Genomic DNA, 55,138 nt, shown 5'->3' on the forward strand with positions numbered 1-55,138 from the left:
CGTTGCTGTAGTACGTGAAGGCGACCACGACCGCCTCCACGCCGTGACTGCCTCCGCCGAGCGCGACCGCGAGCAGCAGGCCCAGCGCGTTGGTCAGCACGGACATCGGCGCGACCAGTGTGTCGATGCGCAGGTTGCCGTAGTCCCACGACCTCAGCATGAGCCGCCGCGAGGCCGCGACACGGGACCGGTGCTCGGCGGCCTCGCGCTCCTCGGCGGCGAACGCCCGGACCGTGTCCATGTTCATCAGGCTGTCGGCGACATGGCCCGACACCCGGGCGATCGCCTCCTCGCGCTGATCGACGAGCGCCTGACGGCGGCGGATGAGGGGCAACACGCACAGCGCCGTCAGCGCGATCATCGCCAGGAGCCCGACGACGAGCAGCGGTTCGTAGCGCCACAGCACCACCGCCCCGAACACCAGCGGCACGAAGCTGCCCACGACCTGGAACGTCATCGTGTCGACGAACTCCTCGAAGCGGGAGGCGAAGCTCAGCACCCGCTTGGTCAGTGACCCGGCGAAGTTGTCGTGGAAGAACGCGGCGTCCTTGGCGAACAGTTCGTCCATGCCGATGACGTACAACTGCTCGATGCCGAGGGCGTCGAGACGGTTCAGGCAGTGCAGGCCGAGGCGCCACAGCATCTCCGCGAGCAGCAGGACGCCGCCGAAGCCGAGGACGTACGGCAGCGTCGAGCCGATGGAGATGCCGGCGTCGCCGGCGATCCGGCCGACGAGCTTCGCGACGATCAGAGGTGCGATGTAGTTGATGCCGATGTTGCCGAGCGCGGGCAGCAGCATCGCGGGGGCGGTCAGCCGTCGGAGCCGGGCCAACTCCCGTCCGTAATAGCGAAGGGCGAGGAGCACCGAGCCTTTGCCCGGTGAACCCTCGCGCGATTCAGGCGATCCCATCCCAACCCTGTGTGGTCGTGCGGCAGCCTGCCGCGTGCTTCTCCGGGGAGATTCCGTTGCCTCAGTGGCCGTGTGGAGCTTCGGTTTCGAGTGAGCGCGTTCGCTCGGGTCGTCCTGCGACGGGCGGGGTACGACGACGGGCCCGCGGCGACACCCACGTGCGAGTACGGCGGGCCAGGAATCGCAGTGTCCCGCGAGGGCTCCCGCGCAGTCCAAGCGTTTTTATCGGCCAACGACGCACGTCGCACGCCTGCGCGACCTGGCCGAACAGGCGTGTGACCCCTGAGCCGAGACGGCCCGATCGCCCCCGCCTCGATGCGCCCGGGTGTCTCTTTCCGACCCTGCCGACCGGGACCTTCTTTCGCCCTTCGCGGTCGAGGCCGCGGCTCTCTGCGGCAAGGAGCGCGTCCTGCCCGTCGCCGGCGAGCTCCTGGCCGGCGGGGTCGGCCTCGTCGCCTTCGGCGGGCCGTTCCTGGTCGGCCGGCTCCTGGACGGTTACGGATTCCGTGGCGTGCGGTGGCTCATGGCCATCAGCACCGCCGCGAACTTCGTGCCGGTGGGACACGAAAAAGCCGTCTTCTCATCGTTGAGAAGACGGCCTCCGACCTGCTGTGAAGCTGGTCGGGACGACAGGATTTGAACCTGCGACCCCTTGACCCCCAGTCAAGTGCGCTACCAAGCTGCGCCACGTCCCGTTGCCCGTCTGACCTGGGGTTTCCCCTGGCCGAACGCGCACGGAAACAATACCGCACTCGGGGCGATGGTCGCGCATCCGTTTGTTCGGGGCCGACCGGGGCGCGGGGCCACGGGGCCGCGCGGGGGAAGACTTCGAGGCGGCGCTTGACCTGAAGTTTGGTTGAGGTTGCACGATCGTCGGCATGACGATCACCGAGGCAGAACGCCACCACCAGTACCAGGACCTGCCCCGCCTGATGGGGCTGATGACCGGCGACGAGAAGCACGGACCCGCGGCGACGTCCACGCTGGACGCGCTGTGGGTGCTCTACGACCGGGTGCTGCGGGTCGGGCCCGAACGGATGCACGATCCGGAGCGGGACCGGTTCCTGCTCTCCAAGGGGCACGGGCCCATGGCGTACTACGCGGTGCTCGCGGCCAAGGGCTTCGTGCCCGTGGAGTGGCTTCCCGACTTCGGCGCGTACGACTCACCGCTCGGACACCACCCGGACCGGGTGCTGGTACCCGGCGCCGAGATCGGCAGCGGGTCGCTGGGGCACGGACTGCCGATCGCCGTCGGCACCGCGCTGGGCCTGCGCGCGCAGGGGCTGGGCCGGCCCCGTGTATGGGTGCTGATCGGCGACGCGGAGCTGGACGAGGGCAGCAACCACGAGGCGATCGCGTACGCGGGGCCGGCGGGTCTCGACCGGCTGCACACCGTGGTGATCGACAACTCCTCCGCCGGCCATGCCCGGCCCGGCGGTATCACCGCCCGGTTCGAGGCCGCGGGCTGGTCCGCCCTGACCGTCGACGGCCGTGACCACGAGGCGCTGTACGCCGCCTGCACCGCGCCCCACCCGGGTCGCCCGCACGTGGTGGTCGCCCGGGTCGAGCCCAAGTCCGCCTGAGACACCCGAGACGTCTGAGGCACCTGAGGCACCTGAGGCACCTGAGGCACCTGAGGCATCTGTGGCTCCGGACGCCCCCCTCTCCTCATCCCGTACGCCCCTGAAAGGACCCCCTTCCATGGACACCATGCGTGATCGTTTCGCCCCCGTCATGACGCGGCTGCTCGACGAGGACCCTCGGGTCGCGGTCGTCCTCGCCGAGATCGGCAAGGCCGATTTCACGGAAGCCCGGCGCAGGCATCCCGATCGGGTGATCAACGTCGGGATCCGTGAACAGCTCCTGGTCGGGGCGGGCGCGGGCCTGGCGCTGACCGGTCTGCGGCCCGTCGTGCACACCTTCGCCAGCTTCCTCATCGAGCGGCCGTTCGAGCAGGTCAAGCTGGACCTCGGACACCAGAACGTGGGCGCGGTGCTGGTGAGCGCGGCCGCGTCCTTCGACTGGCCCGCCGGAGGCTTCACTCACATGGCACCCGGCGACGTGGCCCTGCTCGACACGCTGGACGGCTGGACCGTGCACGTTCCCGGCCATCCGGACGAGGCCGAGCAGCTGCTGCGGCAGGCGGTCGCCGCCGGGGACGACAAGGTGTACGTGCGGTTGTCCGTGCAGTCCAACGCGCAGGGCCTGCCGGTCGACGGGGCCCGCTTCCGTACCGTCCGGGAAGGGCGCGCAGGGGTCGTCGTCGCCGTCGGACCGATGCTCGACGCCGCACTCGCCGCCACGGAGGGACTCGACGTCACCGTCCTGTACGCGGCCACCGTGAGGCCCTTCGACGGGCAGACCCTGCGCCGCGCCACGGAGGCGGCGGGCACCGACGTCGTCCTCGTCGAGCCGTATCTGGCGGGTACGTCCACGGCCGCCGCGGGCGACGCGCTCTCCGACGTACCCCACCGTGTCCTCGGCCTCGGCGTCCGCCGGCGTGAGCTGCGCCGGTACGGAACCGTCGACGAGCACCTGACCGCACACGGCCTCGACGCGGGATCCCTGCGGGAGCGGATCGGCGGCTTCCTGAGCGCCTCGGCCCGACCGCGCCCCTGAGTCCCCCCGCAGGCCCCGCGCGGCCCCGTGCGGAGCCGCGTGTCAGTGGCCCTTGGGAAGTCCCAGCTCCGGGTAGGCGTCGAGCAGCCGGGGCGGCGCCGCCTGGCGCCAGGAGTCGGCCAGGATGTCGCGGAGTTCGTCGCCGTCCTCCAGGGCGGCGAGCCGGACCCTGACCCAGGCGAAACCCGCCTCGTGGTCGGCGATCCAGAACTTGCCCGGCTCCGCCAGGACGAGTTCGTCGCGCTCCTCCTTCGGGCAGCGCACCGCGATGGACGTCTCCTCCTCGGGCAGCGTGGCGAACATCTTCCCCGCGACCCGGAAGGTGGGCATGCTCCAGGCGATCTTCTCCGTGGTGTCCGGCAGGGAGAGGGCGGTACGGCGTACGTCGTCGGCATCCGGCATGGGAGGCACGGTAGTCAAAGGCACTGACATCGACAGGGGTCGGCGGGTTCGGGCACTCCCGGCTCCCCGCCCGAGATGGTCGATGATTGAACCAGCTGCAATCGGATCGATACTGACCGTAATATTTTTCGAGCACCGGCTGCACGTTCGGGTCACCCCGGACGCTTCATGGGTGGAGGCGGATGGTGCCTCTGGTGCCGGGGTGGGGACACGGCACCTTCGATCAGCACAGGTACTGGGGAGGACCCCGTGCAGCAGAGCGCTGCCGCGTGGTTGTTCGAGATCGCGCTTGGCATGAGGGTGTTCGGCCCGGACGTCGTCCGTGGCTGCCGTCGGCTCCTGACGGCCGGCGTACGGATCGGCATCACCGGGCTGACCGGCACCCGCGCCCCGTCCCGCTCCGCCGAGTCGACCCGGGACGTCCAGTGAACGGCGACGGCGGGCCGGAGGAGACCGGCGGGGCCGTCGGCGCACCGCGGGTGGTGCCCATCGACCAGTGGGACCCCACCGTGCAGATGGCGTACTGGGGTTTCCACCATCAGCGCCGCCAGGACTACATGCGCTACGCCTATCTCCAGCTCGGCTCCGACGCCGACGCGGAGGAGGCCGTGGACCTGACCTTCGACCAGGTCATGGACCGCTGGCCGCGGATGCTGCGGATGGAGAACCTGGAGGGCTACGCCTGGACGATCCTCAAGCGCCGCATCATCGACATGCACCGCAAGCGCCGGCGCCGCCCCGAGCTGATGGAGATCGCCGCCTTCGAGGCGGCGCTCGCCGATCCGGCCGAGGATCCGTACGACACGCTCACCGACGCCATCGCCCTGTACGTCGCGGTCGGCTCCCTGAGCGAGCGGCAGCGGGACGCGATCCTCCTCTACTACGGCATAGGTTTCACGGCCGCCGAAGCCGCCGTACTCATGGGCAACGAGGAGGCCACCGTCCGCTCCCAGCTCCGTACCGGGCGGCGGCGCCTCGCCACCCTGCTCAAACTCCGCTGCCCGGAGCACTCCGACGGGAAGAACCCCTGATGAGCACCCTGCCGTCCGACCGCCGCACCATCGACGACCTGTTGGCCAAAGCGCGTACGCAGGATCGTTACGCCGACTACGACCTCGCGGCCTCCGAAGCCCGTCTGCGCAGTCGTCAGGCGGCCCGGCACCGCCCACGCAACCCCGATGCCGCGCTCGTCCGCGCCGTGTGGACCACCCCCGAGGACGACCGCACTCCGGACGCGGACCGCGCCTGGTGGGACCTGAACGCCGTGAGCCTGCTGGTGCTGTTCGGGCCGGACGCCGACCGTCATCTGAGCGAGTTCATCGACAGCCAGTACGTGGACAAGACCGGCGCTCTGATCTTCGCGTGTCTGCTGCACGTGGCGGGCGACAGCAGCGGGGCGCGCTTCTGGTGGCGTTTCGCGGCCGGGGTCGGCCACCAGGTCGCCGAGTACTGCCTGTTCCTCGAACACGCCCACAGCGGTGAGTACCACGACGCCGACCACTGGCGCATCCAACTGGTACGCGAGCACTTCGAACCCACCTACATGTGCGGCGACCGCGTCACCGCGCCGTTGGTCGATCCGGCGTTCATCGACCACGTCCACCCGCACATCGCCCGCCCCCACCACCCGGAGATCGGCATCGTCCCGCTCCCCAGGCCGCCTCTCGTGAAGGAGCTGCGCCACCTGACCTCCCTGTTGTAGCCGCGGCGGGAGCGGCGGCTCTTCACACGCCGGGGACCGTCCCTCCCACCCGCTTGTAGAAGATCGTCGTCGGGCGCAGCTCGCCCGACGGCGTCGCCGCGTAGTCGGGTATCGCCCCGAGCCGGGTCCAGCCCGCGGAGCGGTAGAGGGACTCGGCGGGGCTGTCGGTCTCGGTGTCCAGGTGCAGGAGGGTGATTCCGGCGGTGGCGGCCGCGTGCTCGGCCGTGGTCAAAAGGCCCCGGCCGAGGCCCTGTCCGCGGCCGTCGCGGTGCACCATCAGCTTCACCAGCTCGGCCCGGTGGCGGCTGTTGGGTTTGTCGGGGAAGACGAGGCCGACGGTGCCCAGGATCCGGTCCGCGGTGTGCGCCACCCACACGGCGAGGCGTCCGGCCGACACCGCGTCCACGCGCTCCTCCCACCAGGCGACGGCCGTCGCCCGCTCCAACGGGGCGAGGAAGCCGATCGAGGCCCCGCCCTCCACGGTGTCGATCAGCAGCTCGGCCAACTCGCCCACCGAGGCGCGTAGGCGCGGGGCATCCAGCCGGGAGACGGTGATCACGGCAGCACCACCAGCAGCGCGTACCGTACGGTCTCGGGGCCAGGACACCGGAAGCGGGTGGGCCCCCACACCCGCAGCCGCAGACAGTCCCCGGCGTCGAGCCGGTGTTCGACGTTCTGCACGGTCACCTCCAGCGTTCCGTCGAGGACCCAGATGTGCTGCTCGAGGCCGGGCACGGGAGGCCGGTCGTAGGCGATGTCGGCGCCGGCCCCGAGCCGCCCCTCGACCAGTTCGCCGCGCAGCCCGGCGTGCGGCGGGGACACCGATCGTCGTACGAATCCGGAGGCTTCGTCGGCCCAGACCGTCTGGTCGGCCGCCCGGAGCACCGCAACGGGCTCCGCCTCGACCTCGCTGAGCAGCTGAGACATGGTGCGTCCGTACACGGCGCACAGCCGGTTCAGGAGCGAGGCCGTGGGGCTGATCTCGGCCCGCTCGGCACGGGACAGCGTGGAGCGGCTGACCCCGCTGCGCTCCGCCAACTCACCGAGGGACCAGCCACGTTCGGAGCGCAGCTCGGCCAGTCGGGCCCCGAGCCGGACATCGACGACATCGAGCTGCCCATCGCTTCCCATATTCGGGATGCTATCCCAGATACGAGAACAGAGTGCCTCGCCGACCGCTCCCCTCCGTCCGCTTCCCTCAGTCCACCGTCGCGGCCTCCGCCAGCGCATCCAGCACCGGGCGGATCAGCGGATGCCCCTCCGCGCCCCGGCGTACGGCCGCGAAGACCCGGCGCGTGGGCGCGACGCCGTCGACCGGTCGGACCTGCACGCCCGTGAGGTCCATGCCGCGCAGGGCGGAGCGAGGCACCAGGGCTACACCCGCGTCGGCCGAGGCGAGGGCGACGACGGCCCGGAAGTCGTCGGAGGAGTGTTCGAGACGGGGTTGGAATCCGGCGTTCTCGCAGGCCAGGACGACCACGTCATGACAGGGGTTGCCGGGATACGGGCCGATCCACGGGTCCTTGGCCAGCTCGGCGAGCGGGACCTCGGCGGCGTCGGCGAGCCGGTGGCCGAGCGGGACGACCGCATCGAAGGGCTCGGCGTACAGGGCTACGGGGGTCAGGCGCGGGTCGTCCGCGTCCGGGGCGCCCCGGTACTCGACGGCGACCGCGATGTCGACCTGCCGGTCGAGCACCATGGGCAGGCTGGCGTCGCCCTCGGCGTCCTGGACGCGGACGTGGATGCCGGGTGCCGTGCGGGCGAGCCGGGCCAGCGCGGGGGCCACCACCAGGCCGATGCCGGTCGCGAAGGAGGCGACGGTGACCGTGCCGGCCGAGCCCGAGCTGTATGCGGCCAACTCCGCCTCGGCACGCTCAAGTTGGGCCAGCACCTCGTTGGTGTGGCTGAGCAGGATCTCGCCGGCCGGAGTCAGCCGTACGCCCTTGGCGCCGCGCTCGACGAGCCGGTGGCCGGTCTCCTGCTCCAACGCGGTCAGCTGCTGGGAGACGGCCGAGGGGGTGAGATAGAGCGCGGCGGCCGCCGCCGTGACCGTGCGGTGGTCGGCCACCGCACGGAGGATGTGGAGCCGCCGCGCTTCGATCATGCGACCGATTCTCTCAGGTCACAGGCGTCTTTCAGCCCTCGAGCTCCGCGCGGGCCGACACGAACGCGTCGACCGCCCGGTTCACGTCCTGCGTCGAGTGCGCGGCCGAGAGCTGGACCCGGATCCGGGCCTGGCCCTGCGGGACGACCGGGTAGGAGAAGCCGATCACGTAGACGCCGCGCTCCAGGAGGAGCTCCGCCATGCGTCCGGCGACGGACGCGTCGCCGATCATGACGGGGGCGATCGCATGGTCACCGGGGAGGATGTCGAAGCCCTCCGCGGTCATCCGGGAACGGAACAGCGCGGTGTTCTCGGCGAGACGGTTGCGCAGGTCGTCGGCCGACTCCAGCAGGTCGAGCACCTTCAGGGAGGCCGCCGCGATCACCGGTGCGAGCGTGTTCGAGAAGAGGTACGGACGGGAGCGCTGGCGCAGCAGGGCGACGATCTCGGCGCGGGCGGCGACATAGCCGCCGGAGGCGCCGCCGAGCGCCTTGCCGAGGGTGCCGGTGATGATGTCGACGCGATCCATGACGCCGTGCAGCTCGGGGGTGCCGCGGCCGCCGGGGCCGACGAAGCCGACGGCGTGCGAGTCGTCGACCATGACCATGGCGTCGTAGCGGTCGGCGAGGTCGCAGATCTCCTTCAGGGGCGCGACATAGCCGTCCATCGAGAAGACGCCGTCGGTGACGATCAGCCGGCGGCGCGCGTCGGACGCCTCCTTGAGCTGGGCCTCCAGATCGGCCATGTCACGGTTGGCGTACCGGAAGCGGCGCGCCTTGGAGAGGCGGATGCCGTCGATGATCGAGGCGTGGTTGAGGGCGTCGGAGATGACCGCGTCCTCGGCGCCGAGGAGGGTCTCGAAGACGCCGCCGTTGGCGTCGAAGCAGGAGGAGTAGAGGATCGTGTCCTCCTGGCCGAGGAACGCGGACAGGCGCGCTTCCAGCTCCTTGTGCACCTCCTGCGTACCGCAGATGAAGCGGACGGACGCCATGCCGTAGCCCCAGCGGTCGAGGGCCGCGTGGGCGGCGGCGACGACCTCGGGGTGGTCGGCGAGGCCGAGGTAGTTGTTCGCGCAGAAGTTGAGAACCTCGCCGGGGCGGCCGCCCGCGGTGACGCTCACGGTCGCGGACTGCGGGGTGCCGATGACGCGCTCGGGCTTGTGCAGACCGGCGGCGCGGATCTCGTCGAGGGTGGTGCGGAGATCGTCGCGCACGGAGTCGAACATGGAGGGGCTCCTAGGGGGTTACGCGGTTCGGAGTGGCTCTTGCGGACGCTCACGCGCTCCAGTCGAGGATGACCTTGCCGCCGCGGCCGCTCGCGGCGTCCGCGAAGGCCGCCTCGTAGTCGCGGAAGCCATAGCGGCCGGTGATGACCGGCGCGAGGTCGAGTCCGCCTTCGAGGAGGACGGACATCGCGTACCAGGTCTCGAACATCTCACGGCCGTAGATGCCCTTGATCGTGATCATGGAGGTGACGATCCGGGACCAGTCGACCGGGAACTCCTCGGCGGGCAGGCCGAGCATCGCGATCCGGCCGCCGTGCGTCATGTTGGCGATCATGTCGCGCATCGCCTCGGGGCGGCCGGACATCTCCAGGCCGATGTCGAAGCCCTCGCGCAGGCCGAGGGCGCGCTGCCCGTCGGCGATGGCCGACTCCGCGACGTTCAGCGCGAGGCTGACGCCGATCTTGCGGGCGAGGTCGAGGCGTTCCTCGCTGACGTCGGTGATGACGACGTTGCGGGCACCCGCGTGCCGGGCCACGGCCGCGGCCATCAGACCGATCGGGCCCGCGCCCGTGATGAGGACGTCCTCGCCGACCAGGGGGAAGGACAGCGCCGTGTGCACGGCGTTGCCGAACGGGTCGAAGATCGCGGCGACGTCGAGGTCGACCGGGACGCGGTGCACCCACACGTTGGCGGCGGGCAGGGCCACGTACTCGGCGAACGCGCCGTCGCGGCCGACGCCCAGGCCGACCGTGGCGCGGCACAGGTGGCGGCGCCCGGCCAGGCAGTTGCGGCACTTGCCGCACACGAGGTGCCCCTCGCCGCTCACGCGGTCGCCCGCCTTGATGTCGGCGACGTCGCGGCCGGTCTCGACGACCTCTCCGACGAACTCGTGGCCGAGGACGAGCGGCGTGCGGATGGCCTGCTGCGCCCAGCCGTCCCAGTTGCGGATGTGCAGGTCGGTGCCGCAGATCCCGGTCCTGAGGACCTTGATCAGTACGTCGCCGTGGCCGATCGCCGGTTCCGGGACGTCCGTCAGCCAGAGCCCGGGCTCCGCCTTCTCCTTGACCAGCGCCTTCAAGCTGCGGCTCCCGTGGTGAGGTCCCGGAGCAGGGCACGCCGAAGGGGCCCGTACCGGGGAGAGGGGTGATTTCCCGGAGAAATCTGCCGCACGGGGGCGCCGTTGGTCCATCGAGGATTTCTTAAGCGCGGCCGCAGCTTTCCTTCACGCCTCCGGCCGCGGGCGTCAGATCCCCCCGGCGTCCGCCCTGCGCTCGATCCGCTCGACCAGTTCCGCCGCCATCGACTTGATGGTCTCCAGGCCCGCCTTCCCCCACGGGCGCGGTTCGAGGTCGACGACGCAGATCGTCCCGAGGGCGATGCCGGTGTGGTCGATGAGCGGGGCCCCCAGGTAGGAACGGACGCCGATCTCGTCGACGACCGGGTTGCCGGCGAAACGCGGGTAGTCGCAGACGTCCTCCAGAACCAGCGCCTTGCGGCGGACGACCACATGGGGGCAGAACCCGTAGTCGCGGGTCATGTACCGCCCGACGACCTTCACGGTGCCGTCCGGGGCGGCCGGGAGCGGCCGGGACACCGAGACGTTTCCGTCCGGGGTGTGCAGGCCCGCGAAGAACTGCCGGTTCTCGTCGATGAAGTTGACCATCGAGTACGGCACCGCGGCGACCTCGGCGAGCCGGTCCGCGAAGGCGTCGAAGGCGGGTTCCGTGTGCTCCCCCAGACCCAGTCGGCGCAGCCGGCTGACCCGGGCGGGGGCGTCCTTGTCCTCCGGGGTCAGCAGCAGACGACCGGCCGGGCGCGACGGGTCGTAACTCATCTACGGGCTCCCTGGTGTGGGGCGGGCGTCATGGTGTGTGGGCTCCGTGGCGGGGGACGTGGGTCGGGTGCGGGCTCAGCGGTCGAAGGCGTACGCCGGTTGCGGGCTCAGCGGATGGGTGCGTGCGTCGGTGCGTGGGCGAGGAGGTGGCGGACCAGGGTGAGCAGGGTCTGCACGCCCGAACTGGAGATCCGGGCGTCACAGCGCACGATGGGGATCTCGGGGTCGAGGTCGATGGCCGCGCGCACCTCCTCGGGGTCGTAGCGGTAGGCACCGTCGAACTCGTTGACGGCGACGATGAAGCCGAGACCGCGCTGCTCGAAGAAGTCGACGGCCGCGAAACAGTCCTCCAGGCGACGGGTGTCGGCGAGGATCACCGCACCGAGCGCGCCCTCGGACAGCTCGTCCCACATGAACCAGAACCGCTGCTGCCCGGGTGTGCCGAACAGGTACAGGACGTGTTCCGGATCGAGGGTGATGCGGCCGAAGTCCATCGCCACGGTGGTCTCGACCTTGTTCTCGATGCCGTCGAGATCGTCGGTCGCGGCGCTGACCGTGGTGAGCAGCTCCTCCGTGCTGAGCGGCGCGATCTCGCTCACCGCGCCCACGAAGGTCGTCTTGCCGACCCCGAACCCTCCGGCCACCAGGATCTTCAGCGCGGTGGGGAAGGGATCAGAGCTGTCGTCGTAGTCCATCGAGCACTGCCTCCAGAAGAGACCGGTCAGTGGGGTTGTGGTGGAACTCGGGCGGCTTGGTGGTCAGTGCCCCGCAGTCGACGAGGTCGGAGAGCAGCACCTTGGTGACCGCCGCGGGCAGCTTCAGGTGTGCGGCGATCTCCGCGACCGAGACGGGCGCCCGGCACAGTTCGAGTGCCTGGGTGTGCTCGGGGCCCAGGTAGCCCAGAGGTGTTGCCCCGGTGGCCATCACCTGCGACAGCAGGTCGAGGGCGGTGGTAGGCCGGGTCCGGCCGTTGCTGACCGTGTAAGGGCGCACCAGCCGTCCGGCCGCGTCGTCGAGCCAGGGCCCGTCGCCGGCCGCGGCCACGCTCAAGGCCTCATCGCCGGCGGTTCCACGGCGGCCTGCCGGGGCGCGGTCATCAGATACGGACGGACGCTCTTGACCAGCATCGCCATCTCGTAGCCGAGCACCGCCGCGTCGGCCTCGCGGCCGGCGAGCACGGCGAGACAGGTGCCGGAGCCCGCGGTGGAGACGAACAGCAGGGTCGAGTCGAGTTCGACGACGACCTGGCGTACGTCACCGCCGTCGCCGAAGCGCACGCCCGCGCTGCGGCCGAGCGAGTAGAGGCCGGAGGCGAGCGCCGCCATGTGGTCGGCGCTGTCCGGGTCGAGTCCGTGGACCGACTTCACGAGTCCGTCGCAGGAGAGGAGTACCGCGCTGTTCGTGTGCGGTACGCGCTGTACGAGGCCGCTCATCAGCCAGTCGAGATCGGATACATGGGCGTGGGCGGTCGGCGCGTCGCTCGCCATGGTGGATCGACTCCTTGAAGTACGAAGGTCTGCCGGAGCGGAGGGTGTGGGGGTGCGGTAGGGCGTGCGGGTGGGGGTCGTCAGGGGGGTGGTCATCCGGCCGTTGTGCTCCCGTCGTGCCGGGCCGTGTGGTCGTGTCCGGGCGCGGGTGCGCTGTCGTGGGTCCCGTGCGCCTCGTGCGGGGCGGGCGCGTGCGCGGTGTGCGCGTCGGCTATGCGGGGCGCGCCGCCCGTGGACGTCTGATCGACGCGGATCACATCCAGCGGCGGCAACGGGTCCAGGTGCCGCAGATCCGGGTGCGGCGGGTCCCGGTGCAGCAGGTCCGGGTGCAGCAGGTCGGAGTGCGGCAGATCGGGGTGCGGCCGCTGCATGTGCGGTGCTCCGCTGTGCGGCGCCTCCGTGCGCCGTTCCTCGGCGTGCTGGGCCTCCGCGAGCCCGATCCCCCGCTGGAACGCCGCCATCAGGCCGGGGTCGTGGCCGACGACCTGCTCCGGGTCCTGGCGGGGCACGGGCCCGTCGCGCAGTTGGGGTGCGATGTGCTCCTGGGCGCGTCGTTTGGGCAGTTGGGGCTTGCCCATGGTGCCGCGCACCGCGCCGTTGCGGGGGGTGGGCGGCATGGCCGCGTTCTCCGCGACCACGGGCCGGTCTCCGGGGCGGATACCGGGCAGTGCCTCGGCCGGGTTGGGCCGCTCCGCTCGGGCGCCGCGCACGGGGAGCGGCGCCGGGCCGCTGCCGCCCGTGCCCAGCGCTGCGGGCGGCAGCTGGTCCCGCTGCGCCTGCCGCGGCACGGAGGCCACCGTCACACCGGCGGACGGCACGGGCGCGGTCGGCCCTGCCTGTGGTCCGGCGGGCGGACGCGGGCCGCCGGCCTTGGGCTGCTGGGCCTGCTGGGCCTGCTGGGCCTGCTGGGCCTGTGCTTGCGATACGTCGCCGAGGGCGCCCGGCGCCGCGCCCAACAGCGCCTGCGGTACGACGAGTACGGCCTGGACACCGCCGTAGATGTTGGTCTGGAGCCGTACGTGGATGCCGTGCCGCCGGGCGAGCTGGGACACCACGAACAGACCGATCCGGCCGTCCTGGAGGAGGCTGGCGACATTCACCTGATCGGGGTCGGTGAGCAGCGCGTTCATCTTGTTCTGTTCGCCCAGGGGCATGCCGAGGCCCCGGTCCTCGACCTCGACCGCGAGGCCGGAGGTGACGAGATTGACGCGCAGCAGGACTTGAGTGTGCGGGGCGGAGAACACCGTGGCGTTCTCGACGAGTTCGGCCAGCAGGTGGATGACGTCGGCGACGGCGTGCCCGCGCAGGGTGCCGTCGATCGGGGGCACCAGCTTGACCCGCGAGTACTGCTCGACCTCGGCGATCGCGGACCGCAGCACCTCGGTCATGGAGACGGGGTTGCTCCACTGGCGGCGTGAGACGGCGCCGCCGAGCACGGCGAGGTTCTCGGCGTGGCGGCGGATGCGGGTGGCGAGGTGGTCGACGTGGAAGAGGCCCTTGAGCAGGTCCGGATCCTCGATCTCGTTCTCCAGCTCGTCGAGGATCGAGATCTCGCGGTGCACGAGGGACTGAAGCCGCCGCGCGAGATTGACGAAGACCTCGACCTTCTGCTCGCTGCCCGCCTGGCTGGAGAGTTGAGCCGCCTGCACGACGGCGGTGACGGCGCCGTCGTGCGCACGGGAGAGGTCGGCTGCGAGCAGCTCGAACTCGTCGGCGTCCGGCTCGGGCCGTCGGCGCGGCTTGGGCGTGGGAGGGCTCTCGCCCCGGCGCAGGCCCTCGACGACGGCGCGCAGGTCGGCCTCGGTACGGGCGCTGCCGCGGCGCAGGGCGCCGATGCGTTCCCGCACGGACGCGGCGGCCCGCTCGGCGCCCACGGCGGCGATCAGGATGCCCGCGAGGGCCACGCACCCGGCGCCGGCGAGCACCGCCCACAGGACTACGCCGGGGCGTGCGCCGGTGGAGCGGACGGTGAACAGCACGGCCGCACAGCCGCTGAGCGCCACCGCGATCGGCGGCAGGACCGCCAGGCGCAGCAACTGGGGCCGTAGGCGGGTCTCGGGCTGCGGGTGGACCGTGCGGGCGACCGGCCGCCCGTGCCGCCCGCCCTCACGGCGGTCTGCGCGTGCGGCCGGTGCGCGGAGGTGAGACATCTGCGTCCTCGTACTGGTGCGTCGGGGGCCACGGGGGGCTCCCGCGGGTCTGCGCGACTCGGGCGTGCGCCATCGCGATGCCGGTCGAGAGAGCCGAAAAATTCGGCCCCGCGTCGCCCGACGGCAACTGACAGTAGTCGCCAAGCCATCATGTGCGGTGGGCAGTTGACAAACTCCCCCGGAAGGCGTCCCGCTCTGGTATGAGGCCTCGCACGGCAGACCGATATCCCCATCGGACGCACGTTCCCTTGCGTCACCGGTCCGATCAGAGCTGGTCAGAACCGGTCACCAACAAACAGCGAGGGCCGGGGAGCAGCTCGCTCCCCGGCCCTCGCCGCCGATCGGACATTCAGGAAATTCAGCTCGCGGGCACCGTCTCCGGCTCTCCGGTGCCTTCGGAAGCTTCACCCACGACATCACCCGGAGTGTTGGAAACGGAGGCATCCGCTCCGGATGTCTCGACGGCGGGCCAGCCACCCCTCGGCGGCACGGCCACACCGCGCCACCAGGGCTCGGCCGGGACCATCTCCGTGGTGGGCTCGAAGGGCTGGCCGGGGCGGGGCAGCGCGACCCGGGCGCCCACCGCGTGCGCGGCCGCCATCGTGCCCTCGCCGGGCTCCACCCACGGGTGGGTCGCCAGGTTGAACGTGGCCCAGTGGATGGGCAGCATCACACCGGTGGGCTGCCCGCCCTGGAGGTCCAGGTGGGTGCGCATGCCCTCCTCGGGCGTCATGTGGATGTCGGGCCAGAACTCGCTGTACGCCCCGATCTGGATCATCGTGAGGTCGAACGGGCCGTGCTCGGCGCCGATGTCCTTGAAGCCCTCGAAGTAGCCGGTGTCCCCGCTGTGGTAGATCCGGTGCTCGTCACCCGTCACCACCCAGGAGGCCCAGAGCGTGTGCTGGGTGTTGCGCAGGCCTCGGCCGCAGAAGTGCCGGGCGGGTGTCGCGGTCAGGGAGACGCCGCCGACCTTGGTGCTCTCGTTCCAGTCCAGCTCGCGCACGCGGTCGGGCGAGACGCCCCAGTGCTCCAGGTGAGCGCCGACGCCGAGCGGCACCGCGAAGACCGTGTCCGTGTCGGCCAGGGCCTTGATGGTGGGCAGGTCGAGGTGGTCGTAGTGGTCGTGCGAGATGACGACGACGTCGACCGGGCCGAGCGCGCCCAGCGGCAGGGGTACCGGGTGCAGCCGCTTGGGCCCGACGAAGTTGAAGGGGGAACAGCGCTCGCCCCATACGGGATCGAACAGCACCCGGTACCCGTCTATCTCGGCGAGCACGCTGGAGTGCCCCATCCAGGTGATCCGCAACCCGCTCGCCGCGGGCTTGGCGAGGTCGGCGAGCGTCGTGGGATACACCGGCACCGTGCCCGCCGGGGCGCGGTGGGCGCGCTCCTCCTTGCGGAAGAAAACCTTCGCGAACTCGAGCATGGAGCCGTCGGGGCGGGTCCGGGCACTCACCGGGTTCTGGAAGACACCGTCCGCGAAATTCGGAGATCTGCGGATGCGCTCCATGCGCTCACCGCCGGGGTCCGCGCCGAAGGCGGCGGGCTGCAACGCGCGGAGCCCGGAGCTCAACGTACGGAAACCGGTCACGGTACCTCCAAGTGGAGTCGGTCAGGCCTCCCATTATGGTCGGCCCCTCTGACAGCGCCGGGTCGACGGTGTCACAGCGCGATGTCCCCGGTACACACCGCGAGGTCCGGGCCGCCCTGCGAGCCTCCTCATGGAGCGGTAGGCGAAGCGCACCCACGGGACGGTCCTCGCCGGTCCTCGCCGGTCCTCGCCCCAGGCCCCAAGGCACTCGCGGAGAAGGTGGACCGGCGGGGCGCCTCAGACCGACTACTGATGATCCGTTCAGTAAATTGACAGACTTCGGGGTCCCTCCCGATACTGAATGGCGATTCAGTAAAGATGCCGGTGGGTCTTCGGTCGCGCCGCTCGTTCCGCACCTGGAGGCGCCATGGAGGCCGACCTGAGCACCGACTCGCGCACCGGCGTGCTCACCGGTGGCGAGGCGCTCGTCCGGGCGCTCGCCGCGCATGACGTGACACAGGCGTTCGGCATCCCCGGCACGCACAACCTGGAGATCTACCGGCACCTGGCGGCGTACGGCGTACGGCACGCGACCCCGCGCCATGAACAGGGCGCCGGGTACGCAGCCGACGGGTACGCGCGCGTGACCGGCCGCCCCGGTGTCGTGATCACGACCACCGGTCCCGCGCTCCTCAACGTCACGGCCGCCGTCGGGCAGGCCTACTCGGACAGCGTGCCCCTGCTGGTCGTCTCCCCGGGTATGCCGCTGCACCACCCTCGGCTGTCGACCGGGCTGCTGCACGAGATGCGCAGCCAGACCGAGGCACTGCGGGGCGTCGCCGCGTTCAGCCACCGGGTCTCCTCGGTGGCCGAGATCGGCGCCGCCGTGGCGCGCGCGTTCACCCTCTTCCGTACGCGGCGACCGCGCCCGGTGCACCTCGAGGTGCCGCTGGACCTCCTGACGGCGGCCGAGCCCGCCGGCCCGGTGCGGCTCGCCCCGGCCATCGCGCCGACCCTGCCGGACGCCGAGGCCGTACGACGGGCCGCGCGCGCCCTGCGGGAGGCGCGGCGGCCCGCACTGGTGCTCGGCGGTGGCGCGCGCGGCGCCGCGACCGCCTGTCTGACTCTCGCGGAGGCGTGCGGCGCGGCCGTCGTGACGACCGCCAACGGCAAGGGCGTCGTACCCGAGCGGCATCCGCTCTCGCTCGGCGTCTCGCTGCACACTGAGTCAGTGCAGAAGTGGCTGGCGGGTCGTGACGTCGTCCTCGCCGTGGGCACGGAGCTGGCCGAATCCGATTTCTGGTCGCCGCCGACCGCCCTTGGGGGCACGCTCGTCCGGGCCGACCTCGACCCGGACCAGATGCACTCCGGGCTGCCCACGGACATCGCGCTCGTCGGCGACGCGCGGGCCTCCCTGGAGGGGCTGTTGTCGGAAATGGGTCTCCACGCGCGCGTGCGACACGACATCCCCGACCCGCGAGGCGGCATCGACGTCGACGAGGTCGCCGCGGTGCGGGACGCGCGGTACGCCGGGAGTGCCGAGCGCGACACGCGCTGGATCCCGTACCTGCGGGCGATCCGCGCCGTCCTGGCCGACGACGCGGTCATCACCTCGGACAGTGCCCAGTGCTGCTACTACGGCGCGCTCCCGCACCTCCCGCTGGGCCCGGCGGGACGTTATCTTCACCCGACCGGCTTCGGCACGCTCGGCTACGCGCTGCCCGCGGCGCTCGGCGCCAAGGTGGCGTGCCCGGAGCGCCAGGTGGTGGCGCTGAGCGGGGACGGTGGCCTCCAGTTCACGGTGCAGGAACTGGCGACCGCCGCGCAGCTGCGACTCCCGCTGCCCGTCGTGGTGTTCGACAACGGCGGCTACGGAGAGATCCGCGACGAGATGGCCGCCCGTGGCGACCGCCCGACCGCGGTGGACCTCGCTCCGGTCGATCTGCCCGCCCTGGCCCGCGCCTACGGAGGACAGGGCACACGCGTGTGCCACCCCGACGAGCTGGCTCTCGCCCTCACCGAGGCGCTGCGCACGCCTGGTCCCACCCTGATCGCCGTCCCCGAGGAGACCCCATGACCACGCCCATGACCACACCCCCGACCCCACCGTCGGCCGCGCCGCTCACCCCGCCTTCGACCGCACCCCTGATCACGCTCACCTGGACCGACCACGTCACGGGCAGACCGGGCTATCTCGTGGTCGACCGGCTCGTCCGGGGCGTGTCCAGCGGCGGCCTGCGGATGCGCGCGGGCTGCACCCTGGACGAGGTCGCCGGGCTCGCCCGCGGGATGACGATGAAGGAGGCCCTGCACTACAACCCTGAGGGCCGCTACATCCCGCTGGGCGGCGCCAAGGGCGGCATCGACTGCGATCCCCAGGATCCGGCGGCGTACGGCCTGCTGGTGCGCTATCTGCGCGCCATGCGCCCCTACATCGAGAGCTTCTGGACCACGGGTGAGGACCTCGGGCTCACCCAGGACCTGGTCGACCGGGCCGCCGAGGAGGCGGGGCTCGTCTCGTCCATCCAGGCCGTGTACCCGCTGCTCGACGACGAGACGACGGCCCGTCGGCGGCTCGCGGACGCCTTCGCGGTCGACGTGGACGGGATCGGGCTCGACGAACTGGTCGGCGGCTGCGGTGTCGCCGAGTCGGTGCTCGCGGCCCTGGACCGGGCCGGGGTGGCACACGCGGGGACGCGTGTGGCCGTGCAGGGCCTGGGCACCATGGGCGGAGCCACGGCCCGCTTCCTCTCCCGCGCGGGCCTCGCCATCGTCGCCGTCGCGGACGTCAAGGGCACGATCGCGAACCCGGACGGGCTGGACATCGACGCGCTGCTCGCGGCGCGGGACGCCTACGGGACGGTCGACCGCGGCGCGCTGCGCCCGGCAGACCAGGAACTCCCGGGCGACGCCTGGCTGTCCATGGACGCGGAGGTGCTGGTTCCCGCGGCGGTCTCGTACGCCGTCGACACCGAGAACCAGCGGCAGATCGGCGCCCGCTGGATCGTCGAGGCGGCCAACATGCCCGTACTGCCCGAGGCGGAGGAGCTGCTCGCCGCGCGCGGGGTCGTCGTGCTGCCGGACGTCGTGGTCAACTCCGGGACGAACGCCTGGTGGTGGTGGACGCTCTTCGGCGACATCGGCGCGGACGCGGACGAGGCGTTCGCGTACACCCGGCGTTCCATGCGCGACCTGATCGACCGGATGCTGGCCCGCGCGGAGGCCGACGGTACGACACCACGGGCCGCCGCGCACGCCATCGTCGCCGACCGGCTGCCGGTGATCGCGGAGCGCTTCGGGTGGTACCGCTGACGGACACCCGCCGCGCGGCCCTCCCGTCATTCGCCTCGCGGCCCTCCCGCCATTCCTCCTGGGGAATTGAGACGCGGGGCCGGTGACAGCAGAGTCGGTGCAGCGAGGGCGCGCGAGCGCGAGTGACCGCCCCTCCCCACACGACGTCCGACTCGTACCGGGAGCAGCCATGCCCACCATCGACCCGCAGGACCTGATCGAGCGCTACATCGGCGTCTGGAACGAACCCGATCCGGAGATCCGCCGCAGGACTGTGGACGAACTCTGGGCTCAGGACGGTCTGCACGTCCTCCGGCCGCCCCAGCAGATGCGGGACACCGCGGTGGGCCTCGGCTTCACCACCGCCGTCCTGGAGGCCCGTGGCCACGACGAACTGCACACGCGCGTGACCCGCGCCCACGACGCATTCGTCGCCCCGGGGACCTACGTCTTCCGGATCCAGGAACCCGCCCAACAGCTGCGGGACGTCATCACGTTCCGCTGGGAGTCCTTCCACACCGGGGAGGGCCGGGCCACGGGCGGTGGCCGGGAGTTCCTGGTCCTCGACGAGGACGGCCGCATCCGGTTTGACTACCAGTTCGTCGACTGACCCCGTCGAGCATTAGGGTTACCGCGTGGCGAGGGTGCGGTTGAGCGTGGCGGAACGGCGCGAGGAGTTGCTGCGCGCCGCCATCGAGCAGATCGAGGCGCGGGGCGTGGCGGCGGTGCGCATCGCCGATGTGGCCTCGGTGCTCGGGGTGAGCAACGCGTTGGTGCTGTACCACTTCTCCACCAAGGAGAAGCTGGTCGCCGCCGCGTTCACCTACGCGGCCGAGGACGACCTCGCCCATCTGCGCAAGCTGCTCGGCCGTCGTACGTCGGCGCTGCGCAGGCTGCGCGCCGCCGTGCGCTGGTACGCGCCGACCGGTCAGGCCAAGGGCTGGCGACTGTGGATCGAGGGCTGGGCGGCCGCCTTGCGCGAGCCCGCGCTTCAGGAGGTCACGCGTGATCTCGACAAGCAGTGGAAGGCCGCGATCACCGAGGTGATCGTGGAGGGAGAGGCGGCCGGCGAGTTCGAGTGCCCGGATCCCACGGGTGCCGCCCTGCGGTTGACGGCGCTGCTCGACGGGCTCGCCGTGCAGATGACCGCCTACACGGGAGCGGTGTCGCGGGCGCGGGCCCAGGAGTGGGTGGACGAGGCGCTCGCCCGGGAACTGGGGCTCGCGCGAGAGGCGTTGACGGCGGCGGTGCGCTGAGGCGCACGCCGGGGCACGCGCCTGGACGGTTCGGTCGGCAGTCGCCGCACCACCACCCACCGGGCGGATCGGTCCGGCTGCGGCCTGCCCACCGCCGAGCCACTGGCGAGGCCTCCACGGGCACGCCCGCCCGACTCGGCGACCGTCGCCGCGCCGTGTCGACACACGACGACACCGCACGACGCCGCCGCGCCACAGGGGCCGCAGGCGCGGCGGCGAGTTCGGTCCGGGCCGCGCCCACTCCCGCCAAGCCACCGGCACGTCGGAGACCCGTCGTTCAGGCCACGGACTCGATCCGCATCTTGATGTCGTCCGGCGAGAGACTGCCCTTGGCGGCCACGTGGTCGCCGGAGGACTCCCCGCGCAGTCGGCGCCCGATCCACGGAACGAGGTACTCGCGTGCCCAGTGGATGTCGTCGCGCCGGACCTCGAGCGTGCCGCGGGGCGGCAGCGGAGGCCAGGGCTGGTCGGGGTCCGCGGGCACTTCGAGGCCGAGGACCTGGCCGGCGCGCAGCGCGACCCGGGTGTGGCCCTCGGGCGAGAGGTGCAGGCGGTCGCCGTCCCAGGCGCGGCGGTCCTGGATCGTCTTCAGGGACCACAGGTCGAGGACCGGACAGCCGTACCGGTCGGCGATGGCCCTCACGTGCCCGTTGTACGTGGCTATCTTGCCGCGCAGATGCTTCAGCACGGGGACGGTACGGGTGTCGAAGCCGGTCGTCACCATGACGGTGCCGACGGCGGAGGTGAGGTCGGCGATCGCGCGCTCGAAGCGCTCGGCGACCTCGTCGGGGTCGGTGCCCGGCCGGATGATGTCGTTGCCGCCCGCGCAGAAGGAGACCAGGTCGGGGGCGAGTTCCTTGGCGCCCCGGAGCTGGTCCTCGACGATCTGGTCGAGCAGCTTTCCGCGTACGGCGAGGTTGGTGTAGGTGAAGTCGCCTTCGGGCCGCCGGTCGGCGAGGAGCACCGCGAACCGGTCGGCCCACCCGACGAAGGCCCCGTCGGGGCCGGGGTCGCCCACGCCTTCGGTGAAGCTGTCCCCCACCGCCACGTACGACCCGATCACTGATCTGTTGTCACTCTTCGAATCGTCTGCCACATCGGCCCATGATTCACCTTTCGATGTGAGCTACGCGACCGTAAGAAGGGGTTGACGGGTGGTGAGATAAGCCACTCGTAAAGTGTGACCGAATCCGGAATAAGGCTCTGTCAGGAGTGGTTGAACAGCCGCCACACCTGGAAGCCCTCGATCCGGAAGTGGCTCCATGTGGTCCGGAACGCGAAGTGCCCACTCGTGTACGGCTCCGGGTCGACGTAGTCGAAAACGAGCCGTCCGTTGTTCCACCAGCGGACCGTGGAGCCGTCCGAGACGACCCGGACACGATGCGGCTCGTTGGCCGTGAGCAGCGGCTCCGTGTAGTCGTAGACGAGTGGGCGGACGCCCGGCTCCCCCACGTACCGACGCAGCCGCGTGGTCGTGTTGGTGTTGGCGCCGTATCCGACGTAGTACGTCTTCAGGTAGTCGTATTCGGCCAGGGCGCCGCCCCGGGGAGTGGCGAAGAGGTCGTCCGGGGAGCGGACGTCGACGGCGTTCCAGAAGTTGTTGAGGTCGGAGACCCGGTCGTTGACGCCACCCTCGGAGACGGGTGTGGCGGTGTACTCGATGACGTACGGCCCCTCGAGCCGCTGCTTGAACCAGACCGTCGCACCGCTCGGTACGTCGATGTCCAGGACGCCGTGTGAGGCGGTGACCGTGCCGCCGTCCTGCAGTTCGGTGACCCACTGGCCGAGGCCGCGGCGGAAGCCGTCGTGGGCGATGAGCCGGCCGCGACGGTGGCGCGGCGTGGCGCTCGCGGCGGTGGCAGGGACGAGCGTCGACAGCGCGGCACCGGCGGCGAGGGTCGCGAAGGCTCTGCGGGTGGTCATGAGGTTCCTTCTGTGCGAGCGGCGGTGGTGATGGCGGGCTTCGGCACCCGCCGGGTCTCGGTGCCCAGGTGGTAGTCCGTGTACGTCGACTGGAGACAGCCGCGCACGATCCGGCCGAGGTGGTGGCCGGGGTTCTGGGCGAGCGTGTGGATACGGGTCTTCGTCGGTTCGGTGGTGGTGTACAGGCGCGGCGCGGTGTGGTCGCCGGTCTCGGCGAGGATCTCCTCGCGCCAGTCACCGAGGAGGTCGCCGTAGAACGGGGTCGCGTTGCGGGCGCCGGAGACGACACCGGCCGGGTCGAGGAGGCGCGTGCTGGTCTCGGCCTTCGGATCCCGCTTGTCGACGTGCGTGTTGTCGACGTGCGTGCACGCGAGGAGTTCGGCGCCCTTGTCGCCGTCCCACCAGATGCGGAAGTTGACGCCGGGCGTGGTCGTGGAGACCTTTCCGTCCTGGACGTTGAAGACGCCCGCGCCTGGGCGGGTGACGTCGGCGGTGGAGGTCCAGTACGCGTAGCCGGGGTGGCCGGGGTCGATGTCGGCGGCGCTGCCCCGGCCGACGTCGAGGTCACCGGGCCACGCGTGTTGCACGGTGTATCCGTCGGCGGCGGCCTGCGGAATCTCGGCGTAGCCCCGCGCGAGGTCGGGCGCCGCCGAACTCGGCTTCCGCTCAGGGCCGTTGACGACGGCACGCACGGTGTAGGTGCCGGTGCCCCGGCTGTCGTCCTGGTACGTGGTCGACCGGGTGACCGGCGCCTGGTCGAGCCGCCGTCCGCCCTTGTACACGGTGAACGCGATCGCGTCCCCGGTGGGGGCACCCCCTGTTCGAGCGGAGCCGAGAACTGGGCGGAGCGCGTACTCCGTGCCGAGTAACCGCCGGCTCAGGAAGGTGCCCTTGCCCGAGGGGACGGCGACCAGACCGCGGTCCAGGTTCTCCACGATCCGGCGCGGCGGCGGATGCTGTTCGGTGGCGTGCGAGGGCGCGGCGACCAGACCGGCCGGCAGCGCGGCGGCGGTGCCGACGCCGAGTCTTCGAGGTCTCACGATGGCGTGCTCCTTGCGGTGGCGACGACGGTCGCGATGCCGCCGCCGAAGACGCAGAAAGCGCTTACGGAGATCACTGTGAAGCCCCACTCGCACCGTGTCGAGACCTCGTGCGCAGGTGCCACAAGGCCGCAATGTGCCGATCATGAAAGGACCACGCCGAGACGCGTGGCGAAACGCCGAGGGTCGGACCCCGCGATCGCGGGGTCCGACCCTCGAAGACGTGAGAGGCGCGGCGGGTGTCAGCCGACGGCGACACCGTGCGAGCGCAGATACGCGACCGGGTCCATGTCCGAGCCGTAGTTCGGGGTGGTGCGGATCTCGAAGTGCAGGTGCGGACCGGTGACGTTGCCGGTCGCGCCGGAGAGGCCGATCTGCTGGCCCTCGGTCACGGTCTGGCCCGCCGAGACGGACAGGGCGGACATGTGGGCGTACTGCGAGTACCGGCCGTCGGCGTGCTGGATGACGACCTGGTTGCCGTACGCGCCGCCCCAGCCGGCCGATACGACGGTGCCGGCGGCGACGGCCTTGATGGTGGTGCCGGTCGGGACCACGAAGTCCACGCCGGTGTGATAGCCGCTGGACCACATGCTGCCGGCGACCTTGTAGCCGGTGCCGATGGTGGCGCCCCCGACCGGCAGGGTGTAACCGGTGTCGGTGGCGGTGCCGGTGGCCCGGGGGGCGGCGGCCTGGGTCTTGGGCGCGTCCGCCGCGCCGGACGACCCGGTGGCCGACTGCGCCGACGACCGCGTGGACGTCTTGGCGGACGACTGCGTGGACGTCTTGGTCGACGGCTCGGTGTCGTCGGTCGACGCGGCCCTCTCGCCGATCGTGAGCTTCAGACCGGGGTGGATCAGCGAGGGGTCGCTGCCGATGGCCTGGCGGTTGTCGGAGTAGAGCTTCTGCCAGCCGCCCCTGACGTGCTGCCGCTCGGCGATCCTGGAGAGCCAGTCGCCGGCCTTCACCGAATAGGTTTTCGTCGAGACCGTGGACGTCGTCGCCGTCTTTTCCGAAACCGTCACGGTCTTTTCCGAAACCGCCGCGCCGTAAATGGTCGCGGTCTTTTCCGGAGTGGACGAAACCGCGGCCGTCGGCGTCGCGGCATGGGCACCGGCGGCCCCCATCAGCGGCAGCGCGAGGGCGGCGCCACCGGTTCCGGCCACGGCGATCGAGCGTGAGAAACGCTGGGACTTGGGTCGGCGGTGCTTACCCTTCGCGGGCATGAAGAATTCCTCTCCGGCGCCTGCGGGGTGAGCTGTCGGGTGCGGGCTGGAGATGCCCGGCCACGCGGCTGCGCGGCTATACCCCTAGCCGTTCCGGAGACCGGAACAGGCGTGGTACCTGTGGGTCCCCCGCTCCTGCCGGTTACCGGTGGGTGTGCGGATACCGGGCGGCGGCAGGATTGGGCGTCCGTCCGGATTGAGGGCGAACGTAAGCGAGATGGGGGCGCATCGCCAACCATGTGGCTTTTCTGCGTGCATGCCTTTCTTGATCCAGGCCGGAATTCCGGTCACCCTCCGTGGACAATGACCTCCGCCACCTCTCGACCCGCCCGGGAATTCGGGCGGATCGAGAAAGCGGGCCCGCAACGCATCGTCACGAATATGACGCTGCTCACGCAGGTCACACCACGGTCCTTTATTCCAGCTCCAATTAGAATTAAGGCATCAATAAGGACAGATCGCTCACATACGGCGTAGTCGGACAACTGCCGCATCGAAGTCCCCGCGCAGCCTCGTCCGCAACCCGTGATGCAGCAGCACCGCACCTCGGTGCACTTCGCCCGTTTCGCGGCATTCGTACGCGGCGCTCGGATCGAGCCCGCGCAACCGGAGCGGGGCGACCGGCTCGCCGTGACGCTGGGCCTGGAGCAGGGCGAGGACGACGGTCTCGTCGCCGTGGACGTACTGCACGGCGCTCAGCCCGCCCTCCGGAGGCCGCAGCCGGTAGAGGTCGCCGCGCTGCACGACCGGCCGAATCTCCTTGTAGAGCTCCACCCACTCCCGCGCCTCGACGAGGTCCGCCTCGCTCCAGTCGGCCAGGTCACCGCCGACCCCCAGCACCCCGGCCATGGCGCTCACGAACCGGAAGCGCAGCGAACTGATCCGACCGTTGAGCTGCGCGTTCGGACTGTCGGTGACCCAGGCGGCCATGATCCGGGCCGGGTGGATCTGGCTGAAGCCGTGCTGGATGGCGAGCCGGTCGAGCGGGTCGGTGTTGTCGGAGGTCCACACCTGGTCCGTACGCGCCATGACGCCGAGGTCGATCCGGCCGCCACCGCCCGAACAGGACTCGAAGGCGACCCCTGGATGCTCGGCGCGCAGCCGGTCCAGGAGCCCGTACAGGGCCTCCACGTGCTCGACCCACAGTTTCTGCGGATACGGCTCGCCGGGCCAACCGGCGTCCGTGAAGCAGCGGTTGAAGTCCCACTTCACATAGTCGATCGGGGCGCTCGAGAGCAGGCCGTCGAGCTGCTCCCACAGGTACTCCTGGACATCCGGTCGGGCGAGGTTGAGTACGAGCTGGTTGCGGAACTCCGTCCGGGTCCGCCCCGGCTGGAACTGCACCCAGTCAGGGTGCGCGCGGTACAGCTCGCTGTCCGGGTTGACCATCTCCGGCTCGACCCAGATCCCGAACTGCATGCCGAGCGCGTGCACGTCGTCGGCGAGCGGCTTCAGTCCCTGCGGGAAGCGGTCCGGGTTGGGGGCCCAGTCGCCGAGCCCGGCGCGGTCGCTCGTCCTTGCCCCGAACCAGCCGTCGTCGACGACGAACAGCTCGACGCCCATCTCCGCGGCCCGCCGGGCCAGCTCCCGCTGCCGCTCCTCGGAGATGTCGAAGTGGGTGGCCTCCCAGGAGTTGAAGAGCACCGGCCGGTCCTGGTCCGCGTCCGGGATCACGAACGCCCGCTGGTACGCGTGCCACGTCCGGCTCGCCGCGCCGAAGCCGCCGTCGCTCCACAGCCCCGCGAAGACGGGGGTGGTGTACGACTCCCCCGCCTCCAGGCGCAGCAGTCCGGAGTCGTCGTACCCGGCGCCGCCGGAGACCTGCACGCGCGCGTCGGGGAGTTGGGCCACGCAGATCCGCCACGAGCCCGACCAGCCGAGCGCGCACCCGTAGACCTCGCCGCTCTCCTCACTCGCCCCGCTGTCCAGCGCGACCCACGGCAGGTGCTGGTGCCCGGTGTGCCCGCGGCGGCTGCCGATGACCTTCTCACCGTAGGTGAGGGGGGAGCGCGCGAGCCGGGACTCGGCCGCCCACCGCCCGTGCAGCTGGGAGAGGCGCCACCCGTCGCGCTCGGGCAGCGTCCAGGTCGCGGAGTCCGCGCGCAGCAGCTCCAGGGAAGGTCCTTCGTTGGCCAGGGTCACCCAGCGCTCGACGACGTCGCCGCGCATCCGGTAGTGCAGGGTGATGCCGAGCCCGTCGTCCGCGAAGCGCAGCCGCAGTTCGTCGCCGTCGGCGTGTCGCTCCACGAAGGATGTCTCGAAACGCCACTCGGTGCCGCGCCGCTCCTGTGTCCGTACGGACAGCGCCGGGCGTACGAAGCGGGGGCCGCCCTCGACGGGATACTCCTCGCGCCCGTCGAGCCGGGACTCGAAGGGCCGGTACGGCGGGCCGGGCAGGGCGGCCAGCGACTCGGCGTCGGCGAGGGTGATCCGTGGCCCCCAGTGGACATGGAGCAGTTCGTCGAGGTCGGTCAGCCGTAGTGCGTAGCTGCTCGTGGGACCCGAGAGAAGCCACGTACGACCATCTTCGCCGATATCGATCATCAAACCCTCACAGATTCGAACATCCGCACTCAATCGCCAACATCATCAACGGCGTCTCACCCGGGAGGCAACGGCTGTGGACAACTTCATTGCCTGAGGAACCCATGTCGTATCGTCGAAAGCGCGATTCCCGTCGGCGAGCGTCGCCGAGCAGCGCCGGCGGTCCAATGGGAGGAGCCCCCGTGACGCAGCAGGTGCCGTCGACCGAGCCGGAGCTGGCCGGAGTGCGCAACTTCCGAGACGTGGGCGGCCTGCCCACCGTGGACGGCCGGCGAGTGCGCTACGGACGGCTGTTCCGCAGTGGTCATCTCGCGCACGCCACGGAGGAGGACGCCGCGTTCCTCTCCTCTCTCGGGCTGCACACGATCTTCGACTTCCGCAATGCCGCGGACCAGAAGCTGGAGGGGCCGGACGTCGATCTGCCGGGCGTACGGAACGTGAACCTTCCGCTCACCGACCCTGCCGACGGCAGCGAGTTCTGGAAGATGGTCCGTGAGGGTGACGTCGAACAGCTGCGCGGGCACCTCGGCGACGGCAAGGCGGCGAACCGGATGATCGGTTCCTACCGCACGATCGTCAAGGAACGCACGGCCGAGCACTCCCACGTGCTGCACGCCCTGGCCGAGGACAGCGTGCCCGCGCTGATGCACTGCGCGGCGGGCAAGGACCGCGCGGGTCTCTCCATAGCCGTGACGCTCCTCGCCCTCGACGTCGAGCGCGACGCGATCGTGGCCGACTACCTGGAGTCGAACGCGACGCACCGCCGCTACAAGGTGCGCCGCAGCGGCTCCCCGGAAGCGGCCCACTCCCCCGAGGTCATGGAGCTGCTCAGTCCCCTGTTCGACGCCCGCGCCGAGTATCTGACCGCGGCCTTCGAGACGATCGAGGAGACCTGGGGCGGCATCGACGCCTACCTGGAGCAGGGGCTGGGGGTCACGCCCGAGCAGCGGGAGCGGCTGCGCGAGCGCCTGCTGGACTGAACCCTGGGCTACTGGTTCTGCCCGCCCAGCTCGAACAGCAGATAGATGAAGGCCGCGAACAGGTGGCCGACGGCGATGTAGATGAAGAGACGTACCCACAGGGCGCGGGGGAACTTCTCGACCATGCGCCGCCGAGTGGCGGGGTCGGCGGATTCCGTGGACTCCGGGGGTTGGGTGGATTCCGTCATGACAGCTCTCCCATGGTCGGGTGCCCTGCCGCCGGGCCGAGACACAGCGCGGCGGTGGGGCTCTGCAGCAGGGTGTGTACGAAGAGGAGGTCGGCCCCCGACTGATCGGCGGCCGCGATGCGGTGCGGGGTCAGCGAGTCGAAGTGCGCGCTGTCCCCGGGGGCGAGCACCTGGGCGGTGTCCCCGAGGCGCAGCCGCAGCCGCCCCTGGAGGACGTAGAGCCACTCCTCACCGGGGTGGACGCGCACGATGTCGCCCTGCGAGCCGTAGGGGACGTGCACCCGCAGGGCCTGCATTCCGCGGCCCGGGGCACCGGCCTGCCAGTAGGTCCAGCCGCCCGCCTTCGTCGGCTCCATGTCGGCGGCCCGAACGATCGCGTCCCGTTCGGCGACCGTCTCGCCCAGCAGCTCCGAGACCGTCGTACCGTAGATACGAGCGAGTGCGAGCAGCATCGGCAGCGAGGGCTGGCGCTGCCCCGTCTCCAGTCGGGAGAGGTGGGCAGCCGAAAGGCCGGCGGCGCCGGCCGCGGCCTCCAGGGTGAGCGCGGCCCGGCGGCGCAGCGCACGCAGCTGCGGTGCGACGGCGGGCAGCACCTCGGCTGCTGCGGACTCGGGCGGTGTGGCGGCCGCCCCCGGCTCGACAGGGTTCATGCACTCCATTGAGCCGCACACTTGCCTCTCGGGCAAGTTTCTTGCCCCAGAGGCAAAACGATCGTCCCTGGTTGAGGCGGGCCCGTACCTCGAGCCCGCCCCGATTCGGGCGGCCCCTGCTGCGAGCCCGCCCCGTCTCCTCGCGCCGCGGGGCTAGCGGTTGGCGACCGCCTGCTTGACCAGGGTTTTTCCGAAGTCCCACATCAGGCCGCCGCCGCTGTGGGCGTCGTCCATCACGGCGGTGAAGGCCTCCACGAACCGGTCCACGTCCCGTTCGCCGATGATCAGCGGCGGGATCAGCTTGATCACCTCCAGGTGGTCGCCGGAGACCTGGGTGAGGATGCGGTGCCGCTGGAGCAGCGGGACGACGACCATCTGCGCGAACAGTCCCTTGCGGGCGGCCTGCAGCATGGTCCAACGACTGCGCAGCATGAGCGACTTGGGCCGACCGAACTCGATGCCGATCATGAGGCCCCGGCCGCGTACGTCGCTCAGCAGCTCGTACTTGTCGATGAGCGCCGCGAGCCGGGACCTGAGTTGTTCTCCGGTGGCCCGGGCGTTGGCGACGATCTGTTCGTTCTCCATCACGGAGAGCACGGCGAGGCCCGCCGCCATGGCCTGCGCGTTGGAGCCGAAGCTCGCCGAGTGCACGAGGACCCGGTCCATGGACGAGTAGACCTTCTTGAAGATCCAGTCCTTGCCGAGGGTCGCGCCGACCGGCACATAGCCGCCGGACAGCGCCTTCGCCACGCACACCAGGTCCGGTTCGACGCCCTCCTCGTGCTGGTAGGCGTAGAAGTCCCCGGTCCGCCCGAGGCCCGTCTGCACCTCGTCCGCGATGAGCAGCGCCTTGTGCCGGTGCAGCAGCTCCTGCGCGGCACGCAGATATCCGGGTGGGGCCTCGTGCACGCCCTTGCCCTGGATGGGCTCGACGATCAGCCCGGCGACATCCCCCTTCTTCAGCTCCCGGGCCAGAGCGTCCAGGTCACCGAGCGGAACGGGGGTGTCGGGCAGCAGCGGGGCGAAGCCGTCGCGGAAGCCGTCCTCGCCGTTGACGGACAGCGAGCCGGTGGTCAGCCCGTGGAAGGCGTGGGAGCAGTAGAGGATCCTCGGCCTCCCGGTGGCGTACCGGGCGAACTTGAGCGCGGTCTCCACCGCCTCCGTACCGCTGTTGCCGAAGAACACCCGGTCCAAGTGGGGACTGTGGGCGAGCAGCCTCTCGGCGAGGAGCCCGGGCAGCGGCTGGCAGTCGAAGCGGGTGAGGTCGGCGAGCGAGGCGTCCAGGACGTCGTGCAGCGCCTTGCGGACGACGGGGTGGTGGCGGCCCAGACCCATCACCCCGAACCCGGCGAGCATGTCCAGGTAGTCGTTGCCGTCCGCGTCCCAGAAGTGCGCGCCCTCGGCCCGCTCGTACACCTTGTCGAAGCCGATGGTGTGCAACATGCGCGGGAGCTGGTGGTTCAGGTACTTGGTGTGCAGCTCGTAGCGCTCGGCTCCGCGCTCGGCGAGGAGCGCGCCGAGGTCGAACTCCCCCTTCTCCGCAGGGTCGGTCATTCCTGTTTCTCCTTGGACAACTCATCCTCGAACGGCGCGTCCTTCGACAGCGCGTCCTTGACGGCCAGACCGGCGCTGATCCGCCCGGCGATCTCGACGGGCGTGAGACCTATGTCGGCCAGCACCTCCCCGCGCTTGGCGTGCGCGAGGAACTGCTCCGGGATGCCGAAGCGCCGTACGGGCACGTCGACCTCGGCGTCCCCGAGCGCCAGGGCGACCGCCGCGCCGACGCCGGCCGCCCGGCTGTTGTCCTCGACGACCGCGACGAGCCGGTGCTCGGCCGCGAGGCCGGGCAACGCTGGGTCGACGGGTTTGACCCAGCGCGGGTCGACGACCGTGCAGCCGACCCCACGGGCCTCCAGCAGCTCGGCCGCCTGGAGGCAGACCGGCGCCATCACGCCGACGGCGACCAGAAGGACCTGCGGGGTGTCGTCGGAGCGGTGCAGGACGTCGAGTCCGCCCAGGTGGTCGACCGCCGGGATCTCGGGGCCCACCGACTCCTTCGGGAAGCGGATCAGCGTCGGCGCGTCGTCGACGGCGACCGCCTCCCGCAGCTGGGCCCGCAGCTGGTCGGCGTCGCGCGGCGCGGCGATCCTCAGACCCGGCACGACCTGGAGGATCGACATGTCCCACATGCCGTTGTGCGAGGCCCCGTCGACACCGGTGACCCCCGCCCGGTCCAGCACGAAGGTCACTCCGCAGCGGTGCAGCGCGACGTCCATGAGGAGCTGGTCGAAGGCCCGGTTGAGGAAGGTCGCGTAGACGGCGACGACCGGGTGGAGACCGCCGGTGGCGAGCCCGGCCGCCGACACCGTGGCGTGCTGTTCGGCGATCCCGACGTCCCACACCCGGTCGGGGAACCGCTCGGCGAACTTCCCGAGCCCCACCGGGTGCAGCATGGCCGCCGTGATCGCCACGACGTCCTCCCGCTCCTCGCCGATCCGGAGGATCTCGTCCCCGAACACCGAGGTCCAGGACGGCCCGCCCGAAGGCGCGAGCGGCTCGCACGTCAGCGGATCCATCACACCGACCGTGTGGAAGTGGTCCTCCTCGTGCGCGAGCGCGGGCTCGTAACCGCGCCCCTTCTCGGTCAGGCAGTGCACCAGAACCGGCCCGTGGAAACGTTTCGCGCGGCGCAGCGCGGACTCCACGGCGCCGACGTCGTGCCCGTCGATCGGCCCGACGTACTTGAGCCCGAGGTCCTCGAACATGCCCTGCGGCGCGAAGGCGTCCTTGAACCCCTTCTTCGCGCCGTGCAGCGATTCGTAGATCGTGTGCCCGACGACGGGGGTGCGCAGCAGTACGTCCTTGCCCCAGGCCAGGACCTTCTCGTAACTGTCGGTCGTCCGCAGGGTCGCGAGGTGGTTGGCGAGGCCACCGATGGTCGGCGCGTACGAGCGTTCGTTGTCGTTGACGACGATGATCAGCGGGCGGTCCTTGGCGGCGGCGATGTTGTTCAGCGCCTCCCACGCCATGCCACCGGTCAGCGCGCCGTCGCCGATGACCGCGACGACATGGCCCTTCTCGCCCTGCACCTGACGGGCCTTGGCGAGCCCGTCCGCCCAGCCGAGCGCCGTGGAGGCGTGGCTGTTCTCGATGATGTCGTGCTCGGACTCCTCACGCGAGGGATAGCCGGACAGGCCACCTTTTCCGCGCAGCTTGGAGAAGTCCTGGCGTCCCGTCAGTAGCTTGTGTACGTAGCTCTGGTGGCCGGTGTCCCACAGGATGCGGTCGACGGGTGACTCGAAGACCCGGTGGAGCGCGATGGAGAGTTCCACCACCCCCAGATTGGGTCCGAGGTGACCGCCGGTCCTGGCGACCGCGTGCACCAGGAACTCCCTGATCTCATCCGCCAGTTCACCGACGTCCGCCTCGGACAGCGCCTTCAGGTCGCGTGGTCCCCGGATGCTCTCCAGAATCGTCACGCTCGGGCCCCCTCTCGGTCCGTGCTGATCAGCTCACGGTGACGGCGGGTTCGCCGGAGGCGACGCCGTCCTTCTCCATCTGCTCGGCGATCTTCATCGCTTCCTCGATGAGGGTCTCGACGATCTTCGACTCGGGCACGGTCTTGATGACCTCGCCCTTGACGAAGATCTGCCCCTTGCCGTTGCCGGAGGCGACCCCCAGGTCCGCCTCCCGCGCCTCGCCGGGGCCGTTGACGACGCAGCCCATGACCGCGACGCGCAACGGGACCTCCATCCCCTCCAGACCGGCCGTGACCTCGTCGGCCAGCTTGTAGACGTCCACCTGGGCGCGCCCGCAGGACGGACACGAGACGATCTCCAGGCGGCGCTGCTTCAGGTTCAGCGACTCCAGGATCTGGAGGCCGACCTTGACCTCCTCGGCGGGCGGGGCGCTCAGGGAGACCCGGATGGTGTCCCCGATGCCCTCGCTGAGCAGCGCCCCGAAGGCGACGGCGGACTTGATCGTGCCCTGGAACGCCGGACCGGCCTCCGTCACCCCGAGGTGCAGCGGGTAGTCGCACTGGGCGGCGAGCTGCCGGTAGGCGTTGACCATCACCACCGGGTCGTTGTGCTTCACCGAGATCTTGATGTCCCGGAACCCGTGCTCCTCGAAGAGGGACGCCTCCCACAGCGCCGACTCGACCAGCGCCTCGGGGGTCGCCCTGCCGTACTTCTGCAGCAGCCGCCGGTCGAGCGACCCGGCGTTGACCCCGATCCGGATCGGGGTCCCGGCGTCCGAGGCGGCCCGTGCGATCTCGCGGACCTTGTCGTCGAACTGCTTGATGTTGCCCGGGTTCACCCGCACCGCCGCACAGCCCGCGTCGATGGCCGCGAACACGTACTTGGGCTGGAAGTGGATGTCCGCGATCACCGGGATCTGGGACTTGCGGGCGATGGTCGCGAGGGCGTCCGCGTCGTCCTGCGTGGGGCAGGCGACGCGCACGATCTGGCAGCCGGACGCGGTGAGTTCCGCGATCTGCTGCAGGGTGGCACCGATGTCCGACGTACGCGTCGTCGTCATCGACTGCACCGAAACGGGTGCTCCGCCCCCGACCGCCACCGCTCCGACCTGGATCCGCCGCGACACACGGCGTTCGGCGATCGGTCGGACCGGCACCTCGGGGAGGCCCAAGGAAACGGCGGTCATGTCGTCACCCGCGGCTTTCCGTGAAGGTCTCGCGGGCGGCGCGCAGCGACTCCTTGAGGGAGCCCATCGTGGCGAGGACGGCGGTCGGCTCGTAGCCGCAGTGCGCCATGCAGTTCGCGCACCGCTCGTCCTTGCCGCGCCCGTAGGAGTCCCAGTCGGTGTCCTCCAGGAGCTGCTTGTACGTCTGCACGTACCCGTCGCTCATCAGGTAGCAGGGCCGCTGCCAGCCGAAGAGCGAGTAGCTGGGGATCGCCCACGCGGTGCACGGGAAGTCGACCTTGCCTTCCAGGAAGTCCAGGAAGAGCGGGCTCTGGTTGAGCCGCCAGCGGCGCCGGTTGCCGCCCGAGAAGGCCTTCTTGAACAGCTCCCGGGTCTGCTGGACGCCGAGGAAGTGCTCCTGGTCGGGCGCCTTCTCGTAGGCGTAGGCGGGCGAGAGCATCATCTCGTCCACCTTCAGGTCGTCATTGAGGAAGTTGAGGACCTCGATGACGGTCTGCGGGGTGTCGGTGTTGAAGAAGGTCGAGTTGGTGGTGACCCGGAAGCCGCGCCGCTTGGCCTCCTTGATGGCCGCGACCGCCTCGTCGAAGGTGCCCTCCTTGGCCACCGACTCGTCGTGCCGCTCGCGCAGCCCGTCGATGTGCACGGCCCAGGCGAAATACGGCGAGGGCTTGAACTTGTCCATCTTCTTGCGCATCAACAGCGCGTTCGTGCACAGGAAGACGAATTTCTTCTTGGCCACCAACTGCCGCACGATCTCGTCGATCTGCGGGTGCATCAGCGGCTCGCCGCCGGCGATGGACACCATCGGCGCGCCGGATTCGAGGACCGCCCCCACGGCTTGGGCAACGGGCATGCGCTGCTTGAGCACCCCCGCCGGATGCTGGATCTTGCCGCAGCCCTCGCATTTGAGGTTGCAGGCGAAGAGGGGTTCCAACTCGACCAGCAGCGCGAACTTGTCCCGCTTCCTGAGCTTCTGTTCAAACAGGTACGCAGCGACCTTCATGGACTGCCGAAGCGGCATGGCCATCTGGCTCACCTCCGGGGGAGCAACAAAGAACGGTGCCATTCAAAGAAAGCGGGGAGAACGGCACGAAGAACACGGAAAGCTGATATTCCACCGCGCACTGTGCCGATTCGGACGAGTTCATGTTCTGGAGCGTCCACGACCACCCGTACGGCCGCAACCGGGCGCACGCCCGCCCGCACGGCGCTGTGGAGCGTGGCCGCGGATTCCATGTCGACCGCGATCGCGCCGGTCGCGAGCAGATCCGACCGCTCGTGACCTCGGACGACGTGATCGGAGCCGGTGAGCGGCCCGGTGTGGACGGTGCGCCCGGGCACGGTGCGCAGTAGTTCCTTGACGAGCAGTTCGGTGCCCACGCACGGGGTGCTGCCGCGTGGGTCCCGGGTCTCCTCGGCGACCACCAGATCACCGGGGTGCATGCCCGGGGCGAGCCCCGCGCAGAAACCCGTGGCCAGGACGGCGGCCTCGCTCAGCGCCGGGTCGGCCAGGATCCGGGTGAGCGAGCGTTCGGCGGCCTTGGGCCCCATGCCGGTGCGCAGCACGGTGACGGGCCCGTCGGCCCCGGTGCGGTCGCCGCTGCGCAGGGCGAGGTGCTCGATGCCGAGCGCGCAGGCGATCAGCAGCGGGGCCGGATCGGGCTTTGTGCTCATCAACCCCCCTTGACCTCGGCGAACGACTCGCCGTGGACGAAGCTCGGTTCGCCGTGGACATAGCGGCCGAGCGCGGTGAGCGGGAAGACCTGCCGGTAGAGGTGGTAGTTGATCGAGAAGTCCCACGGGAACCCGGTGCCGGTGAAGTACGGCTCGTCCCAGGAGCCGTCCGCCAGCTGGGTCTCCGCGAGCCAGGCGATCCCGCGTTCCACCGCCTTGGAGTCCCGCTCCCCCGCGGCCAGCAGGGCGAGCAGCGCCCAACCGGTCTGGGAGGCGGTCGAGGCGCCGCGTCCGCTCCACTCGGCGACCTCGTGGTAGGAGCGCAGGTCCTCGCCCCAGCCGCCGTCGTCGTTCTGGACGGTTTCCAGCCAGGCTACGGCCCGGCGGATCGCCGGATGCGAGGCCGGCAGTCCGGCGGCCACGAGCGCCGGGAGCACCGACCCCGTTCCGTAGACGTAGTTGACACCCCAGCGCCCGAACCACGAGCCGTCCGGCTCCTGGTGGGCGAGCAGCCATTCGATGCCCCGGCGGGTGCGCGGGTCGTGCGAGAACCCCTCGACCGCGAGCATCTCCACCACATGGGCGGTGACGTCGGCGGACGGCGGGTCGATGACCTCCCCGAAGTCGCAGAACGGGAGCCGGTTGGGGAAGGCGCTGGTGTTGTCGACGTCGAAGGCGCCCCAGCCGCCGTCCTTGGACTGCATACCGAGGTTCCAGCGCACCCCGCGCCCGATGGCGTGCTCGACGCGCTCCGGGTCGTGGTGGCGGACGCGGCGCAGCGCGAGGGCGACCTCGGCGGTGTCGTCGATGTCGGGGTAGTTGTCGTTGTGGAACTCGAAGGCCCAACCCCCGGGCGGAAGGTGGGGCCGCTTCACCGCCCAGTCCCCGGGCCGCACGATCTCCTCGCCGAGCATCCAGTCCGCGGCCTTCACCAGCTGCGGATGGTCGGCGGGCAGGCCCGCGTCGGCGAGTGCGATGGTGGCGAGGCAGGTGTCCCAGACCGGTGACTGACAGGCCTCGATCATCCGGGCGCCGTCCTCGCGCCAGACGGCGAACCGGTCCAGCGACGCCAGCCCCTCACGCATGACGGGGTGTTGGAGGTCGTAGCCCAGCAGGTGCAGCGCGATGACCGAGTACACCGCGGGTGGCTGGATGCCGCCCCAGCAGCCGTCGTTCTCCTGCCGTTCGATGATCCAGCGCGCCGCGGTGTTCATCGCGGCCCGGCGCAGCCTGCGCGGGACGACCTTGCGGTACTGGTGCAGGGCTTTGTCGAGACGCTGGAAGGCTCCGTCCCAACTCGCCACGGGAGCGAGGGGTTTGACCGGGTTGGGATCATTGGCGTCGGTGTGCAGCTCGTCGAGCGGGAACGGCGCGGGCCGCACCGGGCGCTTCGCCGAGACGATGGTCAGCGGCACGATCGTCTGCCGCGCCCAGCAGCCGAAATCGTAGATGTTGAGCGGCATCCACTTCGGGAAGTAGATGAGTTCCGGCGGGAGTTCGGGCAGGTCGTCCCACTTCCACCAGCCGAACAGGGCGAGCCAGATCCGGGTGAAGACGCGGGCCGAGGCGATGCCGCCCCGCTCGCGGATCCAGGCGGCCGCCCTCGCCATGTGCGGCTCGTCCGGGCCGTCCCCGGCCAGCCGCAGGGCGACGTACGCCTCGATGGTGGTGGAGAGTTCGCCGGGGCCGCCGTAGAAGGTGGCCCAGGTGCCGTCCTCGCGCTGCTCGCCGCGGATGAACAGTCCGGCGGCGCGTGTGGTCGTCTCGTCGCGGATTCCCAGGAACTGACGGAGGAGCAGGTCCTCGGCGTCCATCGTGACGTTCGTCTCGAGGTCGCCCTTCCACCAGCCCTCCGCGTCCTGCCGTGAGAGCAGGAAATCGGTGGCGCGCTGTATGGCGTGCGTGGCGACGTCTCGGGTCTCGACTGTCCCGGCCGCCACGGGAGTCGTCTCTGGGTGGATTTCGCTGGCCGCGGCAGCCCGGGGCGGCAGTGCCCCGGTGCTTCCGTCGGTCGTCGCTGTCATGGCTTCCCCTTCGTGCAGTGGTACGACTCTGCTGGGTCCGCCGTCGGCCGGTGCGTGTGCTCCCGCGGCACCGGCCGGCGACTACGCGAGGTTTATTCGACCGATAGTGATCATCTCTTCCGTACGACGACGAAGTCGGCGAGTGCCACGAGCTGGGCCCGCACCTGGTCGGGCATCTCCACGGCGTCCAGGGCTTCGATGGCGATGGTGTGCTGGCGGCGTGCCTCCTGGGCGGTCCACTCGCGGCCGCCCGCCTCCTCGATGAGCGCGGCGCGCACGGCGAACTCCTCCTCGGAGAAGTTCTCGAAGTCGCTGGCCTTGGCGTCCTCGGCGAGCAGTTCGCCGAGCCGCTCGGAGGCGGGCCCGCCCGCGGCGAGCGCCGCCACGACCGGCAGGGACTTCTTGCGCTGGCGCAGATCGCTCCAGGTCTGCTTGCCGGTGGCCTCCGGGTCGCCCCAGATGCCGAGGAGGTCGTCGACGGCCTGGAAGGCCAGGCCGAGGTGGTAGCCGTACTTCTCCAGCGTGTCCGCGGTGCGGTCGTCCGCGCCGCCGAGGACCGCGCCGATGGAGCAGGCGCAGGCGAGCAGGGCGCCCGTCTTGTTGCCCTCCATCTCCAGGCACTCCTCGACGCTGACGCGGTCGCGGTGCTCGTAGGAGATGTCCTGGGCCTGGCCGTCGATGAGGGCGCGGGTGGCGCTGGTCAGCCGGCGGGTGGCGCGGCCGGCCTCGACGGTGCCGAGTTCGAGGAGGATCTCGTTGGCCAGCGCGAACAGGGCGTCGCCGACGAGGATCGCCTGGGCGGGGCCGTGCACCTTCCAGACGGTGTCGCGGTGGCGGCGCTGTTCGTCGCCGTCCATCAGGTCGTCGTGCAGCAGGGAGAAGTTGTGCACCAGCTCGACCGCAACCGCGCCGGGCACGCCGACCTCGGGGGCGGCACCGGCGGCCTGCGCGGACAGCACGGCCAGCGCGGGGCGTACGGCTTTGCCGCCGTCGCCGTCCGCGGGGTTGCCCTGGGCGTCGATCCAGCCGAAGTGGTAGGCGGCGACGGTGTCCATGGGCGACGCCAGGCGGTCGACGGCCGCCTTCAGCACCGGTGTGGCCAGGGTCCGGCCGCGCTCCAGGAGCGCGGTCACGTCCACCGCGTCGGCAGCCTTGTCGGCCGGGGGCACAGTGGGCACAGTCTCTCCTCTTGTTGCGGTACCGGGGGTGCGGGGGTCCGCCGCGCGCTCGTCGAGCATCAGGCCGCCTCCTCGAACGCGAGGAGGTGGTCGCGGGGCCGGCCCAGGGCGCCCAGGGCGGCTCGCGCCGCACCGGCGCCGCTGCGGACCGCACTCTCCATGGTCGCGGGCCACCCGGTGGCGGTCCACGCGCCGGCCAGATACAGGCCGGGGGCTCTGGTGCGAGCGCCGGGCCGCAGCCGCCCGACGCCCGGGGTGGGGGCGAACGTCGCGGTGCGCTCCCTGGTCACGAAGAAGTCCTTCACCTCCGCGCCGCGCGCGGTGGGCAGCAGCCGCTCCAGCTCCGGCAGATAGCGCTCGCGCAGAACGGCGACGGGTTCGTCGATCTCGTCCTGGGCGGCCGACTGCGACAGGGCGAGGTACTGCCCTTCCCGCAGTCCGGACGCGTCGGTCCGGTCGAAGACCCACTGCACCGGGGAGCCGAGGGCGGCGAAGAACGGTCGCGCGAGCACCTTCCGGTCGTAGACGACATGGACGTTGAGGATCGGCGCGGTGCCGATCTCCAGCAGCTGTTCAGGGGCGTCGAGCGCTCCCTCGGGCAGCAGATCGTGCGCCTCGCGCTGGGGTACGGCGAGGACGACGGTGTCGGCGTCGAGCGTCTCGCCGGGAACCTGAACGCTCCAACGCCCGTTCTCGTTAAGGGAGATGGAGGTGACGCGTGTACGGACTTCGGTACGCACGCCCGCGGAGTCGAGCGCCTTGCGGGCCAGCGTGTCGTGCAGTTCGCCCAGCGGGACGCGTGCCCAGCCGATGTCGGCCGCGCCCGGGTCGGACAGCAGACCGGTCTTGAACACCATCGCGGCGAGCCCGAGCGAGGAGTCGCCGGCCACCGCGTTGAGGGTGGCGACCCCCACCAGGTCCCACAGTGCCTCGACGGCACGCTCCGACTGACCGTGTTCGGTGAGCCATTGGCCGAAGTTCCGGTCGTCGAGGGCCGGATCGTCGAGATCGAGCGCTTTGAGCGCCAGTGCGGCACGGCCGACGTTGGCGCGCTCGGCGAGCGACAGATGCTGATACGTCGCCAGGCTGCGCGCGAGATGCAGAGGTACGGGCAGCGCGCTGCGGCCGATTCTGCCGAGCCGCCGCCCGGGTTTCGCCTCGGCGTCGAGAACGGGCACGTCGAGACGATCCTGCAGGGGCGCGAGCGAGGCCCCGCCGATGCGGTCGAGGAACCAGCGGTAGGCGGTGCAGCAGCGCAGATACACATGCTGTCCGTTGTCCACGGTGAGTTCGCCGCGCCGGAAGGAGAAGGCGAGCCCGCCGAGCCGCGGCCGGCCTTCGAGCAGGGTGACACGCACCCCGGCGTCGGCCAGTGCGAGCGCGGCGGTGATTCCGGCCAGCCCGCCGCCGATCACTACGGCGCCGGCCCCTTCCGGGCGGCCCGAAGCCCCCGTGGGCTGCGTGTCCTCGCTCATCGTGCACCCTCCCCAGCGGCCGTGCCGCGGTGATTGAACGGTGCACGGCAGGCCATCGCAGTCAGGGACGCCACCCGGTGCCGGAGGGTTGCGTGCCGCTTTTCGCCGATGGAATCACCTTGGCCCATATTGTCCATCAGGTACGCCTCCTGACGGTACGCCGGGAGACATGCCGGGCGTCCAGACCGGAGAGGCCGCGCACGGCGACGTACGCCTTCTCGCGCCCCGGCAGCGAGACACGGCCGCGCAGCACGGCCTCCGGCTCGCGCTCGATGCGGTCGAGGAGCCGCCGGTAGATGCCGGCCATGGCCGCGACACAGGCGCCGCTGCGCCGGTCGAGCATGGGCAGCAGCCGGTAGCCCTCGGCGAAAAGGGTCCGGGCCCGTCGCACTTCGAAGTGGACGAGGCCCGCGAAGTCGGAGCCCTCGGGCGGCGTCGGGCCGTTGAACCCGGCCGAGCAGCCGAACTTCGCGAGGTCGTCGGCGGGCAGATAGGTGCGCCCGCCGGCGGCGTCCTCCCGTACGTCCCGGAGGATGTTGGTGAGCTGGAGCGCGAGCCCGAGCGTGTCCGCATACTCCGGCGCGCGCTCGGCGCCGCGCGCCCCCGGTTCCGTACCGAACACGCCGAGCGAGAGCCGCCCGATCGCCCCGGCCACGCACCGGCAGTACACCTTCAGATCGTCCCAGGTCTCGTACGTCTCACCGCGTACGTCCATCAGGACGCCGTCGATGAGTTCGTCGAGGCCGCCCAGCGGCACCGGGAAGTACGCGGCGGTGTGGCTGAGGGCGACCGCGACCGGGTCGGTGTCGTCCTCGTCGACCCGGCCCTCGCGGACCCGGGCGAGCAGAGCCCGGGTGTCCTCGAGCCGCGCCGCCTTCACGTCCGTCGGCAGCGCGCCGTCGCCGATGTCGTCGACACGCCGTGAGAACGCGTAGAGCGCCGACATCGCACGACGCTTGGGCGTCGGCAGAAGTCTGATGCCATAGGCGAAATTACGAGCCTGCTGACCGGTCACTGCCTCGCAGTAGCTGTATGCGGCGAGTACCGGTGCGGACACGTGTTGTTCCGACTCCACGGTCCGGATCACCCCTCTCCTCGCAGAGTCACTCCCACCTCGCGCAGCAGCTGGAGCTTGCCGGGCTTGGGCGGGCCGGGAAGTACGTCGTATTCGGCGGCGACGATCGCGCGGATCGCCGCCCTTCCCCCTGCCACGAACCCCGCGAGCAGCAGCTTCAACCTGCCGTGGACGCTACCCACGAGGGGGGTGCCTTCATTCAGGAGGTGGAGCGCGCGTTCTGCTTCGTATGCGACCAGCGCGCGCACCGATGCGCCCGCGGTGGCCGTGGCGAGGTCCGCCTCCTGGACATGGAAGCGCTTCATGTCCTCGGCCGGCAGGTAGATGCGGTCGCGGCCGAGGTCCTCGGCGACGTCCTGGAGATGCTCGACGATCTGCAGCGCCGTGCACACCGCGTCCGAGCGGCGGATCCGCTCGGGCGTGGAGGTGCCGGTGACGGACAGCACCAGGCGGCCGACGGGGTTGGCGGACAGCTCGCAGTAGGCCACGAGGTCGTCATAGGTCTCGTAGCGCTTGATCAGCTGGTCCTGGCGGTTGGCCGCGATCAGCCCGAGGAAGGGTTCGGGGGTGAGGTCCGCGCGGCGGACCGTGGGCTGCAGGCGGCGCAGCAGCGGGTGGTGCGGCGTCGAGTCGAACACGCGGTGCAGATCGGCCTCGAAGGCGTCCAGGAGTACGAGACGGTCCTCGGCCTCTTCGCGCGACACGCCGAGCAGCCTGGCGTCCGCGCCGCCCGGGGCGAGGTCGCCGTCACCGATGTCGTCGACGAGGCGGGCGAAGCCGTAGACGGCCATCAGGTCGTCGCGCCAGGCCTGGGGCAGGAAGAAGGGTGCCACGGGGAAGTTCTCGCCCGCGGCCTTGTCGAGCGTTCCGCGCTCCGTCTCACCAGTGCGCGCCGTACCGGCTTGGGTCACCGCTCGCCGCCCGGCGCGGGGACGGCACACGCGTCGCGGAGCTGGAGAGTTTCCGTAGCCATTGCCGTCACATCTCCCGTTCTACACTGCCGACCCAATAGTGCCCATTTCGGACACGCCGCCCGGGACTCCGCGCGGCGCGCCGGTGCCGGGTGTCGCGCAGTATCGCCCCACTTGCCGCGATTCAGCACCGGTACAGCTTACGTTGTACAACGCAGCAAGGTTCGTCGGGGTGTCCTGCACATCACAACAACACACCGATTGGTGTCAAGATTCCTAAGGCCAGCAGGAGTTGGCGTTTCCTTTGCAGACGCAGGGCCCCGCCGAATCGTTGCGGCGGGGCCCTGGCTCCTACGAGCTACTTGCCCGTGAACTTCTCGTACTCCTTGAGGACCTCTTCGGTCGGACCGTCCATCCGCAGCTCACCGCGCTCCAGCCAGAGCACGCGGTCGCAGGTGTCGCGGATCGACTTGTTGTTGTGGCTGACCAGAAACACCGTGCCCGCGCTCTTGCGGAGCTCGCGGATCCGCTGCTCGGAGCGCTTCTGGAAGGAGCGGTCTCCGGTGGCGAGGGCCTCGTCGATCATGAGGACGTCGTGGTCCTTGGCAGCCGCGATGGAGAAGCGCAGCCGCGCCGCCATGCCGGAGGAGTAGGTGCGCATCGGCAGGGTGATGAAGTCGCCCTTCTCGTTGATGCCCGAGAAGTCGACGATCTCCTGGTAGCGCTCCCTGATCTGCTCGCGCGACATGCCCATCGCGAGCCCGCCCAATATGACGTTGCGTTCGCCCGTGAGGTCGTTCATCAGGGCCGCGTTCACGCCGAGCAGCGAGGGCTGGCCGTCGGTGTAGACCTTGCCCTTCTCGGCGGGCAGCAGACCGGCGATGGCACGCAGGAGCGTGGACTTTCCGGAGCCGTTGGAGCCGATCAGGCCGATGGCCTCGCCGCGGTAGGCCGTGAAGGAGACGCCCTTGACGGCGTGCACCTTGCGTACGCCCCGCTCCTCGCCGCGCTTGATGATGCGGCTGAGGGCGGCGGTGGCACTGCCCTTGCCGGTCTTGGCGCCGTTCACGCGGTAGACGATGTGCAGTTCGTCCGCGATCACGGTCGGGATGTGGGATGTCTGCTCAGCCACGGCCGTACCTCTCTTCCGCCTTCCAGAAGTACACGAACCCGCCGGCGGCGACGACCACGGCCCAGAAGGTGGCGATGGCCCACACATGGGGCGGCAGGTGCGAGGCGCCGTAGCCGTCGATGAGGGCGAAGCGCATCAGGTCCATGTAGATCGCGGCCGGGTTCACCTGGAGCGCGCGGATGAACCACTCGGGCCGTCCGACGAGCATGTTGCTGATGGAGAACATGACGCCCGAGGTGTACATCCAGGTGCGCAGGATGAACGGCATCAGCTGGGCGAGGTCCGGCGTCTTGGCGCCCATGCGCGCCACGATCAGCGCGAGGCCGGTGTTGAAGAGGAACTGCAGCACCAGCACCGGGACGATCAGGAGCCAGGACAGACCCGGCACGCTGCCGAAACCGATCACCACGACGAACAGCACGATCATCGAGAACAGCAGTTGCTGGAGCTGCTGGAGCGCGAAGGAGATGGGCAACGAGGCGCGCGGGAAGTGCAGCGCGCGCACCAGCCCCAAGTTGCCCGAGATCGCACGGACGCCCGCCATGATCGAGCTCTGCGTGAACGTGAAGACGAACACACCGGTCACCAGGAACGGGATGTAGGTGTCGTGCGACATGCCCCGGCTGGCCTTGAGGATCACGCCGAAGATGAAGTAGTACACGGCCGCGTTCAGCAGCGGCGTCGCCACCTGCCACAGCTGGCCGAGCTTGGCCTGGCTGTACTGCGCGGTGAGTTTCGCCTGCGAGAAGGCGAGGATGAAGTGCCGCCGCCCCCACAGCTGACGCACGTACTCGACGAGTCCGGGCCGGGCGCCGCTCACCGCGAGCCCGTACTTGTCGGCCAGGTCGGCCGCGGAGAGCCCGTCATCGGGGGACGGACGGTCGCTCACCGCGACAGCTCCGTCATGCGTTGTCTCACTCACAAATGGAAACTTTCGTCTTCATGATGCGCACGGCCTGGTCGGGCAGGGGCTGAGGGCACGGGACACCGGGGTACGGCGAACGTGCTCCCGGGAACGAGCTTCTCAGATGGCGCAGCCGCTTGTCAGATGACAGGAGGACGACCGAGGCGGGTCAGCCGCCACACCGTACGCCACTTCATGGGGCGCCGGGGCCCGCAGGAACTGGTCCAGCCCTCCTTGAAACCGCCGAACCACGCCTTCAGGGCAGGTCCCGAGGGACGGCGGGCCAGGGTCAGGAGCATCCAGACGCCGAGGTAGACGGGGACGAGCGGCGCCGGAAGGTTTCGGCGCGCGAGCCAGACGCGGTTGCGGGCCACCATGCGGTGGTACACCGCGTGCCGCGAAGGGGCGGTCGTGGGGTGGTACAGCACCATGTCGGACCGGTAGTCGATCATCCAGCCCGCGTCCAGGGCCCGCCATGCGAGGTCGGTTTCCTCGTGGGCGTAGAAGAACTCGTCCGGAAGTCCGCCGACCTCGGCGAAGACCTTCGTACGGACCGCGTTGGCGCCACCGAGGAAGGTGGTCACGCGCGAGGAGCGCATCGGGTCGGAGGCGCGCAGCCGCGGTACGTGGCGGCGCTGGGTCTCCTTGGTCTCGGGGTCCGCGATCCGGAAGCTGATGATGCCGAGTTCGGGGTCGGCGGCGAAGGCCCGGCGGCACAGCTCGGCGGTGTCGTGGGTGGCGAGGAGGCCGTCGTCGTCGAGGAAGAGCAGGACGTCGACGTCCGTGCCACCGGGGCCGAAGGCCTCGATGCCCACGTTGCGGCCGCCGGGTATGCCGAGGTTCTCGGGCAGCTCGACGGTGCGTACGCCCTCGGGGACGTCGGGGACGGGCGAGCCGTTGCCGACCACGACCACCTCGACCCGGTCGCCGTCCTGCTTGGCGACGGAGTCCAGCAGGGCTCGGAGCTCGTCGGGGCGGTTGCCCATGGTGATGATGACCGCGCCGACCTTCATCGCCGTACTCACTTCAGCCTGCTGGAGGCGAGGATGGACACGAGATGCAGCACGGTCTGGAGGAGGGCGATGCCGGCCAGGACCGCGACGCCGAGGCGGGTGAAGAACAGGTCCCCGCGCACCGAGTCCACGATGGCCAGCACCAGGATCAGCAGGGACGCCTCGATGCCGAGCACCAGCCGGTGGAACTTCAGCGCGGCGGCGGCCTTGCGGGCCAGCGCCATGCCGGAGGAGCGCGGCTCGGACGCCGACTCCTTGACCGGCGGCAGGCCGCCCTGGTGGCGGGCGACGCCGACGAGGTCGGTCTCGGCCTTGATCAGGATCGCGCCGAGGGCCGCCAGGGTGCCGAGGAAGGCCCAGAGCCAGTCGATCCGCCCGGAACCCCAGGGATCGGCGGCGCGCAGGCCGAAGCCCACGAGCACCGCGGCGTCGGTCAGATAGGCACCGACCCGGTCCAGGTAGACCCCGCCGAGCGAGAACTGCTTCTTCCAGCGCGCCACCTCACCGTCGACACAGTCGAGCAGCAGGTAGAGCTGGACCATGATCACGCCCAGCACGGCGCCCGGGATCCCCGGCACCAGCAGGGCTGGGGCGGCGAGCACGCCGAAGACAGTCATCAGGTACGTGAGCTGGTTGGGCGTGATCCTGGTGTTCACCAGGTAGCGGTCGCAGCGCAGCGAGATCTCTCGCATGTAGAGGCGTCCCGCCCAATGCTCACCGCTGCGCCGGTCCTTCACCCCTGCGGGATGAACGACGGGGCGGAGTTCAGCTACTGATGGCCTTGGCATAGTCGGAGTAGATGTCCTTGATCTGGTTGGTTTTCAGGTCGAGGTGTTCGAGGATCGTGTACCGGCCCGGCCGGGTCTGCGGAGCGAACTCCACGACCTGCACGAACTCGTCCACGGTGAACCCGATCTCCTCGGGCAGCACCGGCAACCCGTGCCGGTGCAGCACCTCGGCCATGTACGCCGACTCCTCGTGCGCCCCCCGCAGGTACATCGCGAAGGCCGCGCCAAGACCGCACTGCTCGCCGTGGCTGGCCGCGCGCTGGGGGAAGAGGAGGTCGAAGGCGTGGTTGATCTCGTGGCAGGCGCCCGACGAGGGCCGTGAGTCGCCCGACACCGACATGGCGATCCCGCTGAGGACCAGTGCCTCGGCGAGCACCTGGAGGAAGTCGTTGTCGCCGATGCCGCCGGGGTGACGCAGTACGGCCTCTCCGGCCTGGCGTGCCATCGCGGCCGCGAGCCCGTCGATCTTCTCGCCGTTGACGCGATTGGCCAGCTCCCAGTCCGCGATGGCGGAGATGTTGGAGACGGCGTCACCGATGCCGGAGCGCACGAACCGTACGGGGGCCTCGCGGATCACATCGAGGTCGATGACGACCGCGATCGGGTTCGGCACACCGTAGGAGCCGCGGCCCGCGTCGTTGTCGAGGGTCGCGACGGGCGAGCACAGGCCGTCGTGCGCGAGGTTGGTGGGCACGGCGACCAGCGGGAGGCCGACGCGCGCCGCGGCGAACTTCGCGCAGTCGATGATCTTGCCGCCGCCCAGGCCCACGACCGCGTCGTAGTGGCCGGCCTTGATGGCACCGGCCAGCCGGATCGCGTCGTCGAGGGTGCCGCCGCCGACCTCGTACCAGGTGGCACCGGGCAGGGCCGGGGCGATCCGCTCGCGCAGCTTCGCGCCGGAGCCGTTGCTCACGGCGACGGCCAGCTTCCCGGAGTGCGAGATCCGCTGGTCGGAGAGCACGCTCGCCAGGTCGTCCAGGGCACCCGCGCGGATGTCGACGACAACCGGGGAGGGGATGAGCCTTGTCAGTACTGGCACGCGATCTCCCGTCCCTTGGCGAGGTCGTCGTGGTTGTCGATCTCGACCCACTTGACGTCGCCGATCGGCGCCACGTCGATCTTGAAGCCGCGGTTGACGAGCTCCTGGTAGCCGTGCTCGTAGAACTGCTGCGGGTCCGTCTCCCACACCGTCTTCAGGGCGTCGGTCAGGTCGGCGGCGGCGTCGCCCTCGATGAGGGTGACACCGATGTACTCGCCGGTGGCCTCGGCAGGCTCCATCAGCTTGGTGATCTTCCGGACGCCCTTGTCGGGGTCCACGACGACCTTCATCTCCTCGTCGGCGAGCTTCTTCACCGTGTCGAGGGCGAGGATGATCCGCTTGCCGTCGCCGCGGGCGGCCAGCAGCGTCTTCTCGACGGAGACCGGGTGCACGGTGTCGCCGTTGGCGAGGATCACACCGTCCTTGAGGGCGTCACGGCCGCACCACAGGGAGTAGGCGTTGTTCCACTCCTCGGCCTTGTCGTTGTCGATGAGGGTGATCTTGAGGCCGTACTTGGCCTCCAGGGCGTCCTTGCGGTCGTACACGGCTTCCTTGCGGTAGCCGACGATGATCCCGACCTCGGTCAGACCGATCTCGGCGAAGTTGCCGAGGGTCAGGTCCAGGACCGTGATGCTGTCCTCCATGCCCGCGGGACCCACCGGCACGAGAGCCTTTGGGAGGCTGTCGGTGTAGGGACGCAGACGCCGTCCGGCGCCGGCCGCCAGCACGAGGCCGATCATGCGGGTTCTCCTTCGTCGTGTACGGCGGGGGCCCCGGAGGACACCCAGAAGCGGATGCTCTCCACGAGCACCAGCAGCGCCACGGCCACGGCGAGCACCGTGAGCGCGACCTTGAACTGTGCGGCGGTGAGCAGCGCGGCCAGGACGGTGACCATCAGCGTCCTGCCTTCGTGCCCGCCGATCGCCCGCACCAGCCAGTGCGGGGGGGCTCCGGCGTTGCCGCGGATGCGGTACACCGTGTCGTAGTGATGGTAGGCGACGGCGGCCACCAGGCCGAAAGCCGCAGGAAGCGCTCCGTTCACATCGGCTTTGGCCGCCAGTACCAGAACGGTGAGGTATTCGGCGGCGCGAAAGAAGGGGGGCACCAGCCAGTCGAGGGCGCCCTTGAGGGGGCGGACGACGGCGAGGGCGGACAGGAGCACGTAGCCGACGGCGCACAGGACGGTCTGCCAGCCCGCGCCCCAGAGCAGGGCAGAGGTCACCACGAGGACGCCGCCGACGGCGGCACTGACGGGCGCCGCGACACGGACCGTGCCGCGCGCGAGGCGCGCCAGCAGTTCGACGAGCGGTCCGCTGTCCGCGAGATCCGCCAGCGCCTGCGCCGCCCGGTCCGTGCGCCGGGCCTTGCGGGTGAGCGAGCGCAGTACACGGCCCGCCGTGGTGTACGTCGCGGCGAACGCGCAGCCGACGAGCAGCGCGTAGAAGGTGATGCGGGGGGTCGTCAGCGCCGTGAGGACGGCGATCATCGCCCATCGTTCGCCGATGGGCAGGACTATCATCCGGCGCACCCAGACCGTCCAGCCGACGCTGTCGAGCTTGTCCGAGAGGGCGGCGGTGGGGCTGGTGTTGGCGGTGGCGTCGTGGTTCGCCTCGTTGAAGGAGAAGTCCACGACGTGCCGGCAGGTCTGGAGGATCATCGCGCCGAGCGCCAGGGCCCATACGTCGTCGCCGCCGCGGGCCGCTCCGAGGGCGAGGCCCGCGTAGTAGGCGTACTCCTTGGCGCGGTCGAAGGTCGCGTCCAGCCAGGCGCCGAGCGTCGAGTACTGGAGCGAGTAGCGGGCCAGCTGCCCGTCCGTGCAGTCCAGGACGAAGGAGAACAGGAGCAGCAGCCCGGCCGCGACGAATCCGGCGCGGGTGCCGGTGGCGGCGCAGCCCGCGGCGACCAGCGCGGTGAGCAGGGAGGCGGTGGTGACCTGGTTCGGGGTCAGGCCGCGACGGGCGCACCAGCGGGCGATGTAGCGCGAGTACGGGCTGATGCAGTACGTGGTGAAGAAGCCGTCGCGGGCCTTGACCGCGCTGCGCAGGCGTACGGCCTCGTCGTCCACGGCGGACACGGCCTGCCGGGCCTCGTTGCGCTCCTGCGGGTCGGTGGGGACCGCGGCGACGAGCGTGCCGAGCTCGGGGCGGAACACGGCGACGCCGTCCGCGTCGAGGGCCGCGGTGAGCCGCTCGGCGAGGTTGTCGGTGGCGACGGCGAGGCCGCCGGAGGCGGAGCTCTCACGGGCCACGGCACGGGTCAGCGCCCGGCGGGCCTCGGGCTGTACCGAGACGGCGCCGGGCAGCGCGGAGGCCGCGAACCGTGGGTCCGTGAGACCGAGGCGCAACGCGTGCAGGTGCCCCACGAAGCGGGCGTCGACGACGGCGACCCGCTGGTCCGCCGGTACGGCGGCCAGCAGTGTCTCGGCGTCACCGGCTTCGCCGGCGAGCCGCACGTCGAAGCCGAGCGACCGCAGATCGCTCTCGAGCGACGATCCGGGGACCGGCTGACCGGTGAGGATGGCGGTCGACAGCGAACTCACTCCCTGGGTGCCGACGCGGCCTCGCGCCGGGCGTGTACGTGGTGGGAAGGCCCCGGCCCCAGGCCCGAGGGGGCTCAGGCCGCTGGGCGGCATGTCGGCAGAGGCTATCGGATGATGAGAAGCAGGCGTTCACCGCCCGTTCACTGCGCGATCAACCACATCTGCGTACCGCCTCCGCCGCGATCATCATCCGTGATCCGGGGGCCCTGCCACAAACCCGCACTCGCAGAACGCATCATTCGCGTCATTGATCACGACACCCCTCCAGACCGTTCCGTAGCGGGGCAGGGCGGTCGGATCGGCGGCCGGCAGCGGCGCCACCGGCGGCGGACCGACATAGGGTGGTCGTCCATGACATGGCTGATCACAGGTGGGGCCGGATACATCGGGGCACACGTGGCGCGGGCGATGGCGGAGGCCGGGGAGCGCGTCGTCGCCCTCGACGACCTCTCGGCCGGGGTTCCCCACCGGCTCCCGGAGAGCATTCCGCTGGTGCAGGGCTCGTCGCTGGACGGGGACCTGCTCAAGCGGGTCCTCGCGGAGCACGCGGTGACGGGTGTGGTGCATCTCGCCGCGCGCAAGCAGGTAGGCGAGTCCGTGGCCCAGCCGACGCGCTACTACCAGGAGAACGTCGGCGGGCTCGCGACGCTCCTGGAGGCGGTCGCCGGGGCCGGCGTCAAGCGCTTCGTCTTCTCCTCCTCCGCCGCCGTCTACGGCAACCCGGATGTGGACCTCATCACGGAGGACACCCCCTGTGCGCCGATGAGCCCGTACGGCGAGACGAAGCTCGCCGGGGAGTGGCTGGTCCGCGCGGCGGGCCGGGCCCACGGCATCGCGACCGTGTGCCTGCGCTACTTCAACGTGGCGGGTGCGGCCACGCCCGAGCTGGCCGACACCGGCGTGTTCAACGTGATCCCGATGGTCTTCGACCGCCTCACCCGCGACGAGGCCCCGCGGATCTTCGGCGACGACTACCCGACGCCGGACGGCACCTGCGTCCGTGACTACATCCACGTCGCCGACCTCGCCGAGGCACACCTCGCGGCGGCCCGGCGGCTGGCCGGCGGCGCGACGGGCGACCTCACGGCGAACATCGGCCGCGGCGAAGGGGTCTCAGTGCGTGAACTGCTCACGCTGATCGGCGAGGTCAGCGGGGACACCCGGCGACCGGTCGTGGAGCCGCGCCGGCCCGGGGACGCGCCGCGCGCGGTCGCCTCGGCCGGCCTGGCCGCGCGGGAACTCGGCTGGAGCGCGCGGCGCGGGGTCCCGGAGATGGTGGAGTCGGCGTGGCGAGGGTGGGTGCTGCATCACCCCCGGACCCTGGATCAACGATCTTGACCACGCTCTGACCTGCGGATCGTTTCCGCAGGTCAGAGCATATGACAACGGTGTTCAGTGCCGCGTTGCCCGATACCCCCCACCCGTAGTTCACTGTGATCCCGGGCAGAGCACAGGAGGCGGCTTCCATGGGGGCTGGACACGATCACGGGCACGCCCACGGCGCGCCCACCACCGGCACGGCGGCAGCCGCGTACCGCGGGAGACTGCGGGTCGCGCTGTCCATCACGCTCACCGTGATGGTGGTCGAGATCGTCGGCGGCCTCCTGGCCGACTCCCTCGCGCTCGTGGCCGACGCGGCGCACATGGCGACGGACGCGGTGGGGCTGGGCATGGCGCTCCTCGCAATCCACTTCGCCAACCGGCCGCCCAGCGGCAACCGCACGTTCGGCTACGCGCGGGCCGAGATCCTCGCCGCGCTCGCCAACTGTCTGCTGCTGCTCGGTGTCGGCGGCTACGTCCTGTACGAGGCGATCCACCGCTTCGTGACACCCGCCGACACCGAGGGCGGTCTGACCATCGTCTTCGGTCTGATCGGTCTGGTCGCGAACACGATCTCGCTCACGCTGCTGCTGCGCGGCCAGAAGGAGAGCCTGAACGTGCGCGGCGCCTTCCTGGAGGTGGTCGCGGACGCGCTGGGTTCGGTGGCGGTGATCATCTCCGCCGCGGTCATCATGACCACCGGCTGGCAGGCGGCCGACCCGATCGCCTCGATCCTCATCAGCATCATGATCGTCCCGCGCACCTGGAAACTGCTCCACGAGACGCTCGAGGTGCTCCTGGAGGCGGCGCCCAAGAACGTCGACATGACGGAGGTGCGCGCCCACATCCTCGCCCTGCCCGGCGTCGAGGACGTGCACGACCTGCACGCCTGGACCATCACGTCGGGCATGCCGGTCCTCTCCGCCCATGTGGTCGTCAGCTCCGACGTCCTGAACGCCATCGGCCACGAGAAGATGCTCCACGAGCTCCAGGGCTGTCTGGGCCACCACTTCGACGTGGAGCACTGCACCTTCCAGCTGGAACCGAGCGGGCACGCGGAGCACGAGGCGAAGCTCTGCCACTGAAAGGCTCCAGCGGGAGGCTCTTAATTCGCGGGTGCGGTCGGCGGCTCCGGTGCTAGCGTGGCCACCGATCCGAGGAAGAGGTGGGTTGATGACTGTCGCGTTCGGTGCCGCTGCGCGCGGCGACAGGTGCGTCCCCATCCTCCGGGTCCACGGCTGACCCACGCCGAGCGGCGTGCGCGGCGGTCCGGGCCCCCGCATCCAAAGGTTTCCCACGTTGTCCGAACATCACGACTTGTCCGAGCACCGCGACTCGTCCGAGCGCGACGCCCGCCGCGAGGCCTTCTTCACCCTGCACCACCGACTGCCCCGGCAGGGCCCCGGCTCTGACGCCACCACCCGTCACCTCCTCTCACTCGCGGGCCCGCTGCCCGCCCGTCCCCGCGTGCTCGACCTGGGCTGCGGCCCCGGCCGCTCGGCGCTGCTCCTGGCCGCCGAGGCCGCGGCCGAAGTGACGGCGGTCGACCTGCATGAACCGTTTCTCGACGAACTGCGGACGGCCGCCGAGGCCCGGGGTCTCACCGCCTCGATCGACACCGTCAACGGGGACATGGGAGATCTCACCCACCCCGACGGCTCGTTCGACCTGCTCTGGGCCGAGGGCTCGGCCTATCTGATCGGTTTCGCCACCGCCCTGCGCCGCTGGCGGCGACTGCTCGCCCCCGGCGGCACGCTGGTCCTCACCCACTGCGTGTGGACCACCGACACGCCGTCCGACCAGGCCCGCGCGTTCTGGGAGGACGACTCGTTGCGCACGACCGACCAGGACACCCGGGTCGCGCGCGACGCCGGGTACTCCGTCCTGGGGGTCTACCTCCAGCCGGAGTCCGACTGGGACGAGTACTACGACGCGCTCGGCGTCCACGCCGACGTGGCTGATGTCACCCTGCCCGGCATGGCCGAGGCGGTGGCGGGCGCCCGGGCGGAGATCGCCATGCGCCGCGAGCACGGGAGGGAGTACGGCTACTTGGGCTATGTCCTGCGTCCGGTCACCGTCGGCGCCTGACGCGTCCCGCCCCGCCCGGTGCCCGTGTCGGCGCCTGCGTCCGTGGCCGTACCGCGGGTGCGCCGCGCACCGGGGTGAACCGGCCGCTGACAACGGCATCCGGCCCGGGTCCGACGGGCCGGACGAGCACCGGCTCCGGGGGTCCGGGCGAACATCTGATGGCCCCTGTCCTGGACGGTTCCCCGTCCGTGGCACCGGGCACGATCAAGTGTCCGGCCGCTTTCGGTGACCGACGGACGTCGGCCGCGTGTCCCGCTCCGGGCTCCCGGAGCGGGACATGCGGGGAGCCGCGAAGTGCCGGGAGTGCCGGTTTCGTACGGCAGACTTGGGGCTCGAAGACCGATGCGAAGGATGGGTATGCCGATCACACCTGCCACCGCGACGCACAGTTCGTCGAACGGCACCGTTGAAGCGATCTTGCTCGAGTTGGTCGACGAGGACGGCAACACGATCGGCACGGCGGAGAAGCTCGCCGCCCATCAGCCACCGGGACAGCTGCACCGGGCCTTCTCCGTGTTCCTCTTCGACGAGCACGGCAGGCTGCTGCTCCAGCAGCGCGCCCTGGGCAAGTACCACTCCCCCGGTGTCTGGTCCAACACCTGCTGCGGCCACCCCTACCCCGCCGAGGCGCCCTTCGCGGCGGCGGCCCGGCGGACGTACGAGGAGCTCGGCGTCTCGCCCTCGTTGCTCGCGGAGGCGGGCACGGTCCGCTACAACCACCCGGACCCGGAGTCGGGCCTGGTGGAGCAGGAGTACAACCATCTCTTCGTCGGCATGGTGCAGTCGTCGCTGCACCCCGATCCCGAGGAGGTCGGGGACACCGCGTTCGTGACCGCCGCCGAGCTCATGGAGCGGCACGCGAAGGACCCCTTCTCGGCGTGGTTCATGACGGTCCTGGACGCGGCCCGTCCGGCGATCAGGGAGCTGACGGGCCCGTCCGCCGGCTGGTGACGGACCCGTCCCTGCGAAGACCCCCCGAGAGCGCCAAGCCCTAGACGATGCTCACAGTGAGCGGCAGGGCGGCCCAGATCACCTTGCCGCCACTCGCCGTGTGCTCGACGTCGCACACCCCGCCCGACTCCCTGGCGACCTCCCGTACCAGCAGCAGCCCCCGGCCGCCGGTCTGGCCGTGGTCGGCCTCCAGGGCGGTGGGACGGTAGGGGTGGTTGTCCTCCACCGAGACCCGCACCCACTCGGCTCCCACGGCCACCTCCACGGCGAGCATCGGGGACAGCAGTGCCGCGTGCCGCACCGCGTTCGTGACCAGTTCGGAGACGATCAGCAAAAGCCCGTGGACGAGGTCGTCCGAGACGGGCACTTGTTGACGGAAGAGCAGGTCACGAACGGCGTGTCGTGCCTGCGGAACCGAGGCGTCGATGGCGGGAGCGGTGAACCGCCACACCCCCTCGTACGGCAGCGGACCCGGCGGTCTCCGATCAGGAGGCACATCCCCGGCGCCTTCAGGGCGGGAGTCGAACCCCCGCCCGTGGTTCTCCATCGTCCGGTCGCCACCCTTGCGCTCGATTGTCACCACACGTCGAGTGTTGGTAACGCGCTGGTCCGGACCGCATCCCTGAACAGAAGTCAGCGACTATCGACGGCTTCTGACCGTTGGCGCATGGCATGGTCGCCCGCGCGACCACTCCTGCCCGTGTGGTGTCTGCTTCGAGAACTATTCGGGTTGTACGGGTTGGGCGCCGGGCTCGCCCGTTTCGTCCGTCAGTGGCCGCGCCCCGAGACCAGATGTACGATGCGCCGCCCGCCGAGGCCGGTGGCGATCAGACCCAGCCCGTCGAAGAGCAGCGCGAGCGAGAAGAAGCAGCCGATGACGTACTTGCTGCTGCTCGGCCAGTTGTCCAGCACCAGGATGCCGAGGAGCAGGTCGAAGGCGCCCTGCAGGAGGGTCCAGCCGAACTGCGCACCGCGCACCACGAGACTGCCGACCACCCGGAACACCCCGCCGGTCAGGAACAGCAGGGCCGCGAACATGGTGAGCGCCTCGGCCGCCGCGTCCGGGCGGCGGATCACCACCACTCCGGCCGCGATGTTCAGGGCCGCGACCACCACCCCGAGCCAGAAGAAGTTGGTGCCGCGGGCCTGGACGGCGTGCAGCAGTCCGACCGCGCCGCCGATCAGCAGCAGCCAGCCGAACAGGATCATCGAGGTCAGGGTCGCCACGCCGGTGTAGACGAGCCCGACGAGCCCCGCGAGCACCAGGATCACGCCGAACGCGGCGGTCCAGCTGAGGCCGCGC

General features: G+C 70.7%; 54 protein-coding genes, 1 tRNA gene, 1 pseudogene and 1 riboswitch (2 of these 57 cut by a window edge). Of the genes and pseudogenes, 15 read left to right on the forward strand and 41 right to left on the reverse strand.

All coding sequences use genetic code 11. The annotated features are described in order from the left end of the window. Nucleotides 1–910, reverse strand: partial view of an ABC transporter ATP-binding protein gene (locus ACZ7M2_RS45975; protein WP_403703494.1) — the 5' portion only. It extends 905 nt beyond the left edge of the window; only the first 910 of its 1,815 coding nucleotides appear in the window; the start codon lies at nt 908–910; its stop codon lies off the left edge, out of view. A 325-nt stretch (nt 911–1,235) separates the two neighbouring features. Here ACZ7M2_RS45975 and ACZ7M2_RS45980 point away from each other — a divergent pair, with 325 nt between their 5' ends. Beyond that, nucleotides 1,236–1,550, forward strand: coding sequence for a hypothetical protein (locus tag ACZ7M2_RS45980; protein ID WP_471600356.1), 315 nt, complete (start codon nt 1,236–1,238; stop codon nt 1,548–1,550). Here ACZ7M2_RS45980 and ACZ7M2_RS45985 read toward each other — a convergent pair. After that, nucleotides 1,529–1,605: transfer RNA gene (locus tag ACZ7M2_RS45985), tRNA-Pro, on the reverse strand. The genes ACZ7M2_RS45980 and ACZ7M2_RS45985 overlap by 22 nt on opposite strands. Before the next feature lie 183 nt (nt 1,606–1,788). Between ACZ7M2_RS45985 and ACZ7M2_RS45990 the strand changes: the two genes are divergently transcribed. Continuing rightward, the gene (locus tag ACZ7M2_RS45990; protein ID WP_471600357.1) at nt 1,789–2,493 is read left to right on the forward strand and encodes a transketolase; all 705 of its coding nucleotides are present in this window, start codon (nt 1,789–1,791) and stop codon (nt 2,491–2,493) included. 118 nt (nt 2,494–2,611) lie between these two features. After that, a complete protein-coding gene (locus ACZ7M2_RS45995; RefSeq protein ID WP_471600358.1) occupies nt 2,612–3,529 on the forward strand; it encodes a transketolase family protein in 918 nt (305 codons plus the stop codon). A 42-nt stretch (nt 3,530–3,571) separates the two neighbouring features. Here ACZ7M2_RS45995 and ACZ7M2_RS46000 read toward each other — a convergent pair whose 3' ends face one another. Continuing rightward, nucleotides 3,572–3,931 (reverse strand): MmcQ/YjbR family DNA-binding protein, encoded by a 360-nt coding sequence (locus ACZ7M2_RS46000; protein ID WP_403703503.1) that lies wholly within the window; start codon nt 3,929–3,931, stop codon nt 3,572–3,574. Between the two features lie 249 nt (nt 3,932–4,180). Between ACZ7M2_RS46000 and ACZ7M2_RS46005 the strand changes: the two genes are divergently transcribed. Genes ACZ7M2_RS46005 through ACZ7M2_RS46015 form a run of 3 tightly spaced genes read left to right on the forward strand, consistent with a single transcriptional unit; the run spans nt 4,181 to nt 5,633 of the window. Then, nucleotides 4,181–4,360: a hypothetical protein gene (locus tag ACZ7M2_RS46005; protein WP_471600359.1), complete on the forward strand. Its 180-nt coding sequence runs from the start codon at nt 4,181–4,183 to the stop codon at nt 4,358–4,360. Beyond that, entirely contained in the window at nt 4,357–4,962 is a 606-nt protein-coding gene (locus tag ACZ7M2_RS46010; protein ID WP_351693609.1) for an RNA polymerase sigma factor, read from the forward strand. Before ACZ7M2_RS46005 ends, ACZ7M2_RS46010 begins: the two co-directional genes overlap by 4 nt. Then, nucleotides 4,962–5,633, forward strand: a complete 672-nt coding sequence (locus ACZ7M2_RS46015) for a hypothetical protein (RefSeq protein ID WP_471600360.1) — start codon at nt 4,962–4,964, stop codon at nt 5,631–5,633. The genes ACZ7M2_RS46010 and ACZ7M2_RS46015 overlap by 1 nt, the downstream gene beginning before the upstream one ends. A gap of 22 nt (nt 5,634–5,655) precedes the next feature. Here ACZ7M2_RS46015 and ACZ7M2_RS46020 read toward each other — a convergent pair whose 3' ends face one another. The 11 genes from ACZ7M2_RS46020 to ACZ7M2_RS46070 form a co-directional block, all read right to left on the reverse strand. Continuing rightward, nucleotides 5,656–6,189, reverse strand: coding sequence for a GNAT family N-acetyltransferase (locus ACZ7M2_RS46020; protein WP_471600421.1), 534 nt, complete (start codon nt 6,187–6,189; stop codon nt 5,656–5,658). Further along, nucleotides 6,189–6,764: a helix-turn-helix domain-containing protein gene (locus tag ACZ7M2_RS46025; protein ID WP_471600361.1), complete on the reverse strand. Its 576-nt coding sequence runs from the start codon at nt 6,762–6,764 to the stop codon at nt 6,189–6,191. The genes ACZ7M2_RS46020 and ACZ7M2_RS46025 overlap by 1 nt, the downstream gene beginning before the upstream one ends. 67 nt (nt 6,765–6,831) lie before the next feature. After that, nucleotides 6,832–7,737 (reverse strand): LysR family transcriptional regulator, encoded by a 906-nt coding sequence (locus ACZ7M2_RS46030; RefSeq protein ID WP_352051166.1) that lies wholly within the window; start codon nt 7,735–7,737, stop codon nt 6,832–6,834. A 31-nt stretch (nt 7,738–7,768) separates the two neighbouring features. Beyond that, the gene (locus ACZ7M2_RS46035) at nt 7,769–8,962 is read right to left on the reverse strand and encodes a glycine C-acetyltransferase (RefSeq protein ID WP_352051165.1); all 1,194 of its coding nucleotides are present in this window, start codon (nt 8,960–8,962) and stop codon (nt 7,769–7,771) included. A gap of 49 nt (nt 8,963–9,011) precedes the next feature. Next, nucleotides 9,012–10,040: an L-threonine 3-dehydrogenase gene (gene tdh / locus ACZ7M2_RS46040; protein ID WP_352051164.1), complete on the reverse strand. Its 1,029-nt coding sequence runs from the start codon at nt 10,038–10,040 to the stop codon at nt 9,012–9,014. A 165-nt stretch (nt 10,041–10,205) separates the two neighbouring features. Then, complete coding sequence (locus tag ACZ7M2_RS46045) at nt 10,206–10,796, reverse strand: GAF domain-containing protein (protein ID WP_471600362.1); 591 nt, start codon at nt 10,794–10,796, stop codon at nt 10,206–10,208. 107 nt (nt 10,797–10,903) lie between these two features. Further along, complete coding sequence (locus tag ACZ7M2_RS46050) at nt 10,904–11,491, reverse strand: GTP-binding protein (RefSeq protein WP_352051162.1); 588 nt, start codon at nt 11,489–11,491, stop codon at nt 10,904–10,906. Then, on the reverse strand, nt 11,469–11,840 hold the full coding sequence (locus tag ACZ7M2_RS46055; protein WP_054232708.1) for a DUF742 domain-containing protein: 372 nt from the start codon (nt 11,838–11,840) through the stop codon (nt 11,469–11,471). The genes ACZ7M2_RS46050 and ACZ7M2_RS46055 overlap by 23 nt, the downstream gene beginning before the upstream one ends. Before the next feature lie 2 nt (nt 11,841–11,842). After that, a complete protein-coding gene (locus ACZ7M2_RS46060) occupies nt 11,843–12,283 on the reverse strand; it encodes a roadblock/LC7 domain-containing protein (protein WP_319752085.1) in 441 nt (146 codons plus the stop codon). 92 nt (nt 12,284–12,375) lie between these two features. Next, nucleotides 12,376–14,433 carry a sensor histidine kinase gene (locus tag ACZ7M2_RS46065; RefSeq protein ID WP_471600363.1) on the reverse strand — a complete coding sequence of 686 codons (2,058 nt, stop codon included), beginning with the start codon at nt 14,431–14,433 and terminating at the stop codon, nt 12,376–12,378. Between the two features lie 358 nt (nt 14,434–14,791). Next, nucleotides 14,792–16,024, reverse strand: coding sequence for an MBL fold metallo-hydrolase (locus ACZ7M2_RS46070; protein ID WP_471600364.1), 1,233 nt, complete (start codon nt 16,022–16,024; stop codon nt 14,792–14,794). 367 nt (nt 16,025–16,391) lie between these two features. Here ACZ7M2_RS46070 and ACZ7M2_RS46075 point away from each other — a divergent pair, with 367 nt between their 5' ends. The 4 genes from ACZ7M2_RS46075 (at nt 16,392) to ACZ7M2_RS46090 (ending at nt 20,511) form a co-directional block, all read left to right on the forward strand. After that, nucleotides 16,392–18,041: a 5-guanidino-2-oxopentanoate decarboxylase gene (locus tag ACZ7M2_RS46075; protein ID WP_471600365.1), complete on the forward strand. Its 1,650-nt coding sequence runs from the start codon at nt 16,392–16,394 to the stop codon at nt 18,039–18,041. A gap of 8 nt (nt 18,042–18,049) precedes the next feature. Beyond that, the gene (locus ACZ7M2_RS46080) at nt 18,050–19,276 is read left to right on the forward strand and encodes a Glu/Leu/Phe/Val dehydrogenase dimerization domain-containing protein (RefSeq protein ID WP_471600422.1); all 1,227 of its coding nucleotides are present in this window, start codon (nt 18,050–18,052) and stop codon (nt 19,274–19,276) included. A gap of 169 nt (nt 19,277–19,445) precedes the next feature. Further along, entirely contained in the window at nt 19,446–19,865 is a 420-nt protein-coding gene (locus tag ACZ7M2_RS46085; protein ID WP_471600366.1) for a hypothetical protein, read from the forward strand. A 25-nt stretch (nt 19,866–19,890) separates the two neighbouring features. Next, nucleotides 19,891–20,511 (forward strand): TetR/AcrR family transcriptional regulator, encoded by a 621-nt coding sequence (locus tag ACZ7M2_RS46090; protein ID WP_471600367.1) that lies wholly within the window; start codon nt 19,891–19,893, stop codon nt 20,509–20,511. Between the two features lie 277 nt (nt 20,512–20,788). On the opposite strand, the gene ACZ7M2_RS46095 is transcribed toward ACZ7M2_RS46090, so the two are convergent. From ACZ7M2_RS46095 to ACZ7M2_RS46115, 5 genes are all read right to left on the reverse strand, one after another. After that, a complete protein-coding gene (locus ACZ7M2_RS46095; protein ID WP_067361236.1) occupies nt 20,789–21,574 on the reverse strand; it encodes an SGNH/GDSL hydrolase family protein in 786 nt (261 codons plus the stop codon). A gap of 143 nt (nt 21,575–21,717) precedes the next feature. Further along, nucleotides 21,718–22,434, reverse strand: coding sequence for a DUF6250 domain-containing protein (locus tag ACZ7M2_RS46100; protein ID WP_471600368.1), 717 nt, complete (start codon nt 22,432–22,434; stop codon nt 21,718–21,720). Beyond that, nucleotides 22,431–23,474, reverse strand: coding sequence for a rhamnogalacturonan lyase family protein (locus ACZ7M2_RS46105; protein WP_471600369.1), 1,044 nt, complete (start codon nt 23,472–23,474; stop codon nt 22,431–22,433). Before ACZ7M2_RS46105 ends, ACZ7M2_RS46100 begins: the two co-directional genes overlap by 4 nt. A gap of 242 nt (nt 23,475–23,716) precedes the next feature. Next, on the reverse strand, nt 23,717–24,697 hold the full coding sequence (locus ACZ7M2_RS46110) for a M23 family metallopeptidase (protein ID WP_471600370.1): 981 nt from the start codon (nt 24,695–24,697) through the stop codon (nt 23,717–23,719). Nucleotides 24,698–24,699: 2 nt separating this feature from the next. After that, nucleotides 24,700–24,858: riboswitch (cyclic di-AMP (ydaO/yuaA leader) on the reverse strand. A gap of 301 nt (nt 24,859–25,159) precedes the next feature. Next, the gene (locus tag ACZ7M2_RS46115; protein WP_471600371.1) at nt 25,160–27,241 is read right to left on the reverse strand and encodes an alpha-galactosidase; all 2,082 of its coding nucleotides are present in this window, start codon (nt 27,239–27,241) and stop codon (nt 25,160–25,162) included. Between the two features lie 182 nt (nt 27,242–27,423). Here ACZ7M2_RS46115 and ACZ7M2_RS46120 point away from each other — a divergent pair, with 182 nt between their 5' ends. Further along, entirely contained in the window at nt 27,424–28,221 is a 798-nt protein-coding gene (locus tag ACZ7M2_RS46120) for a tyrosine-protein phosphatase (protein WP_471600372.1), read from the forward strand. 8 nt (nt 28,222–28,229) lie between these two features. Here ACZ7M2_RS46120 and ACZ7M2_RS46125 read toward each other — a convergent pair whose 3' ends face one another. From ACZ7M2_RS46125 to ACZ7M2_RS46220, 20 genes are all read right to left on the reverse strand, one after another. Then, on the reverse strand, nt 28,230–28,346 hold the full coding sequence (locus tag ACZ7M2_RS46125) for a DUF6126 family protein (protein ID WP_054232722.1): 117 nt from the start codon (nt 28,344–28,346) through the stop codon (nt 28,230–28,232). A gap of 59 nt (nt 28,347–28,405) precedes the next feature. Beyond that, nucleotides 28,406–29,059 carry a helix-turn-helix domain-containing protein gene (locus ACZ7M2_RS46130; RefSeq protein ID WP_471600373.1) on the reverse strand — a complete coding sequence of 218 codons (654 nt, stop codon included), beginning with the start codon at nt 29,057–29,059 and terminating at the stop codon, nt 28,406–28,408. A gap of 153 nt (nt 29,060–29,212) precedes the next feature. Then, entirely contained in the window at nt 29,213–30,613 is a 1,401-nt protein-coding gene (locus ACZ7M2_RS46135; protein ID WP_471600374.1) for an aspartate aminotransferase family protein, read from the reverse strand. After that, a complete protein-coding gene (dxs, locus tag ACZ7M2_RS46140) occupies nt 30,610–32,538 on the reverse strand; it encodes a 1-deoxy-D-xylulose-5-phosphate synthase (RefSeq protein ID WP_471600375.1) in 1,929 nt (642 codons plus the stop codon). The genes ACZ7M2_RS46135 and dxs overlap by 4 nt, the downstream gene beginning before the upstream one ends. 28 nt (nt 32,539–32,566) lie before the next feature. Continuing rightward, the gene (ispG, locus tag ACZ7M2_RS46145; RefSeq protein ID WP_168513724.1) at nt 32,567–33,724 is read right to left on the reverse strand and encodes a flavodoxin-dependent (E)-4-hydroxy-3-methylbut-2-enyl-diphosphate synthase; all 1,158 of its coding nucleotides are present in this window, start codon (nt 33,722–33,724) and stop codon (nt 32,567–32,569) included. A 4-nt stretch (nt 33,725–33,728) separates the two neighbouring features. Beyond that, entirely contained in the window at nt 33,729–34,751 is a 1,023-nt protein-coding gene (hpnH, locus tag ACZ7M2_RS46150; RefSeq protein WP_075030350.1) for an adenosyl-hopene transferase HpnH, read from the reverse strand. Between the two features lie 5 nt (nt 34,752–34,756). Beyond that, a complete protein-coding gene (locus tag ACZ7M2_RS46155; RefSeq protein WP_355432764.1) occupies nt 34,757–35,398 on the reverse strand; it encodes a phosphorylase family protein in 642 nt (213 codons plus the stop codon). Continuing rightward, complete coding sequence (shc, locus tag ACZ7M2_RS46160) at nt 35,398–37,422, reverse strand: squalene--hopene cyclase (RefSeq protein WP_471600376.1); 2,025 nt, start codon at nt 37,420–37,422, stop codon at nt 35,398–35,400. The genes ACZ7M2_RS46155 and shc overlap by 1 nt, the downstream gene beginning before the upstream one ends. A 110-nt stretch (nt 37,423–37,532) precedes the next feature. Then, nucleotides 37,533–38,660 (reverse strand): polyprenyl synthetase family protein, encoded by a 1,128-nt coding sequence (locus tag ACZ7M2_RS46165; protein WP_079064752.1) that lies wholly within the window; start codon nt 38,658–38,660, stop codon nt 37,533–37,535. Further along, nucleotides 38,660–40,075: a hydroxysqualene dehydroxylase HpnE gene (hpnE, locus tag ACZ7M2_RS46170; RefSeq protein WP_471600377.1), complete on the reverse strand. Its 1,416-nt coding sequence runs from the start codon at nt 40,073–40,075 to the stop codon at nt 38,660–38,662. Before hpnE ends, ACZ7M2_RS46165 begins: the two co-directional genes overlap by 1 nt. Then, nucleotides 40,072–40,212, reverse strand: coding sequence for a DUF6380 family protein (locus ACZ7M2_RS46175; protein ID WP_382119283.1), 141 nt, complete (start codon nt 40,210–40,212; stop codon nt 40,072–40,074). Before ACZ7M2_RS46175 ends, hpnE begins: the two co-directional genes overlap by 4 nt. Next, nucleotides 40,212–41,162, reverse strand: a complete 951-nt coding sequence (hpnD, locus tag ACZ7M2_RS46180; protein ID WP_352047742.1) for a presqualene diphosphate synthase HpnD — start codon at nt 41,160–41,162, stop codon at nt 40,212–40,214. Before hpnD ends, ACZ7M2_RS46175 begins: the two co-directional genes overlap by 1 nt. Further along, nucleotides 41,159–42,061, reverse strand: coding sequence for a squalene synthase HpnC (gene hpnC, locus ACZ7M2_RS46185; RefSeq protein ID WP_471600378.1), 903 nt, complete (start codon nt 42,059–42,061; stop codon nt 41,159–41,161). Before hpnC ends, hpnD begins: the two co-directional genes overlap by 4 nt. A gap of 358 nt (nt 42,062–42,419) precedes the next feature. Further along, on the reverse strand, nt 42,420–43,193 hold the full coding sequence (locus tag ACZ7M2_RS46190; protein ID WP_099919499.1) for an ABC transporter ATP-binding protein: 774 nt from the start codon (nt 43,191–43,193) through the stop codon (nt 42,420–42,422). Beyond that, on the reverse strand, nt 43,186–44,115 hold the full coding sequence (locus tag ACZ7M2_RS46195; RefSeq protein WP_470047709.1) for an ABC transporter permease: 930 nt from the start codon (nt 44,113–44,115) through the stop codon (nt 43,186–43,188). The genes ACZ7M2_RS46190 and ACZ7M2_RS46195 overlap by 8 nt, the downstream gene beginning before the upstream one ends. A 122-nt stretch (nt 44,116–44,237) precedes the next feature. Further along, complete coding sequence (locus ACZ7M2_RS46200) at nt 44,238–45,110, reverse strand: glycosyltransferase family 2 protein (RefSeq protein ID WP_403703966.1); 873 nt, start codon at nt 45,108–45,110, stop codon at nt 44,238–44,240. Between the two features lie 8 nt (nt 45,111–45,118). Further along, nucleotides 45,119–45,898, reverse strand: coding sequence for a CDP-alcohol phosphatidyltransferase family protein (locus tag ACZ7M2_RS46205; protein ID WP_352047739.1), 780 nt, complete (start codon nt 45,896–45,898; stop codon nt 45,119–45,121). Then, complete coding sequence (locus tag ACZ7M2_RS46210; RefSeq protein ID WP_471600379.1) at nt 45,876–46,937, reverse strand: iron-containing alcohol dehydrogenase family protein; 1,062 nt, start codon at nt 46,935–46,937, stop codon at nt 45,876–45,878. The genes ACZ7M2_RS46205 and ACZ7M2_RS46210 overlap by 23 nt, the downstream gene beginning before the upstream one ends. Next, nucleotides 46,925–47,677 carry a phosphocholine cytidylyltransferase family protein gene (locus ACZ7M2_RS46215; protein WP_471600380.1) on the reverse strand — a complete coding sequence of 251 codons (753 nt, stop codon included), beginning with the start codon at nt 47,675–47,677 and terminating at the stop codon, nt 46,925–46,927. Before ACZ7M2_RS46215 ends, ACZ7M2_RS46210 begins: the two co-directional genes overlap by 13 nt. Beyond that, nucleotides 47,674–49,467, reverse strand: coding sequence for a DUF5941 domain-containing protein (locus tag ACZ7M2_RS46220; protein WP_471600423.1), 1,794 nt, complete (start codon nt 49,465–49,467; stop codon nt 47,674–47,676). The genes ACZ7M2_RS46215 and ACZ7M2_RS46220 overlap by 4 nt, the downstream gene beginning before the upstream one ends. A 360-nt stretch (nt 49,468–49,827) precedes the next feature. Between ACZ7M2_RS46220 and galE the strand changes: the two genes are divergently transcribed. The 4 genes and pseudogenes from galE (at nt 49,828) to idi (ending at nt 53,835) form a co-directional block, all read left to right on the forward strand. Next, nucleotides 49,828–50,814, forward strand: a complete 987-nt coding sequence (gene galE, locus ACZ7M2_RS46225) for a UDP-glucose 4-epimerase GalE (RefSeq protein ID WP_471600381.1) — start codon at nt 49,828–49,830, stop codon at nt 50,812–50,814. A gap of 128 nt (nt 50,815–50,942) precedes the next feature. Continuing rightward, nucleotides 50,943–51,881: a cation diffusion facilitator family transporter gene (locus ACZ7M2_RS46230; protein ID WP_471600382.1), complete on the forward strand. Its 939-nt coding sequence runs from the start codon at nt 50,943–50,945 to the stop codon at nt 51,879–51,881. Between the two features lie 232 nt (nt 51,882–52,113). Beyond that, nucleotides 52,114–52,866 (forward strand): annotated as a pseudogene (locus ACZ7M2_RS46235) (SAM-dependent methyltransferase); the annotation flags it as partial. A 375-nt stretch (nt 52,867–53,241) separates the two neighbouring features. Next, nucleotides 53,242–53,835 carry an isopentenyl-diphosphate Delta-isomerase gene (gene idi, locus ACZ7M2_RS46240; RefSeq protein WP_054232743.1) on the forward strand — a complete coding sequence of 198 codons (594 nt, stop codon included), beginning with the start codon at nt 53,242–53,244 and terminating at the stop codon, nt 53,833–53,835. 40 nt (nt 53,836–53,875) lie between these two features. Here the strand turns inward: idi and ACZ7M2_RS46245 are convergent, their stop codons facing one another. Together ACZ7M2_RS46245 and ACZ7M2_RS46250 are read right to left on the reverse strand one after the other, a co-directional pair. Beyond that, nucleotides 53,876–54,382 (reverse strand): ATP-binding protein, encoded by a 507-nt coding sequence (locus ACZ7M2_RS46245; protein WP_190168511.1) that lies wholly within the window; start codon nt 54,380–54,382, stop codon nt 53,876–53,878. Nucleotides 54,383–54,603: 221 nt separating this feature from the next. Further along, on the reverse strand, nt 54,604–55,138 hold the 3' portion of the coding sequence (locus ACZ7M2_RS46250; protein ID WP_352047735.1) for an HdeD family acid-resistance protein. Its footprint extends 50 nt past the window's final position; the window shows 535 of its 585 coding nt (coding positions 51–585); its start codon lies beyond the right edge, outside the window; it ends in the stop codon at nt 54,604–54,606.

It is taken from the genome of Streptomyces sp. NPDC111507 (genome assembly GCF_055638955.1).

What these genes read in the sequence shown, in the direction of transcription:
- ACZ7M2_RS45990 (WP_471600357.1), top strand. Translation starts at nt 1,789, where the DNA reads ATGACGATCACCGAGGCAGAACGCCACCACCAGTACCAGGACCTGCCC.
- ACZ7M2_RS45995 (WP_471600358.1), top strand. Translation starts at nt 2,612, where the DNA reads ATGGACACCATGCGTGATCGTTTCGCCCCCGTCATGACGCGGCTGCTC.
- hpnE (WP_471600377.1), bottom strand. Translation starts at nt 40,075, where the DNA reads ATGAGCGAGGACACGCAGCCCACGGGGGCTTCGGGCCGCCCGGAAGGG.
- ACZ7M2_RS46085 (WP_471600366.1), top strand. Translation starts at nt 19,446, where the DNA reads ATGCCCACCATCGACCCGCAGGACCTGATCGAGCGCTACATCGGCGTC.
- ACZ7M2_RS46100 (WP_471600368.1), bottom strand. Translation starts at nt 22,434, where the DNA reads ATGACCACCCGCAGAGCCTTCGCGACCCTCGCCGCCGGTGCCGCGCTG.
- ACZ7M2_RS46215 (WP_471600380.1), bottom strand. Translation starts at nt 47,677, where the DNA reads ATGATCGGCCTCGTGCTGGCGGCCGGCGCCGGACGGCGTCTGCGTCCC.
- idi (WP_054232743.1), top strand. Translation starts at nt 53,242, where the DNA reads ATGCCGATCACACCTGCCACCGCGACGCACAGTTCGTCGAACGGCACC.
- ACZ7M2_RS46050 (WP_352051162.1), bottom strand. Translation starts at nt 11,491, where the DNA reads ATGGACTACGACGACAGCTCTGATCCCTTCCCCACCGCGCTGAAGATC.
- ACZ7M2_RS46125 (WP_054232722.1), bottom strand. Translation starts at nt 28,346, where the DNA reads ATGGTCGAGAAGTTCCCCCGCGCCCTGTGGGTACGTCTCTTCATCTAC.
- ispG (WP_168513724.1), bottom strand. Translation starts at nt 33,724, where the DNA reads ATGACCGCCGTTTCCTTGGGCCTCCCCGAGGTGCCGGTCCGACCGATC.
- galE (WP_471600381.1), top strand. Translation starts at nt 49,828, where the DNA reads ATGACATGGCTGATCACAGGTGGGGCCGGATACATCGGGGCACACGTG.
- ACZ7M2_RS46130 (WP_471600373.1), bottom strand. Translation starts at nt 29,059, where the DNA reads ATGAACCCTGTCGAGCCGGGGGCGGCCGCCACACCGCCCGAGTCCGCA.
- ACZ7M2_RS46065 (WP_471600363.1), bottom strand. Translation starts at nt 14,433, where the DNA reads ATGTCTCACCTCCGCGCACCGGCCGCACGCGCAGACCGCCGTGAGGGC.
- ACZ7M2_RS46110 (WP_471600370.1), bottom strand. Translation starts at nt 24,697, where the DNA reads ATGCCCGCGAAGGGTAAGCACCGCCGACCCAAGTCCCAGCGTTTCTCA.
- ACZ7M2_RS46030 (WP_352051166.1), bottom strand. Translation starts at nt 7,737, where the DNA reads ATGATCGAAGCGCGGCGGCTCCACATCCTCCGTGCGGTGGCCGACCAC.
- ACZ7M2_RS46045 (WP_471600362.1), bottom strand. Translation starts at nt 10,796, where the DNA reads ATGAGTTACGACCCGTCGCGCCCGGCCGGTCGTCTGCTGCTGACCCCG.
- ACZ7M2_RS46000 (WP_403703503.1), bottom strand. Translation starts at nt 3,931, where the DNA reads ATGCCGGATGCCGACGACGTACGCCGTACCGCCCTCTCCCTGCCGGAC.
- ACZ7M2_RS46205 (WP_352047739.1), bottom strand. Translation starts at nt 45,898, where the DNA reads ATGCCAAGGCCATCAGTAGCTGAACTCCGCCCCGTCGTTCATCCCGCA.
- ACZ7M2_RS46080 (WP_471600422.1), top strand. Translation starts at nt 18,050, where the DNA reads ATGACCACACCCCCGACCCCACCGTCGGCCGCGCCGCTCACCCCGCCT.
- ACZ7M2_RS46035 (WP_352051165.1), bottom strand. Translation starts at nt 8,962, where the DNA reads ATGTTCGACTCCGTGCGCGACGATCTCCGCACCACCCTCGACGAGATC.
- ACZ7M2_RS46075 (WP_471600365.1), top strand. Translation starts at nt 16,392, where the DNA reads ATGGAGGCCGACCTGAGCACCGACTCGCGCACCGGCGTGCTCACCGGT.
- ACZ7M2_RS46060 (WP_319752085.1), bottom strand. Translation starts at nt 12,283, where the DNA reads ATGGCGAGCGACGCGCCGACCGCCCACGCCCATGTATCCGATCTCGAC.
- ACZ7M2_RS46165 (WP_079064752.1), bottom strand. Translation starts at nt 38,660, where the DNA reads ATGCTCGACGAGCGCGCGGCGGACCCCCGCACCCCCGGTACCGCAACA.
- hpnH (WP_075030350.1), bottom strand. Translation starts at nt 34,751, where the DNA reads ATGGCCATGCCGCTTCGGCAGTCCATGAAGGTCGCTGCGTACCTGTTT.
- shc (WP_471600376.1), bottom strand. Translation starts at nt 37,422, where the DNA reads ATGACAGCGACGACCGACGGAAGCACCGGGGCACTGCCGCCCCGGGCT.
- ACZ7M2_RS46230 (WP_471600382.1), top strand. Translation starts at nt 50,943, where the DNA reads ATGGGGGCTGGACACGATCACGGGCACGCCCACGGCGCGCCCACCACC.
- ACZ7M2_RS46115 (WP_471600371.1), bottom strand. Translation starts at nt 27,241, where the DNA reads ATGATCGATATCGGCGAAGATGGTCGTACGTGGCTTCTCTCGGGTCCC.
- ACZ7M2_RS46025 (WP_471600361.1), bottom strand. Translation starts at nt 6,764, where the DNA reads ATGGGAAGCGATGGGCAGCTCGATGTCGTCGATGTCCGGCTCGGGGCC.
- ACZ7M2_RS46175 (WP_382119283.1), bottom strand. Translation starts at nt 40,212, where the DNA reads ATGGACAATATGGGCCAAGGTGATTCCATCGGCGAAAAGCGGCACGCA.
- ACZ7M2_RS46245 (WP_190168511.1), bottom strand. Translation starts at nt 54,382, where the DNA reads ATGGAGAACCACGGGCGGGGGTTCGACTCCCGCCCTGAAGGCGCCGGG.
- ACZ7M2_RS46200 (WP_403703966.1), bottom strand. Translation starts at nt 45,110, where the DNA reads ATGAAGGTCGGCGCGGTCATCATCACCATGGGCAACCGCCCCGACGAG.
- ACZ7M2_RS46015 (WP_471600360.1), top strand. Translation starts at nt 4,962, where the DNA reads ATGAGCACCCTGCCGTCCGACCGCCGCACCATCGACGACCTGTTGGCC.
- ACZ7M2_RS46135 (WP_471600374.1), bottom strand. Translation starts at nt 30,613, where the DNA reads ATGACCGACCCTGCGGAGAAGGGGGAGTTCGACCTCGGCGCGCTCCTC.
- ACZ7M2_RS46155 (WP_355432764.1), bottom strand. Translation starts at nt 35,398, where the DNA reads ATGAGCACAAAGCCCGATCCGGCCCCGCTGCTGATCGCCTGCGCGCTC.